Annotated in this window: 36 protein-coding genes, 2 tRNA genes and 1 rRNA gene (1 of these 39 only partly in view); 14 read left to right on the forward strand and 25 right to left on the reverse strand. The window is 55.0% G+C overall.

The window, feature by feature from the left end:
* From wzxE to trxA, 10 genes are all read right to left on the reverse strand, one after another.
* On the reverse strand, nucleotides 1–816 hold the 5' portion of the coding sequence (gene wzxE / locus JG725_RS14595) for a lipid III flippase WzxE (protein WP_199378643.1). 435 nt of this gene lie to the left of the window's left edge; only the first 816 of its 1,251 coding nucleotides appear in the window; it begins with the start codon at nucleotides 814–816; its stop codon lies beyond the left edge, outside the window.
* Between the two features lies 1 nt (nucleotide 817).
* A complete protein-coding gene (gene rffA / locus JG725_RS14600; protein WP_199378645.1) occupies nucleotides 818–1,948 on the reverse strand; it encodes a dTDP-4-amino-4,6-dideoxygalactose transaminase in 1,131 nt (376 codons plus the stop codon).
* A 4-nt stretch (nucleotides 1,949–1,952) separates the two neighbouring features.
* Nucleotides 1,953–2,711: a dTDP-4-amino-4,6-dideoxy-D-galactose acyltransferase gene (rffC, locus tag JG725_RS14605; RefSeq protein ID WP_199378647.1), complete on the reverse strand. Its 759-nt coding sequence runs from the start codon at nucleotides 2,709–2,711 to the stop codon at nucleotides 1,953–1,955.
* Between the two features lie 33 nt (nucleotides 2,712–2,744).
* Entirely contained in the window at nucleotides 2,745–3,818 is a 1,074-nt protein-coding gene (rffG, locus tag JG725_RS14610; protein WP_199378649.1) for a dTDP-glucose 4,6-dehydratase, read from the reverse strand.
* Nucleotides 3,809–5,071, reverse strand: a complete 1,263-nt coding sequence (gene wecC, locus JG725_RS14615) for a UDP-N-acetyl-D-mannosamine dehydrogenase (protein ID WP_199378651.1) — start codon at nucleotides 5,069–5,071, stop codon at nucleotides 3,809–3,811. The genes rffG and wecC overlap by 10 nt, the downstream gene beginning before the upstream one ends.
* 58 nt (nucleotides 5,072–5,129) lie before the next feature.
* Nucleotides 5,130–6,263: a non-hydrolyzing UDP-N-acetylglucosamine 2-epimerase gene (gene wecB, locus JG725_RS14620; protein ID WP_199378653.1), complete on the reverse strand. Its 1,134-nt coding sequence runs from the start codon at nucleotides 6,261–6,263 to the stop codon at nucleotides 5,130–5,132.
* 67 nt (nucleotides 6,264–6,330) lie between these two features.
* Nucleotides 6,331–7,377 (reverse strand): ECA polysaccharide chain length modulation protein, encoded by a 1,047-nt coding sequence (gene wzzE, locus JG725_RS14625; RefSeq protein WP_199378655.1) that lies wholly within the window; start codon nucleotides 7,375–7,377, stop codon nucleotides 6,331–6,333.
* Nucleotides 7,378–7,398: 21 nt separating this feature from the next.
* On the reverse strand, nucleotides 7,399–8,496 hold the full coding sequence (gene wecA, locus JG725_RS14630; protein ID WP_199378657.1) for a UDP-N-acetylglucosamine--undecaprenyl-phosphate N-acetylglucosaminephosphotransferase: 1,098 nt from the start codon (nucleotides 8,494–8,496) through the stop codon (nucleotides 7,399–7,401).
* Between the two features lie 300 nt (nucleotides 8,497–8,796).
* Complete coding sequence (gene rho, locus JG725_RS14635; protein ID WP_172291406.1) at nucleotides 8,797–10,056, reverse strand: transcription termination factor Rho; 1,260 nt, start codon at nucleotides 10,054–10,056, stop codon at nucleotides 8,797–8,799.
* Nucleotides 10,057–10,467: 411 nt separating this feature from the next.
* On the reverse strand, nucleotides 10,468–10,794 hold the full coding sequence (gene trxA / locus JG725_RS14640; protein WP_172291407.1) for a thioredoxin TrxA: 327 nt from the start codon (nucleotides 10,792–10,794) through the stop codon (nucleotides 10,468–10,470).
* Between the two features lie 119 nt (nucleotides 10,795–10,913).
* On the opposite strand from trxA, the gene rhlB reads away from it, so the two are divergent.
* The 3 genes from rhlB to JG725_RS14655 all read left to right on the forward strand — a co-directional run bounded on the left by rhlB (nucleotide 10,914) and on the right by JG725_RS14655 (nucleotide 15,727).
* Nucleotides 10,914–12,203, forward strand: a complete 1,290-nt coding sequence (gene rhlB, locus JG725_RS14645) for an ATP-dependent RNA helicase RhlB (protein WP_172291408.1) — start codon at nucleotides 10,914–10,916, stop codon at nucleotides 12,201–12,203.
* Between the two features lie 6 nt (nucleotides 12,204–12,209).
* The gene (gene ppx, locus JG725_RS14650) at nucleotides 12,210–13,706 is read left to right on the forward strand and encodes an exopolyphosphatase (RefSeq protein ID WP_199378659.1); all 1,497 of its coding nucleotides are present in this window, start codon (nucleotides 12,210–12,212) and stop codon (nucleotides 13,704–13,706) included.
* 206 nt (nucleotides 13,707–13,912) lie between these two features.
* Nucleotides 13,913–15,727: a glycoside hydrolase family 28 protein gene (locus JG725_RS14655; protein ID WP_199378661.1), complete on the forward strand. Its 1,815-nt coding sequence runs from the start codon at nucleotides 13,913–13,915 to the stop codon at nucleotides 15,725–15,727.
* A 214-nt stretch (nucleotides 15,728–15,941) separates the two neighbouring features.
* Here the strand turns inward: JG725_RS14655 and rep are convergent, their stop codons facing one another.
* A complete protein-coding gene (rep, locus tag JG725_RS14660; RefSeq protein ID WP_172291411.1) occupies nucleotides 15,942–17,969 on the reverse strand; it encodes a DNA helicase Rep in 2,028 nt (675 codons plus the stop codon).
* 148 nt (nucleotides 17,970–18,117) lie between these two features.
* Here rep and ppiC point away from each other — a divergent pair, with 148 nt between their 5' ends.
* The gene (gene ppiC, locus JG725_RS14665; RefSeq protein WP_172291412.1) at nucleotides 18,118–18,399 is read left to right on the forward strand and encodes a peptidylprolyl isomerase PpiC; all 282 of its coding nucleotides are present in this window, start codon (nucleotides 18,118–18,120) and stop codon (nucleotides 18,397–18,399) included.
* Between the two features lie 52 nt (nucleotides 18,400–18,451).
* Here the strand turns inward: ppiC and putA are convergent, their stop codons facing one another.
* On the reverse strand, nucleotides 18,452–22,423 hold the full coding sequence (gene putA, locus JG725_RS14670) for a trifunctional transcriptional regulator/proline dehydrogenase/L-glutamate gamma-semialdehyde dehydrogenase (RefSeq protein WP_199378663.1): 3,972 nt from the start codon (nucleotides 22,421–22,423) through the stop codon (nucleotides 18,452–18,454).
* Nucleotides 22,424–22,891: 468 nt separating this feature from the next.
* On the opposite strand from putA, the gene putP reads away from it, so the two are divergent.
* Nucleotides 22,892–24,382, forward strand: a complete 1,491-nt coding sequence (gene putP / locus JG725_RS14675; RefSeq protein WP_172291414.1) for a sodium/proline symporter PutP — start codon at nucleotides 22,892–22,894, stop codon at nucleotides 24,380–24,382.
* Between the two features lie 267 nt (nucleotides 24,383–24,649).
* Here putP and ilvC read toward each other — a convergent pair whose 3' ends face one another.
* Entirely contained in the window at nucleotides 24,650–26,128 is a 1,479-nt protein-coding gene (gene ilvC, locus JG725_RS14680; protein ID WP_172291415.1) for a ketol-acid reductoisomerase, read from the reverse strand.
* Nucleotides 26,129–26,295: 167 nt separating this feature from the next.
* Here ilvC and ilvY point away from each other — a divergent pair, with 167 nt between their 5' ends.
* Nucleotides 26,296–27,186 (forward strand): HTH-type transcriptional activator IlvY, encoded by an 891-nt coding sequence (gene ilvY, locus JG725_RS14685; protein WP_172291416.1) that lies wholly within the window; start codon nucleotides 26,296–26,298, stop codon nucleotides 27,184–27,186.
* 55 nt (nucleotides 27,187–27,241) lie between these two features.
* Here the strand turns inward: ilvY and rpiB are convergent, their stop codons facing one another.
* Complete coding sequence (gene rpiB / locus JG725_RS14690; protein ID WP_172291417.1) at nucleotides 27,242–27,703, reverse strand: bifunctional allose-6-phosphate isomerase/ribose-5-phosphate isomerase RpiB; 462 nt, start codon at nucleotides 27,701–27,703, stop codon at nucleotides 27,242–27,244.
* A gap of 373 nt (nucleotides 27,704–28,076) precedes the next feature.
* Here rpiB and alsR point away from each other — a divergent pair, with 373 nt between their 5' ends.
* From alsR to alsK, 6 genes are all read left to right on the forward strand, one after another.
* Nucleotides 28,077–28,961: a D-allose utilization transcriptional regulator AlsR gene (alsR, locus tag JG725_RS14695; protein ID WP_172291418.1), complete on the forward strand. Its 885-nt coding sequence runs from the start codon at nucleotides 28,077–28,079 to the stop codon at nucleotides 28,959–28,961.
* 36 nt (nucleotides 28,962–28,997) lie between these two features.
* Nucleotides 28,998–29,933, forward strand: a complete 936-nt coding sequence (alsB, locus tag JG725_RS14700; protein WP_172291419.1) for a D-allose transporter substrate-binding protein — start codon at nucleotides 28,998–29,000, stop codon at nucleotides 29,931–29,933.
* Nucleotides 29,934–30,169: 236 nt separating this feature from the next.
* Nucleotides 30,170–31,702, forward strand: a complete 1,533-nt coding sequence (gene alsA, locus JG725_RS14705; RefSeq protein WP_199378665.1) for a D-allose ABC transporter ATP-binding protein AlsA — start codon at nucleotides 30,170–30,172, stop codon at nucleotides 31,700–31,702.
* Complete coding sequence (gene alsC / locus JG725_RS14710; protein WP_172291421.1) at nucleotides 31,681–32,661, forward strand: D-allose ABC transporter permease; 981 nt, start codon at nucleotides 31,681–31,683, stop codon at nucleotides 32,659–32,661. The genes alsA and alsC overlap by 22 nt, the downstream gene beginning before the upstream one ends.
* Nucleotides 32,662–32,671: 10 nt before the next feature.
* Nucleotides 32,672–33,358 carry a D-allulose 6-phosphate 3-epimerase gene (gene alsE, locus JG725_RS14715; protein ID WP_199378667.1) on the forward strand — a complete coding sequence of 229 codons (687 nt, stop codon included), beginning with the start codon at nucleotides 32,672–32,674 and terminating at the stop codon, nucleotides 33,356–33,358.
* Complete coding sequence (gene alsK, locus JG725_RS14720) at nucleotides 33,351–34,259, forward strand: allose kinase (RefSeq protein ID WP_199378669.1); 909 nt, start codon at nucleotides 33,351–33,353, stop codon at nucleotides 34,257–34,259. Before alsE ends, alsK begins: the two co-directional genes overlap by 8 nt.
* Before the next feature lie 15 nt (nucleotides 34,260–34,274).
* On the opposite strand, the gene JG725_RS14725 is transcribed toward alsK, so the two are convergent.
* From JG725_RS14725 to ilvL, 7 genes are all read right to left on the reverse strand, one after another.
* Nucleotides 34,275–35,003 carry a DUF2461 domain-containing protein gene (locus JG725_RS14725; protein WP_199378671.1) on the reverse strand — a complete coding sequence of 243 codons (729 nt, stop codon included), beginning with the start codon at nucleotides 35,001–35,003 and terminating at the stop codon, nucleotides 34,275–34,277.
* Nucleotides 35,004–35,105: 102 nt separating this feature from the next.
* Nucleotides 35,106–36,650 carry a threonine ammonia-lyase, biosynthetic gene (gene ilvA / locus JG725_RS14730; protein WP_199378673.1) on the reverse strand — a complete coding sequence of 515 codons (1,545 nt, stop codon included), beginning with the start codon at nucleotides 36,648–36,650 and terminating at the stop codon, nucleotides 35,106–35,108.
* Between the two features lie 5 nt (nucleotides 36,651–36,655).
* Nucleotides 36,656–38,506, reverse strand: coding sequence for a dihydroxy-acid dehydratase (gene ilvD / locus JG725_RS14735; RefSeq protein ID WP_199378675.1), 1,851 nt, complete (start codon nucleotides 38,504–38,506; stop codon nucleotides 36,656–36,658).
* 80 nt (nucleotides 38,507–38,586) lie between these two features.
* Nucleotides 38,587–39,513 carry a branched-chain amino acid transaminase gene (locus JG725_RS14740; protein WP_172291427.1) on the reverse strand — a complete coding sequence of 309 codons (927 nt, stop codon included), beginning with the start codon at nucleotides 39,511–39,513 and terminating at the stop codon, nucleotides 38,587–38,589.
* A gap of 24 nt (nucleotides 39,514–39,537) precedes the next feature.
* Nucleotides 39,538–39,801, reverse strand: coding sequence for an acetolactate synthase 2 small subunit (gene ilvM / locus JG725_RS14745; RefSeq protein ID WP_199378677.1), 264 nt, complete (start codon nucleotides 39,799–39,801; stop codon nucleotides 39,538–39,540).
* 18 nt (nucleotides 39,802–39,819) lie between these two features.
* On the reverse strand, nucleotides 39,820–41,466 hold the full coding sequence (gene ilvG, locus JG725_RS14750; protein WP_199378679.1) for an acetolactate synthase 2 catalytic subunit: 1,647 nt from the start codon (nucleotides 41,464–41,466) through the stop codon (nucleotides 39,820–39,822).
* A gap of 148 nt (nucleotides 41,467–41,614) precedes the next feature.
* Nucleotides 41,615–41,713, reverse strand: coding sequence for an ilv operon leader peptide (gene ilvL, locus JG725_RS14755; protein WP_071778504.1), 99 nt, complete (start codon nucleotides 41,711–41,713; stop codon nucleotides 41,615–41,617).
* Nucleotides 41,714–42,206: 493 nt separating this feature from the next.
* Here ilvL and JG725_RS14760 point away from each other — a divergent pair, with 493 nt between their 5' ends.
* A complete protein-coding gene (locus JG725_RS14760) occupies nucleotides 42,207–43,733 on the forward strand; it encodes a YifB family Mg chelatase-like AAA ATPase (protein WP_172291430.1) in 1,527 nt (508 codons plus the stop codon).
* A gap of 40 nt (nucleotides 43,734–43,773) precedes the next feature.
* On the opposite strand, the gene JG725_RS14765 is transcribed toward JG725_RS14760, so the two are convergent.
* Complete coding sequence (locus tag JG725_RS14765) at nucleotides 43,774–44,112, reverse strand: DUF413 domain-containing protein (protein WP_172291431.1); 339 nt, start codon at nucleotides 44,110–44,112, stop codon at nucleotides 43,774–43,776.
* A 119-nt stretch (nucleotides 44,113–44,231) separates the two neighbouring features.
* Between JG725_RS14765 and hdfR the strand changes: the two genes are divergently transcribed.
* Complete coding sequence (hdfR, locus tag JG725_RS14770) at nucleotides 44,232–45,059, forward strand: HTH-type transcriptional regulator HdfR (protein ID WP_172291432.1); 828 nt, start codon at nucleotides 44,232–44,234, stop codon at nucleotides 45,057–45,059.
* Between the two features lie 167 nt (nucleotides 45,060–45,226).
* On the opposite strand, the gene JG725_RS14775 is transcribed toward hdfR, so the two are convergent.
* The 3 genes from JG725_RS14775 to rrf form a co-directional block, all read right to left on the reverse strand.
* Nucleotides 45,227–45,302 (reverse strand) — tRNA-Trp (locus JG725_RS14775).
* Nucleotides 45,303–45,310: 8 nt separating this feature from the next.
* Nucleotides 45,311–45,387 (reverse strand) — tRNA-Asp (locus tag JG725_RS14780).
* A gap of 119 nt (nucleotides 45,388–45,506) precedes the next feature.
* Nucleotides 45,507–45,622, reverse strand: a 5S ribosomal RNA gene (gene rrf / locus JG725_RS14785).
* Nucleotides 45,623–45,628 lie beyond the last annotated feature (6 nt).

Below are 45,628 nucleotides of genomic sequence, written 5' to 3' on the forward strand. Positions count from 1 at the left end.
GAACGAGGCGGTAATGAATTGCAAATAGGCATCGGAAATCGTGCTGACGCCCTGCCAGATACCGACCTCGTCCCAGCTATAGTGCTCCGCCAACAGGTTACGCATCATGATATAGGCCACCGGCAGCGTGACGGCGGTCATCAGCGCCATCAGGGTGAACTTGCCGAGCTGTCCGGCGATAGCCCGATCCCAGGCGGGCTTTAACGCGCCCCACGATAACGGCGTTCTGCGCAACATAAGCCACCCGGCAGGCAGCGCCGCCAGCGCAGGCACCAGCGCCAGGCCGGCCAGCGCGCCTCGGTATCCGCCCAGCATGAAGCACAGCCAATAGGCGGCCAGCCCAATCAGGCTGCCGCTGATAACCGCCAGCGCAGTGCCGACGGCATCACGATAGCCTTTCAGTATCGCCAGAAACAGATTGGCGTAGGCGATGCCCATCTGGATAAAAGCCAGCGCCCGCACGACATCCCGATACTCATCGTGCCCAAACAGCGCATTGGCGATGGGCGTCGCGGCGAACAGAAAGACCGCCGCCAGCAGCGTGGAAAACCCCAGCACCAGTGCGACGGCGGTGCCAAGCAAGGGCGTTAATCGCTCCGGCCGCTGCTGATATTCCGCAACGTACTTGGTGACGCCATTGAAAATACCGGCGCCCGACAACACGCCCAGCACGGTAATAAGCTGGCGGAAATTACCCGCCTGCCCAACCCCGCTCGGCCCGAACGCCACCGCCAGCAGCTTGATGACAACCAGCCCCGCGCCGATTTTTATCAGCGTGGAGCCAGCGGTCCAGATTGACGCTTTCGCCAACGACATATCAGGAGAAGAAGCTCAGAATGGTGTTGATTACCGTACGCTGATTGACGTCAGGCAGGTTATAGAACAGCGGCAAACGCACCAGACGCTCACTTTCCCGCGTGGTGTAGTTATCCTCGCCGGAAAAATGACCGAAGTTGATCCCGGCAGGGCAACCATGCAGCGGAATGTAATGAAAGACCGTCATGATCTCGGCTTCTTTCATATAGTTGATAAACCGCGTGCGCTCTTGCTCATCGCTTAATTTGATATAAAACATATGCGCATTGTGCACGCAGTGGGCCGGCACAACCGGCAGGGCGATGCGTCCTGCGTCAGCCAGCGGTTTGAACGCGGCGTAATAGTTCTGCCACAGGTGTAAACGACGTTGGTTAATCTGCGCGGCGGCTTCCAATTGCGCCCACAGGTAGGCGGCCTGAATATCCGCCATCAGGTAGCTGGAGCCGATATCGCGCCAGGTGTACTTATCCACCTGTCCGCGGAAAAACTGGCTGCGGTTGGTGCCTTTTTCACGCACGATTTCCGCCCGGTCGATAAGCCTGGGGTCGTTAATCAGCGTCGCGCCGCCCTCGCCGCCGGAGGTATAGTTTTTGGTTTCATGAAAGCTGAAACAACCGATATGGCCGATAGCTCCCAACGCCCGGCCCTTGTAGCTGGACATCATGCCCTGCGCGGCGTCTTCCACCACAAATAGGTCATATTTCTTCGCCAGCGCCATGATCACGTCCATCTCACAAGCTACGCCCGCGTAGTGAACCGGCACAATGATCCGCGTTTTATCGGTAATCGCCGCTTCGATTTTCGTCTCATCGATATTCAGGGTATCCGGGCGGATATCGACAAACACAATCCTCGCGCCGCGCAATACAAAGGCGTTGGCGGTGGAAACAAAGGTATAACTCGGCATGATGACTTCATCGCCGGGTTTGATATCCAGCAAGATGGCCGCCATTTCCAGTGAAGCGGTGCAGGACGGCGTCAATAACACCTTTTTACTGCCGGAATAGTGCTCCAGCCACTGCTGACAGCGGCGGGTAAAACCACCGTCGCCGCACAGTTTGCCGCTGCTCATGGCGGCCTGCATATAATCGAGTTCGGTACCCACAATCGGGGGCGCATTAAACGGAATCATGTGATCACCTGTATAGCCAATATGCCGTGCTCTCAACTCGGGCACCGCGACGAAGATAAAGACGAAGCGCCGCCACATTGCCGACCTGTGTTGCGACCCATAAACGTTGTATCCCTTGTTGCCGACACCACCTTTCTGCGACAGCCATCAGCTGCGTTCCCACTCCCCGGGCGGCGACTCCCGGAAAAACGCCGAGTAACCCGAGGCGCGCTTCCCCGCCGCCAAGTTGACGGATCGTCACCCAGCCCTGCGGCTGTCCGGCCTGGTTTTCAACCAACAGACACAGGTTATCAAAAGTGCCAAGCACCGCGTTTTCTATCCATTGGGCATAAAAACGGCCGCTGTCCGCCGGCTGATACCAGGGGGAACGAAAACGGCTGAGAGCGAAAACCTGTGAGGCCGCCTGCCGCAACAGCGGGATATCGGCGCGGCCGGCTTCGCGCGGATGAAGCGACTCAGCCGTCGCCGCGGCATCGTCCAGCGACAGGCAGAGATCGACCTCGCCCTCCACCAGACGAAAACCGAACGCCGCCAACGCATCCGCCAGCGCCAGATTGTCCGCCGGTATTTTAGCCTGCGTCAGCGCATAGCGATCCAACGCGGCCGAGGTCAACACTGGCGCGGAGGAGGAGAAATTCAGTTTGCCGCTGGTCAGAGTGAAAAACTCGCTTTCCCAACTCAGCGGCTCAATCGTGGCGCGGATCGCCGACGCATCGGCGGGCGTTTGCCTCTCTTTGGCCGGAATAAGGCCAGAACTTTTCATCCCCGCTCCTTATCTTGCATGCGACGGCGCCGCTCAGCCGTTCAGCCCCAGGCGCTCGCCGGTGTAAGAGCCGTCCTGCACGCTGCGCCACCATTTTTCGTTGGTCAAATACCAGCTAACGGTTTTCCGCATACCGCTCTCAAACGTTTCCTGCGGACGCCAGCCCAGTTCACGTTCAATTTTACCGGCGTCAATGGCATAGCGCATATCGTGGCCGGGGCGATCTTTCACATAGGTGATTAAATCGCGGTAGTGCCGCACGCCGGCAGGTTTATGCGGCGCCAGCTCTTCCAGCAGGTCACAGATGGTCTGAACGACGTCAAGGTTCTTACGCTCGTTGTGACCGCCGATGTTATAAGTTTCGCCGACGATGCCTTCCGTCACCACTTTATAGAGCGCGCGGGCGTGATCTTCGACGAACAGCCAGTCGCGAACCTGGGCGCCGTCGCCATAAACCGGCAGCGGTTTCCCCGCCACCGCATTCAGGATCACCAGCGGAATCAGTTTTTCAGGAAAATGGTAAGGGCCGTAGTTATTGGAACAGTTGGTGATAATGGTCGGCAGGCCGTAGGTACGCAGCCAGGCGCGCACCAGATGGTCGCTTGACGCTTTGGAAGCCGAATAAGGGCTGCTCGGCGCATACGGCGTCGTTTCCGTAAACAGGTCGTCCGTGCCGTGCAAATCGCCAAACACTTCATCGGTGGAGATGTGGTGAAAACGGAACGCCGTTTTCGCGGCGGCTTCCAGGCTTTGCCAGTAGTGGCGAGCCGCTTCCAGAAGGTTGTAAGTGCCCACTATGTTGGTTTCAATGAACGCCGCCGGGCCGTCAATCGAGCGATCGACATGACTTTCCGCCGCCAGATGCATCACCACGGCGGGCTGATAATCGGCGAACACCCGATCCAACGCCGCCCGATCGCAAATATCCGTCTGCTCGAAAGCAAAACGGTCGCTGTCCGCCACCGGCGCCAGAGAGGACAGGTTGCCGGCGTAGGTAAGTTTATCCACCACCACCACGCTGTCCGGTGTCTCAGTCAGAATATGTCTTACCAAAGCCGAACCAATAAATCCGGCGCCGCCGGTGATTAAAATACGCTTCAACGCCATACTCCTTTTGTATCAATAACCCAATTTTGTGCAACGTCCCCGGGATTAACCGCCTTGAACTGGCGGTGATCAACCAGCATGACCAGCACATCGGCATCGCGTAACGCCGCGGCGGTATCGACCAACTGAACGTGCCCGGCCAGCGCGGCGGGCAATTGTTTTACGTTTGGCTCGACCGCCAGCGTCGTTCCCGCATGCCACTGCGCGATCATGTCGGTAATCTCTACCGCCGGGCTTTCGCGCAGGTCATCGATATCCGGCTTAAACGCCAGGCCAAAACAGGCCACCGTGACTTCGCTGGCGCGTTTGTCGCTTTGGGCCAGATAATCGGCCACCGCCGCTTTCACCCGATCGACGACCCACAGCGGTTTGCCGTCATTCACCAGCCTGGCCGTGTGGATCAGTCTCGCCTGCTGCGGGTTCTGCGCCACGATAAACCACGGGTCTACCGCAATACAGTGCCCGCCCACGCCGGGGCCGGGTTGCAGAATATTGACGCGGGGATGGCGGTTTGCCAATCGGATAAGCTCCCATACGTTAATATTTTGTTCAGCGCAGATCAGCGACAGCTCATTGGCGAAGGCGATGTTGACATCACGGAAGCTATTTTCCGTCAGCTTGCACATCTCGGCGGTGCGGGAGTTAGTAACCACACACTCACCTTCAAGGAAGATTTTGTACAGTTCACTGGCGCGGGCGGAACACGCGGGCGTCATCCCGCCGATCACCCGATCGTTTTTAATCAATTCGACCACCACCTGCCCCGGCAATACGCGCTCCGGGCAGTAGGCGATATTAATATCGGCGGCGTCGCCCGCCTGCTGCGGGAAAGTCAGATCGGAACGCGCCTGCGCCAGCCACTCGGCCATCTGCTCGGTTGCGCCGACGGGCGAGGTGGATTCCAGAATCACCAAATCGCCTTTTTTCAACACCGGCGCAATCGACTCGGCCGCCGCCCGCACATAGGCCATGTCCGGTTCATGATCGCCTTTGAACGGGGTGGGAACCGCAATCAGAAAGGCATCCGCCGCCACCGGTTTGTTGGCGGCGCGCAGGTAGCCGTTTTCAACCGCCGCTTTTACCAGCGTATCCAGATCCGGCTCGACGATGTGGATTTCTCCCCGATTAATGGTCTCCACCGCGTGTTTATTTACATCAATACCCACCACATTCTTTTTGCGCGATGCGAAAGCCGCCGCGGTCGGTAAACCGATATAACCCAGTCCGATAACGGAAATTGTGTCAAAACTCATAGTGTCACCTGATATTTTTATCGCGAACTCATCCGTTCGCCCCCTGCGGGACGCTTAATTATGCCTTGGCGATGCGTGAGCTTTTTAACGCTTCAGTAATGCGCTGACAAGCCTGACCATTCCCATAAGGGTTATGCGCCCGGCTCATTGTCTGGTATTCGTTTTCATCGGTCAGCAGCAGCGAAACCGCATCGACGATTTTCGCCACGTCTGTGCCGACCAGCCTCACCGTTCCGGCTTCCACCGCCTCGGGGCGCTCGGTGGTTTCACGCATCACCAGCACCGGCTTGCCTAACGACGGCGCCTCTTCCTGAATGCCGCCGGAATCCGTCAGGATCATATAAGAACGATTCATCAGATAAACAAAAGGCAGATAATCCTGCGGCGCGATAAGCATCACGTTGTTGATGCCGCTCAGGATACGGTTAACCGGCTCGCTGACGTTAGGATTCAAATGGACGGGATAAACAATCTGCGCTTCCGGATGCCGCCGGGCGATATCCGCCAACGCGCTGCATATGCGCTCGAAACCGCCGCCAAAACTTTCACGCCGATGCCCGGTAACCAGAATCAATTTTTTCGTCGCATCCAGAAATGCATACTTTTCATCCAGGCTGCGGCGCAGCGCCACATCGTTAATGATGCGATCCCTCACCCAGAACAGGGCGTCTATCACCGTGTTCCCGGTGACGAAAATATGCCGGTCCGACAAGCCCTCTCGCAGCAGGTTTTGGCGCGAATTCTCGGTAGGCGCGAAATGATACATCGCCAGATGTCCGGTCAGTTGACGGTTGGCTTCTTCCGGCCAGGGCGAATACAGATTGCCGGTACGCAACCCGGCCTCGACGTGCCCGACCGGAATACGTTGATAGAAAGCCGCCAGACTGGCCGTCAGCGTGGTGGTGGTATCACCATGCACCAGCACCATATCGGGTTTGAATTCCGCCATCACCGGCTCCAACCCTGCCAGAATGCGGCAAGATATTTCACTGAGGCTCTGGCCCGGTTGCATAATGTTCAGATCGTAATCTGGCGTAATATCGAACAGACGCAGCACCTGATCCAGCATCTCCCGATGCTGGGCTGTCACGCAAATTCTCGATTCAAAGGCTCCATCCTGAGCCAGGGCATGAACCAACGGGGCCATTTTGATGGCCTCCGGCCGGGTGCCGAAAACAGTCAACACTTTCACAGTGAATCTCTTTAATCAGGTTAGACGCAGACTTTTACTGCGAATCGGACGCTCATCAACGGACTGATCAGCGTGTACGGCGAACCAAAGCAACCCCCGCGCCCACCAAGGCGCCGATCGCTCCCCACATCACCATCAGGAAAGCACGGCGCGGGCTGTCGCGTTTAACAGGCTCTTCCGGCGTACGCAAATATCGGTAGGTCTGGAAATTGGCGTCAAGCGTCGGTCCTACATCCAACGTCGTCAGCATGGCGCGATTTTGATCGTAATCGAGATCATAATGCGGCCCGCTGGTCTGTAGCGACTCCAGACGCGCTTGCAGCATCGGCCTGCCCAGTAAAAACATTTCCGACGCCGGCAGTTCATCCGCCGGCGTATCGGTCTGGCTACGGCTGATGCCTTGCTGCTGGGCGATTTTCAGCGCCAGTTCGACGCTGCGAACCTCACGTTCATAAATCGCCTTCGCCACGGCTTCCTGACGCTTAATCTGCGATTTCATAAAGATGGTTCTGGCCGCCCATGCGCCGTTAATCTCTTCGTTGAGATGGGTCGCCGCATGCTGGCTGGCGAACGTAACATACTGACGCAGCAATGTATTGGCATCGGCGGCCGTTTCCGCCGTCAGCTTCACGCTGTCATTGGTCTTTTTGGCGTCGTCATGCGGGATAAACTGAATATTATTCACCAGCTCGTCAAGCAAAGCGGCATCGGCTTTGGCATCCCCTTCCTGACGTTGTTTATAGTAGTCGGTCTGCAACCAGAAATCGCGGCGGGTATCGTAAGCCGCTAATTGCATGATGAATTCGTCATACGCGCTCGAAGCGATGGAGGGTTGCTCAGGCTGTGGCGCGGAGAAAGATTTAGCATCCAGGTTACGCAGGAACTGCTGCTGCGAATAGTATCCTCCCAACATGTTTACCGTCGGCTTATCGGTAATCGCCGTCGCGCTCCATTCCTGTTTGACCAGATAGGAATAGAACAACGCGGTAATGCTAAACAGCAACGCAATCACGATGATCCAAGGTTTTCCACGCCACAGCGTGTGAACTAAGCCGCGAATGTCCAGTTCGTTATCAACCAACGCATTCCCGGTAGACAGGTTCTCTGATTTCATTACTTCCCCAACGTTATTTAGTCAAGACGACTGCTTTTGCTCATCAACATGCCGCATACGGCGTTTGATGCGCTTAATGAAACGCGCTACTCGCCATGCGCGTTTAACGCAGTAGCCATACAACAAGAATGTGAGCAAGAATAATGCCAACATAACCCATTCTGGAACAAAAAAGAGATATTCTCCGAGTACTCCGATCGCCGCCAACAACGCCGCCGCCAGCGTAATCAGGACAAAAGCCTGCCGGGAAGTGAACCCCGCGCGCATCATGAGATGGTGGATATGCTGACGATCGGGTGAAAACGGGCTCATCCCTTTACGCAAACGGCGATACATGATCGCAATCATATCAATCAGCGGAATGGCGATAATCCATAACGCCGTGACGGGGTTGATCGGATGATGAACGCCCTGCGTGGTTTGGATCAGGAGCCAGATCGCGGTAAAACCGATCATGGTGCTCCCGGCATCCCCCATGAAAACCTTATACCGTTTGCCGAAAACGCCAAGGTTAAGCAGGATGTAAGGCAGGGTGGCGGCGATCATGGCGAAACACCAAAGCGCCAGATTTACATGACCGCTCAGATACAGCAGTATGCCCATCGCGCCAAATGAGACGCTGGACAATCCGCCCAGCAGCCCGTCAATGCCGTCAACCATATTAAAGGCATTGATCGCCGCCCAGACGGAGAACAGCGTCACCAGATAGCCAAACGGCCCCAGCCCCATTTGCCACGGGCCGAAAATATGCCCGAGATTATGTAAAGAGAGACCGGCGAATGCCATCATGACGACCGCGACGCAGGCCTGCACGATGGCGCGGATTTTCACGCTGATGTCAAAGCGGTCGTCCAGCGCGCCAACAAACACCAGCACACCGGCGCAAGCCAGATAAAGCCGGAAATTGGGGATGTATTGATCGGTGATCAGGAAGGTAAAACAGATCCCGGCGTATACGGAGATACCGCCTACAAGCGGAACCAGTCCACGATGCCGTTTGCGGTAATTGGGGCGATCGACAAGCCCTATCTTTCTCGCCACCTTGCGGGCAAGAAACAGGAAGCCCAGAGAAAACAGAAAAATGGTTAATAATTCGGTACTCATAATGAGTAAGTTCACCGTTCACAGCTCCGCTGTGGCTGCTCAATATATGCTCGGTTTACGCCTTGAATGCTATCGTCCGTCTGCCTTGATTTGCGCCGGTTCGCGAAGTAACCGACACGACCTGTCCGTCAGGCGGGCATAGTATAAAAGAAACGCGGTTTAAGATTAACGTCTGGGACAAGCATTTTATACCCGTCATCTTTCAGGTTGCAGGTATGTCGCCGCCTGGCTGCATCTTGAAATCAACGGACTATATAAGCACAGATATAAAAAACGCCACGACCCAGCGTGGCGTTCCCCGAGTTCATCCGTGATTTATGAACGCTTCATCATATCGAAGAATTCGTCGTTGGTCTTGGTCATCGCCAACTTATTAATCAGGAATTCCATCGCGTCAATCTCACCCATGGGGTGGATAATCTTACGTAAAATCCACATCTTTTGCAGTTCTTCAGACGTGGTAAGCAATTCTTCTTTACGCGTACCCGAACGATTATAGTCGATCGCCGGGAAAACACGTTTTTCAGCAATTTTACGCGCGAGGTGCAGCTCCATGTTACCGGTGCCTTTAAACTCTTCGTAAATCACTTCATCCATCTTGGAGCCGGTATCCACCAACGCGGTGGCGATGATCGTCAGACTACCGCCTTCTTCAACGTTACGCGCCGCGCCGAAGAAACGTTTGGGACGATGCAGGGCGTTGGCGTCCACACCGCCGGTCAACACTTTGCCCGAGGAGGGAACAACGGTGTTGTAGGCGCGGGCCAGACGGGTAATGGAGTCCAGCAGAATGATCACGTCTTTCTTATGTTCAACCAGACGCTTGGCCTTTTCGATCACCATCTCGGCGACCTGAACGTGACGGGAAGCCGGTTCATCAAAGGTGGAAGCGATCACTTCGCCTTTAACCAGACGCTGCATTTCGGTCACTTCTTCAGGACGTTCGTCAATCAGCAGCACCATCAGCACGCAGTCGGGATGATTGTAAGCAATGCTTTGCGCGATGTTCTGCAACAGCATGGTTTTACCCGCTTTCGGCGGCGCTACAATCAGACCGCGCTGACCGCGGCCGATCGGCGAGGCCAGATCCAGTACGCGGGCGGTTAAATCCTCAGTCGAACCATTACCACGCTCCATACGCAAACGGGAGTTGGCATGCAGCGGCGTCAGGTTTTCAAACAGGATTTTGCTGCGGGCGTTTTCGGGTTTGTCGTAATTGACTTCATTAACTTTCAGCAGCGCGAAATAACGTTCACCTTCTTTTGGCGGCCGGATCTTGCCGGAAATGGTGTCGCCGGTACGAAGGTTAAAACGGCGGATTTGGCTGGGAGAAACATAGATATCATCAGGGCCGGCGAGGTAGGAGCTGTCTGCGGAACGGAGGAAGCCAAAACCATCCTGCAATATTTCCAGCACGCCATCGCCGAAAATGTCTTCGCCACTTTTAGCATGCTGCTTCAGAATCGCGAAGATAATATCCTGTTTGCGCATGCGGGCCAGATTTTCCAGCCCCATATTTTCGCCAAGAGTAATTAACTCGGAAACTGGCGTATTCTTTAATTCGGTAAGATTCATAATGGTGGGTTCTTTTAAACTCGGGGTAAATCTCGAACTATTAACGTGAATGGTATGGCAGGGTCATCCATGCCTCTATAACGGCCTTCAACCATCAGGTATCTGTTTTGTTTCACACTTAAGGCGCGCAGAATCTGCACAAAACGACGGCAAGAGATCGAAGACACATAAAACCAATTATTTTAAAACTATTAGATTGCCCAAACCAGAGAACGAACATTTTTGTAAATCAATGACTTTCCGATTTCGACACAGAGTAATGCTTTAGATTCAAACTTTCAGGCTTAAGCTCAAACGCTTAAACATAGGTAAGTACGATATGCAGTAGGGAAGAATCTAGCACGCTTCCTGACGGGCGGCAAGCGGTCAATATGAGAATTGTGCATTGTCCGATTTGCCGCCCGCGGAGATTTACAGATTAGACGTCAGGAACTCTTTTAATTGCCCTTTGGACAGGGCGCCCACTTTGGTTGCCACGACTTCGCCATTCTTGAACAATAACAGCGTAGGAATACCGCGAATGCCGTATTTCGGCGCGGTCGCCGGGTTTTCATCGATGTTCAGCTTGGCGACGGTCAATTTACCGTCAAATTCTTCAGCGATCTCATTCAGAATAGGAGCGATCATTTTACAGGGACCGCACCACTCAGCCCAGAAATCAACCAGGGTAACGCCCTCAGCCTGCAATACGTCCGTATCGAAACTGTCGTCAGTCAGGTGAATAATTTTATCGCTCATGTTTTACTCCACAGGATTATGTCTGTCTTGCTGGTGTAGCATTAATCAACAACAAGGTTGACTTTATTTCACCGGATACGCTTTCGTAAAGCAATAGTTAGCTGATATTCTACCACACTATGAGCAAAACACACTTAACCGAACAGAAGTTTTCCGACTTCGCCCTGCACCCGCAGGTTATTGAAGCCCTTGAAAGTAAAGGGTTTCATAACTGTACGCCGATCCAGGCGTTAGCATTGCCACTGGCTTTGTCAGGGCGTGATGTAGCAGGTCAGGCGCAAACCGGTACCGGCAAGACGCTGGCTTTTCTCGCGTCTACTTTCCATTATTTACTTTCACACCCTGCGAATGCAGAGCGTCAGATCAATCAGCCGCGCGCCTTAATCATGGCGCCGACCCGTGAATTAGCCGTGCAAATTCACTCTGATGCAGAAGCGCTTTCCCGCCTGACCGGCTTAAAACTCGGCCTTGCCTATGGCGGCGATGGTTATGACAAACAACTCAAGGTGCTGGAAAGCGGCGTCGATATTCTGGTCGGCACCACCGGCCGCCTGATCGACTACGTCAAACAGAACCACATTAATCTAGGCGCGATCCAGGTAGTTATTCTGGATGAAGCCGACCGCATGTACGACCTCGGTTTTATCAAAGATATCCGCTGGCTGTTCCGCCGCATGCCGCCGGTGACGCAGCGCCTGAATATGCTCTTTTCCGCAACGCTTTCCTACCGCGTGCGCGAGCTTGCCTTTGAGCAAATGAATAATGCGGAATACGTGGAAGTCGAACCGGAACAAAAAACCGGCCACCGTATTAAAGAAGAGCTGTTCTATCCCTCTAATGAAGAAAAAATGCGTCTGTTGCAGACACTTCTTGAGGAAGAGTGGCCGGATCGCTGCATTATTTTCGCCAATACCAAGCACCGCTGTGAAGATATCTGGGGCCATTTAGCCGCCGACGGTCATCGCGTCGGTCTGTTGACCGGCGATGTGGCGCAGAAGAAACGGCTGCGCATTCTCGACGATTTCACCAACGGCAATCTGGACATTCTGGTTGCGACGGATGTCGCGGCGCGCGGCCTGCATATCCCGTTGGTCACTCACGTATTCAACTACGATCTGCCGGATGACTGCGAAGATTACGTTCACCGTATCGGCCGTACCGGCCGCGCGGGCGAAAGCGGTTTCTCCATCAGCCTTGCCTGCGAAGAGTATGCGCTGAACCTGCCGGCCATTGAAACCTATATTGGTCATGGTATTCCGGTCAGCAAATACAATAGCGACGCGCTGCTGAACGATTTACCAGCACCGAAACGTATAACGCGTCCACCGCGTTCCAACAGCGGCCCGCGCCGGCATAACGCGCCGCGCCGCAGTGGAGCGCCGCGTAATAATCGTAAACGGCCGGGTTGATCGCCAATGCTGAGCTCTTCTTCACTGTATGCCGCCATCGATCTTGGCTCCAACAGTTTTCATATGTTGGTGGTACGGGAAAGCGCAGGCAGCATTCAGACGCTGGCAAAAATAAAGCGTAAAGTCCGCCTGGCGGCGGGGCTGGATAAGCAAAATCGGTTATCGCCGGAAGCGATGCAGCGAGGCTGGCACTGCCTGCAACTTTTTTCCGAACGGTTGCAGGATATCCCCCGGGAACAGGTGCGCGTGGTTGCCACGGCCACTCTGCGGCTGGCCGTCAACGCCGACGAATTTCTGCAACAAGCCCGGCAGATACTGGGCTTACCGGTTCAGGTTATCAGCGGCGAAGAAGAAGCCCGGCTTATCTACCAGGGCGTTGCCCATACGACGGGCGGCCCGGAAAAGCGTCTGGTGGTCGATATTGGCGGGGGCAGCACCGAGCTGGCGACCGGTATCGGCGCACAGGCCACCCGGTTGATCAGCCTGCCCATGGGCTGCGTAACCTGGCTGGAGCGCTATTTTAGCGATCGCAATCTGGAAACCGGCAATTTTGAGCGCGCCGAACAGGCGGCCCGCGAAATGGTGCGTCCGGTTGCGGCCCCCCTGCGCGAACAGGGCTGGCAAATCTGCGTCGGCGCATCCGGTACGGTACAGGCCTTGCAGGAGATCATGGTCGCGCAGGGGATGGACGAATACATCACGCTGACCAAACTCCGGCAGCTAAAACAGCATGCGATCCAGTGCGATAAGCTGGAAGAGTTGGAAATCGAAGGCCTGACGCTGGAACGGGCGCTGGTGTTCCCCAGCGGGTTGGCCATTCTGCTGGCGATTTTTCAGGAACTCGACATTAAAACCATGACGCTGGCCGGCGGCGCGCTACGCGAAGGGTTAGTGTACGGCATGCTGCACTTGCCGATTGAACAGGATATTCGTCAACGTACGCTGCACAACCTGCAACGCCGTTATTTGCTGGATGTGGAACAGGCCAGGCGGGTCAGCTCGCTGGCCGATAATTTCCTGCAACAGGTCGCCCGGGACTGGCAGTTGGACAACCGATGTCGTGAACTTCTGCAATATGCCTGTCTGGTTCATGAAATTGGTCTGAGCATCGATTTTCGCCAATCCCCGCAACATGCAGCCTATCTGATCCGCCATAGCGATCTTCCCGGCTTTACCCCGGCACAAAAGAAACTACTGGCTACGTTATTGCAAAATCAAAGCAATCCCGTCGACCTGATGCCGCTCAGTCAGCAAAACGCGCTGCCGGTGATACAGGCCCAGCGTCTGTGCCGCCTGCTGCGTCTGGCGGTTATTTTCGCCAGCCGCCGCCGTGACGACACCCTCCCCGCCGTGCGCCTGCGCGCCGAGGGCGACAGCCTGAACGTTATTCTGCCCGCGGGCTGGATGACGCAGCATCCGTTACGGGCGGAAGCATTGGAACAGGAAAGCCGCTGGCAAAGCTACGTTCATTGGCCGTTGATGCTGGAAGAAAATATCACTTAGCGCCTATTCCTGTAGGCGCCCTCTCCCGTACGTATTATCCCGTCGTTTTCAAGACCGTCTTTTGTTCTGTGATCGCCTTCCATTTAAAAAAGAAACGATGGATGTATTTTTATAAAACATCGTTTCCATTATAACCAAAAAGGCTTTGATAGCCGCTTGCCCTGTAACGTTAAGTTAACCCGACACTCTGAGGACTAAGGATAACCATGCGACCTTCTCTTCGTTACCGTACCCGTCTGTTTGCCGTAATGCTAAGCCTGACGGCCGCCGCCCCTCTTTTCGCCGCCGATGCGCCGTCCGCGCCACAGAATTTGCAGGTTCCCACGCTGGCCTATGACGATCACAGTATCGTTCTGGTATGGGAATCTCCGGAAGACACCGGCAATATCATCGATTATCAGGTTTATCAGGACGGGAAATCCCTGGGGCTGGCCAGTCAAAACAACGATAAATACTCTCCGGCCAAAGCGTATATCAATGCGTTTTATGCCGGCGATAAAGCCGGTTTTCATCATAAAATCGTGATACACAATTTTAAGGTTGAGGGGCTGCAACCCGACGCGCAGCACCATTTCACCGTCAAAGCGGTCTATGCCGACGGCTCGCTTTCCGGCGACAGCAACCGCGTGAGCGCCAAAACCGCAGCATTCACCCAGGTTCTTGATATTAATGCGTTTGGCGCCAAGGCCGATGGTAAAACGCTTAACACCGCCGCCATTCAGCGGGCCATTGACGCCTGTAAACCCGGTTGCCGCCTCGACATTCCGGCAGGAACCTATAAAACCGGCGCGATTTGGTTAAAAAGCGATATGACGTTGAACCTGACGGAAGGCGCAGTGCTGCTGGGATCGGACGATCCCGCCGACTATCCGGCGGGTTATCATCTCTACGCTTACTCCACCAGCGAGCGTCCGGCTTCGTTGATTAATGCGATTGACGCCAACAGCTCGCACCCCGGCACGTTTCGCAATATCCGTATCGTCGGTAAAGGCATGATTGACGGCAACGGCTGGCTGCGCACCCAGCAAGGCGAAATCAAAGACGAATTAGGCAATGTGTTGCCGCAGTATATCGCCAGTAAAAACAGCAAGGTGCATGAAGACGGCATTCTGGCTAAAAATCAGGTCGCGCAGGCCGTCGCCGGCGGAATGGATCTCAAAACCGCCTACGGACAACGGCGCTCCAGCCTGATCACCTTACGCGGGGTGGAAAATGTCTATCTGGCCGACTTCACCGTGCGTAACCCGGCGTTTCACGGCATCATGAATCTGGAAAATCACAACGTGGTGGCAAACGGTTTGATCCATCAGACCTATGACGCCAACAACGGTGACGGCATAGAATTCGGCAACAGCAAAAACGTTATGGTATTCAATAACTTTTTTGATACCGGCGATGACAGCATCAACTTCGCCGCCGGGACGGGGGAAAAAGCCCGCCAACAAGAACCGATGAGCGGCGCCTGGCTTTTCAATAACTACTTTCGTATGGGGCATGGCGCGATCGTGACAGGCAGCCATACCGGCGCCTGGATTGAAAATATCGTCGCGGAAAACAACGTTATGTACCTGACCGATGTAGGTTTGCGGGCTAAAAGCACCACCGATATCGGCGGCGGCGCCCGCAACATCCTGTTTCGTAACAACGCCATGAAGGATATCGCCAAACAGGCGGTGGTGATTACGCTGAGCTACTCCGATGCCAATGCGAAAATCGATTATCCAGCGGCAAAAACCCCTGCTCAGTTTCATGACTTCCTGGTAAAAAATGTCACGGTGCAGGGGACGACCGGTAAATCGCCGTCTATTGAAATCAAAGGAGATAGCGCGAAAGACGCCTGGCACAGCAAAATCCGCTTCGACAACGTCAAGCTGGATAACGTTGCGCCCGCGGCTATCAGCGACCTGCGCGACAGCCAGTTCAATCACATCCTGTTTAGCCGATTACGCGACGGCGAAACACCGTGGAATTTCACCGCAACGGAAAATGTGAGCGTCGACGGAAAAATCATCACGCCGTAACTGGGAACAGGGCGGGTTTCCCGCCCTCAGACTGTTGACAAACCTATCACCCTTTATCGAACGGTGATAATGGAATGGAAGAGTAAAGCGTCCGCGCCAGGGATGGCGCGGTTCGAGCTTACAGGGATGTACTTGCAGCGTCTTTACGATCCATCCATTATCGCCGCTCACCGGGCTTTGTCAGCAAACTCAGGGCGGGTTTCCCGCCCTGAGGTTACTTGCCGTTTTCCTTGGCCTTGGCCAACTGCGCCCGAATACTCGCCAGGTGATTCTGCCCTTTCTGCATCCGTTCCTGCGCGTTGACCACTTTACGCTCGGTTTCCCAGTTCAGATCGTCCTGCGGCAGCTCAAGCAGGAAACGGCTGGGTTCCGGGCGCACCAGCTCGCCATACTGCCGCCGCTCTTTGCACAGGGTAAATATCAGCTCGCGCTGGGCGCGGGTGATGCCGACATAGGCCAGACGACGCTCCTCGTCGACGTTGTCTTCATCAATGCTGCTTTGATGCGGCAGCAGCCCTTCTTCCATGCCGACCAGAAACACATAGGGGAATTCCAGACCTTTCGAGGCGTGCAGCGTCATTAACTGCACCTGATCCAGCTCTTCCTCACTTTCCCCGCGCTCCATCATATCCCGCAGGGTGAAGCGCGTGACCACCTGGGTCAGCGTCATCGGCTCATCCAGATCCGATCCTTCCAGCATTTCCGTCATCCAGCTAAACAGCTGATTGACGTTTTTCATGCGCATTTCCGCCGCTTTCGGGCTGGGAGAGGTTTCGTATAGCCAGCTTTCATAATCCAGCCCGTGGATCAGATCGCGCACAGCCGCCACCGGCTCACGCTCCGCCAGACGGGCCACTTCGGCCATCCATTGGGTAAACCGTTGTAAAAACTCCAGCCCGCGACCGGTCAAAGACTGGCTTAATCCCAAATCAAAGCTGGCGCTGAACAGACTTTTATTGCGCTGATTGGCCCATTCGCCCAGCTTCTTCAGCGTCGCCGGGCCGATCTCGCGTCTTGGCGTGTTGACGATACGCAAAAAGGCGCTGTCATCATCCGGATTGGTCAATACGCGCAGATAGGCCAGCAGATCCTTGATTTCGGGACGTGAGAAAAACGAGGTGCCGCCGGAAATCCGATAAGGAATGCGGTTCTGCATCAACATTTTTTCAAACAGCCGGGACTGATGATTACCGCGATACAGGATGGCATAGTCGCCATACTGGGTTTTTTTAATAAAGTGATGGGCAATCAGCTCGCCCACCACCCGTTCGGCTTCGTGATCTTCGTTGTTGGCGGTAATCACCTTCAATTCATCGCCATAGCCCAGCTCCGAGAACAAGCGTTTTTCAAACACATGCGGATTATTGGCGATCAGGATGTTCGCCGCTTTCAGAATCCGGCCGGAAGAGCGGTAGTTTTGCTCCAGCTTGATGACTTCCAGCCTGGGGAAATCCTGCTGCAACAGCACCAGATTCTGCGGCCGCGCGCCGCGCCAGGAATAAATCGACTGATCGTCATCCCCCACCACCGTGAAGCGGGCGCGGCTGCCCACCAGCAATTTAACCAGCTCATACTGGCTGGTGTTGGTGTCCTGATATTCATCCACCAACAGATAGCGCAAGCGGTTCTGCCAGCGCTCGCGCACCTCGTCATTGCGTTTGAGCAACAGCGTCGGCAGCAGAATAAGATCGTCGAAATCCAGTACGTTACAGGCCCGAAGATGGTCGTGGTACAGCGCATAGCAATGCACAAACAGCTTGTCCCGTTCAGAACGCGCCGTGGCGGCGGCCCCGGCGGGATCGATAAGATCGTTTTTCCAGTTTGAGATCGCCGCGGTTAACTGTTGCAACAGCGTTTTGTCATTTTCCAGCCACTGCTCGGTTAATTCCTTTAGCAGAGCCATCTGATCCTGATCGTCAAACAGAGAGAAATTGGCTTTCATCCCTAGCGCCGCGTACTCCCGCTTAATGATCTCCAGCCCCAGCGTATGGAAGGTGGCGATGGTCAACCCACGGGTTTCCTTGCGCCCCAGCGTTTGCGCGACACGTTCTTTCATTTCCCGCGCGGCCTTGTTGGTAAAGGTCACCGCGGCGATATGTCGGGCCTGGTACTCGCACTGGCGGATCAGATGAGCAATTTTATTGGTGATGACGCGCGTCTTTCCCGAACCGGCTCCCGCCAGCACCAGACAAGGGCCGGTAACAAATTCGACAGCATGTTGTTGGCTGGGATTTAGACGCATAACGTAAGTGCTCAGTCATAAAACGGGAGGAGATTGTAGCAGAAAGGCGAACCGATCCCGATCGGGGATTTCTCATCGCCGCAGTCCACATCCTGCGCGGCAAATGCTACATTGCGTAGGTCAATCCCTATCATCAAAAGGTAATAAAATGGCAAATACCGCGGCAGCATTGCACATTCTGGTGGATACCGAACAGCAGGCCAATGATATTCTGACCCAGTTGCAACAGGGCGCGGACTTTCAAAAACTGGCGCGGCAATATTCAACCTGCCCGTCAAAACGTAACGGCGGCGATTTAGGCGAGTTCCGTAAAGGCGACATGGTGCCCGCCTTTGACAAGGCGGTGTTCTCCTGCGAACTGCTAACGCCCTTTGGCCCGGTAAAAACCCAGTTCGGTTATCACCTGATTAAAGTGCTATACCGTAACTAATCCCATCCCCCGACTCATAACGAAGAGACGGGGGATGAGTCTGATGATCCGGTTAGCCGATGGTCATCAGGCTGGCGTTCCCCCCCGCGGCGGCGGTATTGATGCTCAGCGAACGCTCATTCAGTAAACGCTCCAGCAACAGGTTGGTTTCACCGCGGGAAAAACCCTGTACCGAAATAATCGGCCCCTGAAGTTCGGCAACCTGCTCGCTCAGCAAGCGTAGCTGATCCGCATCGCCATGATAGATGACGGCATCAAAGGTCTGGCTATCCTGCCGCCAGTCCGCGCTGAAGCGGATGCGGGCCTGAACGCCGTCAGGCAGACGCCGATACAGATCGCGCAGCAGGTCCGTTTCTTGCCACAGCACGCCGCCGCCCACCGCCAACACCGCAGCCACCTGCGTTAAGGCATCATCTTCGTTATCCGCGCAGCACAGCACGCGTTCGCGGGGCAGCAGCGTATAGGTATTACGCTCGCCGGTCGGCCCCGGCAGCAGGCGCGTGGTTCCGCCTAATCCCAGTTCGCCGTAGCGCTGACAGAGCACTGCAAGGCCGTGGTGATGTTCCGTCGTCGCCCATTTTTCCAGCGCCTGCAAAGCAGGCAGCAGGGTGGCGCGAATCGAAGCATCCACCGTCTCGCCATCCTGTCGCGCCAATCCCTGTAGCGGCGCATCATCCGGGCGATAGCTCAGTAAACGGTACAGATAGAGCGGCCCGCCCGCTTTCGGGCCGGTGCCGGACAATCCCTCGCCGCCAAAGGGTTGCACCCCGACCACCGCGCCGACCATATTGCGGTTAACGTACTGATTGCCCACGTTGGCATTGCGGGTGACGCGTGCGATGGTCTCATCAATACGGGAATGAATACCCAACGTCAGGCCATACCCCGCCGCATTAATCCGATCGATAAGCGCATTCAGGTTTTGGCTTTGATAGCGCACCACGTGCAAGACCGGGCCGAACACCTCTTTTTGCAGTTCATCAACGCTGTCCAGTTCGATCAGGGTCGGCATCACGAAATTGCCGCGCGCCCACGCCTGTTCATCCTGCACGTGATGTTGAGCGGCCTGGAAGATGTTGCGTCCTTTCGCCCGCATCGCCTGAATATGGCGCTCAATGGTATTTTTCGCCTCCGCGTCAATCAGCGGGCCGATATCGGTAGCCAGACGCTCCGGGTTCCCCATCCGGCATTCCGCCATCGCGCCGCGCAGCATTTGCAGCGTGTGATCCGCCACATCCTCCTGAACGCACAGGATCCGCAGCGCCGAACAACGCTGTCCGGCACTGTCGAACGCCGAGGCAATCACATCGGTCACCACCTGTTCGGTCAGCGCGGAAGAGTCGACAATCATCGCATTCAGCCCGCCCGTTTCGGCAATCAGCGGAATAAGACGCCCCTGCGCATCAAGCCGCCCGGCGATGCTGCGTTGCAACAGGCTGGCGACCTCGGTTGATCCGGTAAACATCACGCCACGGATCCGGCGGTCATTGACCAGCGCGGCGCCGACGCTTTCCCCCCGCCCCGGCAACAGTTGCAATACGCCCGCGGGAACGCCGGCTTCCAACAGGATACGCACTGCCTGCGCGGCAATCAGCGGCGTTTGTTCGGCGGGTTTGGCCAGCACGCTGTTACCCGCCGCCAGCGCAGCCGCAATCTGTCCGGTAAAAATAGCCAGCGGGAAATTCCACGGGCTGATGCACACCACCGGCCCTAATGGACGATGTGAATCATTGGCAAACGCGTCACGCACCTGACAGGCGTAATAGCGCAAAAAGTCGACCGCCTCGCGAACTTCGGCAATGCCGTTGCCGAATGTCTTACCGGCTTCGCGCACCAGCAATCCCAGCAAATGCTGCAACTGACTTTCCATTATTTCAGCCGCTTTATCCAGCACGGCCGCGCGCTCTGCCGGCGGGGTGGCGAACCAGATGGCGCCGCCGTTGACCGCCGCCTCAAGCGCCCGGCCGACATCCGCCTCGCCGGCCTCACGAACATAGCCGACAATATCGCGGGAGTCCGCCGGGTTGACGACCGGTTGCGCTTCGCCGGGTTGCGGTTCGCCGACCATGATCGGCCCGGCCTGCCATAATTGCGTCGCGCTGGTCAGCAACGCGCTGGATAAGGAGGCGAGACGGTGCTCATTCGACAAATCCAGTCCGCTGGAGTTGGGGCGCACATCGCCATACAGACGGCGCGGCAACGGAATTCGCGGATGCGGCAGGCCGATCCGGCTTTCGCTCGCCGCCAGCGCTTCAACCTCGCCGACCGGGTCGGCCACCAGTTTCTCCAGCGGCAGGGTCGTATCGGCAATGCGGTTCACAAACGAGGTATTGGCGCCATTCTCCAGTAGACGGCGAACCAGATAGGCCAGCAGGGTTTCGTGCGTTCCGACCGGCGCATAAATGCGGCAGGGCCGATTCAGCTTGCCATCGGCCACTTTCCCCACCACCTGTTCATACAAGGGTTCGCCCATGCCGTGCAGGCATTGAAACTCATACTGTCCGGGGTAATAGTTATTGCCAGCCAGGTGATAAATCGCGCTTAACGTATGCGCATTATGGGTGGCGAACTGGGGATAAATCAGGTTCGGCACCGCCAGCAATTTACGCGCGCAGGCCAGATAGGACACATCGGTATAGACCTTGCGCGTGTAGACCGGGTAGCCCTCCAGCCCGTCCACCTGCGCGCGCTTGATTTCACTGTCCCAATAGGCGCCTTTCACCAGACGGACCATCAACCGCCGATGGCTGCGCTGAGCCAGGTCGATAAGGGCGTCGATGACGAACGGACAACGTTTCTGATACGCCTGAATGACGAACCCAATCCCGTTCCAGCCCGCCAACTGCGGCTCGAAACAGAGCTTTTCCAGCAGATCGAGCGAGATCTCCAGCCGATCGGCCTCTTCCGCATCGATATTGATGCCGATATCGTACTGACGAGCCTGTAAGGTGAGCGACAGCAGACGCGGATACAGTTCTTCCATCACTCGCTCATACTGCGCCCGGTTATAGCGGGGATGCAGGGCCGACAGCTTGATGGAAATCCCCGGCCCTTCATAGATACCGCGCCCGTTGGATGCTTTGCCAATGGCATGAATGGCCTGTTGGTAAGACACCAGATAAGCGGCGGCGTCTTTCTCCGTCAGCGCCGCTTCCCCCAGCATATCGTAAGAATAGCGGAACCCCTGCTCTTCCAGCTTGCCGGCATTCGCCAGCGCCTCGGCGATGGTTTCGCCGGTGACAAACTGCTCCCCCATCAGACGCATCGCCATATCCACGCCTTTGCGGATCAGCGGCTCGCCGCTTTTGCCAATAATACGATTAAGCGAATTCGACAGTTTGGCTTCGTTATGGGTGGCGACCAGCTTGCCGGTAAACAGCAATCCCCAGGTGGCGGCATTAACAAACAGCGACGGACTGTTGCCAAGGTGGGCATGCCAGTCTCCGGCGCTGATTTTGTCGCGGATCAACGCATCGCGGGTCGGTTTGTCCGGAATGCGCAGCAACGCTTCGGCCAGACACATCAACGCCACCCCTTCCTGTGAGGAAAGTGAAAATTCTTGCAGCAGCCCCTGAACCATACCGGCACGGCCGGTGGCCCCTTTTTGCCCCCGCAGCTTCCCGGCCAGATCGTAGGCCATTTTATGGGTAGATAGCGCAATTTCATCGGATAATCTCGCCCGTTCAAGCAACATCGGCACCAGTTCGGTTTCGGGCCGACGATAGGCCGATGTGATGGCGGCGCGGATAACCGACTGAGGCAATATCTGTTCGGCAAAATCCAGAAAAGGCTGATGGGTTTCTTCTTCCTGAGATTGCGGCATAATCTCTTCCGCTTCAATGTGGCTGGACGTAGCCGATTGTGGTATCTCAGGAGTATCGGCGCCGCTTTCGAGGCGTTCCAGATAATTGTAAATGGCCTGCTTGATAAGCCAGTGCGGCGTGCGATCGATCCGCTGCGCGGCGGCCTTGATCCGGTCGCGTGTTGCCTCGTCGAGTTTTACACCCATCGTGGTAGAACCCATTTACTCCACTCCTGTGATTAAAGTACATATCGTCAACGTCAATATCGGTCATGTTGCAACTTTGTGCAACCTTGTTAAATCAGGGGCGTGCGCGAGGCAATATTTCTTGCTTTTTTTAACATTTAGCCACGGCGAAAACGCCTTATCAGCGCCGGGAGGAAAAGGGGAATTCGCTATAAGATCCGCTTATCCATATTATTATCATGGGATTATACCATGCGCCGCAGCCCGATTTTCGGCCAGGCCGATTATGGTTAATGTGACGCAGAGTGAGAAATATGTAATTCATATGTTAAAAATATTGTTGACAACGCATGCACTCAACTAGGATAACCAACTGCCCCCATAAGGTGGCGCTTATCGCAACCGGCACTATTTTCACTCCGCGCCCCGTTCCGGCCGGCGTGAAAAGCCAGGGTTTATCGCAACCAAAACGGTGCGCGAATAATAATGAAAATGGAGAGTTAAATGACAATGAGCACACCTATGCTGGTGACTTTTTTGGTGTACATCTTCGGGATGGTACTCATCGGCCTGTTCGCCTATCGCGCCACCAACAACTTCGGCGATTACATTCTGGGCGGTCGCAGGATGGGGAGCGTGGTCACCGCGCTCTCCGCCGGCGCATCCGACATGAGCGGCTGGCTGCTGATGGGATTGCCGGGCGCCATCTTCATTTCCGGTATCTCTGAAAGCTGGATCGCCATCGGCCTGACGATCGGCGCCTATCTCAACTGGAAATGGGTCGCCGGTCGTTTACGCGTACACACGGAAGTCAATCACAACGCGCTGACGTTGCCGGACTATTTCACCCACCGCTTTGAAGACACCAGTAAACTGCTCCGGGTGATTTCCGCACTGGTGATTCTGATCTTTTTCACCATCTACTGCGCCTCCGGCGTGGTGGCGGGCGCCCGCCTGTTCGAAAGCACCTTTGACATGAGCTACGGCACCGCCCTGTGGGCGGGCGCGGCGGCGACCATCGCCTATACGTTTATCGGCGGGTATCTGGCGGTAAGCTGGACGGACACCGTCCAGGCCAGCCTGATGATTTTCGCGCTGATCCTGACGCCGGTGATGGTGATCCTGTCGCTCGGCGGCATTGACACCTCGCTGATGGTGATCGAAGCGCAGAACCCGGCCAATCTGGATATGTTCAAAGGGATGAGTTTCGTGGCCATCATCTCCCTGATGGGCTGGGGACTGGGCTATTTCGGCCAGCCGCATATTCTGGTGCGCTTTATGGCGGCGGATTCTCACCATACCATTCACAATGCGCGCCGCATCAGTATGACCTGGATGATCCTGTGTCTGGCTGGGGCGGTGACCGTGGGCTTCTTCGGCATCGCCTACTTTACCAATCACCCCGAGCAAGCCGGTAACGTCTCGGCAAACAGCGAACGGGTATTTATTGAACTGTCCATACTGCTGTTCAATCCGTGGATTGCCGGGGTGCTGTTGTCGGCGATTCTGGCGGCGGTGATGAGCACCCTGAGCTGCCAGTTGCTGGTGTGCTCCAGCGCGATTACCGAAGATTTGTATAAGCCTTTCCTGCGCAAGAATGCCAGCCAGAAAGAGCTGGTATGGGTCGGTCGGGCTATGGTGTTATTAGTGGCGGTGATTGCCATCGCCCTGTCGGCCAATCCGGAAAACCGGGTGCTGGGGCTGGTCAGCTATGCCTGGGCCGGTTTCGGCGCCGCATTCGGCCCGGTTATTCTGCTCTCCCTGCTATGGCCGCGCATGACCCGCAACGGCGCGCTGTTCGGCATGATTGTCGGCGCGGCCACTGTACTGCTCTGGAAACAGTACGCCTGGCTGGGACTGTATGAAATCATCCCCGGTTTCCTGTTCAACTGCCTGACCATCGTTGTCGTCAGCCTGCTGGGCCGGGCGCCATCCAAGGTGATTACCGAGCGTTTCAGCAAAGCGGAAGCGGAATTTAAATCGGTCAAGGTTTAATCTTTCCGGGCACAAGGCGCGGCTCGCTGCGCCAGTCGCTTTTAGCGTCGTTTTCCCCAAAAAAACAAAAGGCACAGCGAAATGCTGTGCCTGAGGTTGCTGACAAAGTCGTTTGTAAGCCTGAGATACCCGGGCCTAGCGTACCGAGGGGTGCTCCGGCGGCTTACGCCGCTACGGCCCCTCGCCACGCTCTCCCTAATAACGGGCTTTGTCAACGGTCTGGGCACCGCGAATGCTGTGCCTTTTGAGCTTTATGACCGAATGGGATTAACCCGCAACGGCGATACGTTTCATATCCGTCATATAGCCGCGCAGTTTACGACCGACGCTTTCGATCGGGTGGTTGCGAATCGCTTCGTTAACGTCACGCAGCTGTGCGTTGTCCACCTCTGTCGCCGCCACGGTTTTACCTAAATCGCCCGGTTGCAGCGACGCCATGAATTTCTCTTTCAGCAGCGGCACGGCGGCGTTGGCGAACAGATAGTTGCCGTATTCCGCCGTATCGGAGATCACCACGTTCATTTCGTACAGACGCTTACGGGCAATGGTATTGGCAATCAGCGGCAGCTCATGCAGCGATTCGTAGTAAGCCGACTCTTCGATAATGCCCGAGCTCACCATGGTTTCAAACGCCAGTTCCACCCCGGCTTTCACCATCGCAATCATCAGCACGCCGTGATCAAAATATTCCTGCTCGGAGATTTTACCGTCAAACTGCGGCGCGTTTTCAAACGCCGTTTTACCGGTTTCTTCACGCCAAGTCAGCAGCTTGAGGTCATCGTTCGCCCAGTCGGCCATCATGCCGCTGGAGAACTCGCCGGAAATAATGTCGTCCATATGTTTCTGGAACAAGGGCGCCATAATCTCTTTCAGTTGCTCAGACAGCGCAAAGGCGCGCAGCTTGGCCGGATTGGACAATCTGTCCATCATCAGCGTAATGCCGCCCTGCTTCAGCGCTTCGGTAATGGTTTCCCAACCGAACTGCACCAGTTTTTCCGCGTAGGCCGCATCAGCGCCGTCGGCCACCAGCTTATCAAAGCTCAGTAAAGACCCTGCCTGCAACATACCGCACAGGATCGTCTGCTCGCCCATCAGGTCGGACTTCACTTCGGCGACGAAAGAGGATTGCAGTACGCCGGCGCGATGACCGCCGGTTGCCGCCGCCCAGGCTTTGGCGATCGCCATGCCTTCGCCTTGCGGATCGTTTTCCGGATGAACCGCGATCAGCGTCGGCACGCCGAAACCACGTTTGTATTCTTCACGCACTTCCGTACCCGGGCACTTCGGCGCCACCATCACCACGGTGATGTCTTTACGGATCTGCTCGCCTACTTCAACGATGTTGAAACCGTGCGAATAACCCAGCGCCGCGCCCTGCTTCATCAGCGGCTGGACAGCCTGAACCACGGCGGAGTGCTGTTTGTCCGGCGTCAGGTTAACCACCAAATCCGCCTGCGGGATCAGTTCTTCATAGGTGCCGACGGTGAAACCATTTTCAGTGGCTTTACGCCATGAGGCGCGTTTCTCGGTAATCGCTTCCTGACGCAGCGCGTAAGCGATATCCAGACCGGAGTCACGCATATTCAGCCCCTGGTTCAAGCCCTGTGCGCCACAGCCGACGATCACCACTTTTTTACCTTTCAGGAAGCCCGCTTCATCGGCGAATTCGTCACGTCCCATAAAACGGCACTGGCCCAATTGCGCCAGCTGCTGACGCAGGTTCAATGTGTTGAAATAGTTAGCCATGTAGTACTCCGTATGATGTTTTGTTTATCTGTTATTCAGAAAAGCTTTCCCGCGAGATAGGAAAACCGCTATGCCCCCATCATATGACAGGAAATGCGTTGCTCAAATTGATATATTAACAACGTCATATTGCAAAATCTGCAAGATAAACGCGAGGCTCGCTGCGCATGGATTTACGTGATCTCAAATTATTTCTGCATTTGGCGGAAAGCCGGCACTTCGGCCGCACCGCAAAGGCGATGCATATCAGTCCTTCCACGCTATCGCGGCAAATTCAACGGCTGGAGGAAAATGTCGGCCAAACCCTGTTTCAGCGCGATAACCGCACCGTGCAGCTCACCGATGCCGGGGAACAACTAAAGCGGTTCGCCCAGCAAACGCTGCTGCAATATCAGCAGCTTCGACACGCTATCAGCCAACGCGGGCCATCGCTTAGCGGCGAACTGCGTATTTTTTGCTCCGTCACCGCCGCTTACAGCCATTTACCGCCAATTTTGGATCGTTTCCGGGCGGAACATCCCCTGGTAGAGATCAAGCTGACCACCGGTGACGCCGCGGACGCCGTCGACAAAGTCCACTCCAACGACGCCGACCTCGGGATCGCCGGCCACCCGGAAAGCCTGCCCGCCAGCGTGGAATTCATGCCGATAGGCAAGATCCCGCTGTCGCTTATCATCCCGGCGCTGCCTTGTCCGGTGCAGGCTCAGGTAAAACACGCCAACCCGGACTGGTCGGAAATACCGTTCATTCTGCCGGAGCACGGGCCGGTGCGTAAACGCATCGAACTGTGGTTTCGCCGCCACCGCATCGCCACGCCGCAGATCTATGCCACCGTATCGGGCCACGAGGCGATGGTGTCGATGGTGGCGCTGGGCTGCGGCATTGCCTTAATCCCGGATATCGTGCTGGAAAACAGTCCGGAGCCGGTACGCAATCGTGTCTCCGTTTTTGCCGAACAGGCGATGGAACCTTTGGAACTGGGCGTTTGCGTGCAGAAAAAGCGGCTCAGCGAACCGCTGATTGCCGCCTTCTGGGGGACGCTTCCCAATCCATCTTAAGAATAATGCGTGACGGCAACACACGCCGGCGGACATGGAAAACCCATGCTGAGGGTCAAGGCGCGGCGCAACCAAAACGCGACTCTACCTCGCCAATGGCATCGATGCGCGCCTGATGACGCCCCCCTTCGAACTGCGCATCCAGCCAGGCATCAACGATCATTTTCGCCAGTTCCGACCCGACGACTCGCGAACCGAACGCCAGCACATTGGTATTGTTGTGCTGGCGGGAAAGCTGCGCCGAGTACGGTTCGCTGCAAACCACGGCACGGATGCCGGGAAATTTATTGGCGGTAATGGCGATCCCCACCCCCGTGCCGCAAATCAATATTCCTCCTTCCGCATCACCAGCCACAACCGCTTCCGCCACCGCGACGGCATAGCGCGGATAATCGGTACGTTCGCTGGACCATGTGCCTTTATCCATCACCGTTACGCCACGCCGCTGTATGTGGGCGACGATTTCCGCTTTCAGTTCAAACCCGACATGATCGCACCCAAGAACAATCTTCCTCATCGCGACAACCTCTTAATTAAGTAACGTTGCAAACTTTACAAATTTCATTTATTTGTGACTAAAAAACGCATTTAACAGTAAAATCAATATGTATCAGTTAGTTGATATTGATTAATTGCCTTTTACCTCACAAGAAGATAATTTTTTATTAATTTTATTGATCCTCCCGTGTTGCCCACCAAAAACCGGAATTAATATAACTATCTGTATATTAAATAAAATAAATCCATGTGGTCATAATAGTCGATCATAGAATAACTTCACAAACACATTAACTTTATAAATTTATATTTTTTGTGAAGTTGGTTGCATATTTCGTCTGCACGTTGTGGTGATATAGTGCTGTCTCCAGCTTACAAACGTGAAAAACGAGATGAGTCAATCAGAGTTTGATCAGGGTATTCCCCACGGCATCGGCATTGCGCCTTACTTGCGCATGAAGCAGGAAGGCATGACGGAGAATGAAAGCCGTATCGTGGAATGGTTTTTATCGCCGGGTAATTTAAGCGAGGCTTCGTCGATTAAAGATGTCGCCGAGGCGCTGATGGTGTCGGAAGCGATGATCGTCAAAGTGTCCAAGCTGCTGGGCTTCAGCGGCTTTCGCAGCCTGCGCAGTACGCTGATCGACTACTTTTCGCAATCCGAACAGGTGTTGCCGGCGGAACTCTCGTTCGATGAAGCCCCGCAGGACGTGGTGAACAAAGTCTTCAATATCACCCTGCGCACCATTATGGAAGGGCAGTCGATTGTTAATGTGGACGAGATCCACCGCGCGGCTCGTTACTTTCACCGGGCGAAGCAGCGCGATCTTTACGGCGTAGGCGGATCAAACGCGATCTGCGCCGATATCGAACACAAAATGCTGCGTATCGGCGTACGCTGCCACGCCTACCAGGACGCGCACATCATGATGATGTCCGCCGCGCTTCTGCAAGAGGGGGACGTGGTACTGGTGGTTTCCCACTCGGGGCGCACCAGCGATGTTAAAGCCGCGGTAGAGCTGGCGAAAAAGAATGGCGCCAAAATAATATGTATTACGCATAGTTACCATTCGCCCATCGCCAAATTAGCCGATTTTATTATTTGTTCGCCAGCGCCAGAAACACCTTTATTAGGGCGCAATGCATCCGCACGTATCTTACAACTCACATTATTAGATGCTTTTTTTGTTTCCGTAGCACAACAGAATATTGAGCAGGCAACATTAAATATGGAAAAGACCGGCGCCATCGTCGATTTTTTCCGCCGGGATAAATAATAAACCGTACTCTTACCCTACAGTGAGAATAGAGCGATGAATAAACTTCTGAAATTATTCAGTGGCGCGGCTGTTGGCGTGATGTTATCCGCCAGTGCTTTTGCCGCCGCCGATTATGCCGTGGTATTAAAAACACTTTCCAATCCGTTCTGGGTCGATATGAAAAAAGGGATTGAAGACGAGGCGAAAAAATCAGGCATCAGCGTGGATATATTTGCTTCGCCATCGGAAGGAGATTTTCAATCACAGCTACAGTTATTTGAAGATCTGAGTAATAAAAATTATAAAGGCATCGCCTTTGCTCCGCTCTCATCGGTAAACCTGGTGATGCCGGTGGCGCGAGCCTGGAAAAAAGGCATTTATCTGGTCAATCTCGATGAAAAAATCGATATGGACAACCTGAAAAAAGCGGGCGGCAACGTCGAAGCCTTTGTCACCACCGATAACGCGGCGGTAGGCGCCAAAGCGGCCGACTTTATTATCCAGCGGTTGGGTGCCGAAGGCGGGGAAGTCGCCATTATCGAAGGGAAAGCCGGCAATGCCTCCGGCGAAGCGCGCCGTCAGGGTGCGACCGGCGCCTTTCAGAAAGCCGATGCCATCAAGCTGGTCGCCAGTCAGCCCGCGGACTGGGACCGGATCAAAGCGTTGGACGTAGCCACCAATGTGCTACAGCGCAACCCAAACCTGAAAGCCTTCTACTGCGCTAACGACACCATGGCCATGGGCGTGGCGCAAGCGGTAACCAATGCGGGTAAAACCGGCAAGGTGCTGGTTATCGGCACCGACGGTATTCCGGAAGCGCGCAAGATGGTGGAAAGCGGGCAAATGACCGCCACCGTGGCGCAGAGCCCGGCGGATATCGGCGCCACCGGCCTGCGGCTACTGGTGGAAGCGGAGAAATCCGGCAAGGTTATTCCACTGGATAAACAACCGGAGTTTAAGCTGGTTGATTCGGTATTGATTACCCAATAAACCTCCGTCCCCTTTTCGGCAAGGAGAGGGGAGTCGTTTCTCTCCACCTGCGCCCGCTAACAACAAGACAGAGGCGTTGAGGCAAGCTGACGCCGCTATCCGGGTGACTGACAACTCTGCCGGGAACAGATTTGAACGTCGATCGCCGCAGCCCGAAGGACGAGACCCATGGATGGGCCGAGTAACGCGGCCAGCGCACATGCAACTGAAATATGACGAGTATAAAAGGTAATCGTATGGTCACGCCTTATATCCGTATGGCGGGGATCGGCAAATCCTTTGGCCCGGTTCACGCATTGAAGTCGGTTGATTTAACTATTTACACCCATGAGATCCACGCATTATTAGGTGAAAATGGCGCCGGTAAATCAACCTTAATGAAAATATTGTCGGGAATATATGCGCCAACCGAAGGGAATATTACCATTAATAATGTGGTCTATAACAAACTGGATCATAAACTCGCGGCGCAATTAGGTATTGGCATAATTTATCAGGAATTAAGCGTTATTGATGAATTAACGGTGCTGGAAAATCTTTATATTGGCCGCCATCCCACCAAAAAAGTCTGCGGCGTAAAGATTATCGACTGGAAAGAAATGCGCGTTCGTGCCGCCATGATGTTATTACGCGTTGGCCTGAAAGTCGATCTCGATGAGAAAGTCGCCAATTTATCCATCAGCCATAAACAAATGCTGGAAATTGCCAGAACGCTGATGTTAAACGCCAACGTCATCATTATGGATGAACCGACCTCTTCGCTAACCAATAAAGAGGTGGATTATCTGTTTTTAATCATGAATCAGCTGCGTAAAGATGGCTGCTCGATCGTTTATATCTCACACAAGCTGAATGAAATCCGCCAGATCTGCGACCGCTACACGGTGATGAAAGACGGCGGCAGCGTCTGTAGCGGCATGATGAACGAGGTGAGTAATGACGACATCGTGCGCCTGATGGTCGGACGCGAGCTGCAAAATCGCTTTATCGCCATGAAAGAGAACGCCGGCAACATCGAACACGATACGGTGTTCGAAGTAAAGCATGTCACCAGCCGGGATAAAAAAAAGGTTCGCGATATTTCTTTTTCGGTCAGCCGTGGGGAAATCCTCGGCTTCGCGGGGCTGGTCGGTTCCGGGCGAACAGAACTGATGAACTGCCTGTTTGGCGTCGACAAACGCAGCCAGGGCGAAATCCTGCTGCACGGCAAACCCATTACCCCACGCTCCCCGCTTGATGCGCTGAAAAAAGGAATGGGCTACATCACCGAAAGCCGGCGCGAAAACGGCTTTTTCGCCAACTTTTCCATCGCCGAAAATATAGCGATCGGCCGGAGCCTGAAGGACGGCGGCTATAAAGGCGTCATGGGATTGTTTAACCCGCGGCAGGAGCGCGAGATCGCCGAACAGCAGCGCAAGCTGCTGGCGCTGAAATGTCACTCGGTCGACCAGAATATTACCGAGCTGTCAGGGGGGAATCAGCAAAAGGTACTGATTTCCAAATGGTTATGCTGCAATCCGGAGGTAATCATCTTCGATGAGCCCACCCGCGGCATTGATGTGGGTGCCAAGGCCGAAATCTACAAAGTGATGCGCCTGCTGGCGGACGAGGGAAAAGTCATTCTGATGGTTTCCTCAGAGCTGCCTGAAATTATTACCGTCTGTGACCGCATCGCGGTGTTCTGCGCGGGACGGCTGACGCAAATCCTGACCAATCGCGACGATATAAGCGAAGAGGAGATTATGGCATGGGCATTACCACAAGAGTAAAAGGCGATCCGGCGCAGAAAAAACCGTTTAATTTCGCCATTTTCTGGGACAAATACGGGACGTTTTTCATCCTCGCGATTATCGTGGCGATCTTTGGCACGCTCTCGCCGGAATATTTCCTCAACACGAATAACATCACGCAGATTTTCGTCCAGAGTTCGGTAACCGTGTTGATCGGTATGGGTGAGTTTTTCGCCATCCTGGTGGCGGGTATCGATCTGTCCGTGGGGGCGATTCTGGCGCTGTCGGGGATGGTCACCGCCAAGCTGATGCTGGCGGGCGTTGACCCCCTGTCCGCCGCGCTGATTGGCGGCGTGCTGGTGGGCGGCGCACTCGGCGCGATTAACGGTTGCCTGGTCAACTGGACCGGTCTGCATCCGTTTATCATCACCTTGGGAACTAACGCTATCTTTCGCGGCATTACGCTGGTCATTTCCGACGCCAACTCCGTCTATGGCTTCTCGTTCGATTTCGTTAATTTCTTTGCCGCCAGCGTGATCGGCGTGCCCGTACCGGTCATTTTCTCGCTGTTGATCGCTCTGCTGCTGTGGTTCATCACCTCCCGTACCCGGCTTGGCCGCAATATCTATGCGCTGGGCGGCAATAAAAACTCCGCCTTCTACTCCGGTATTGATGTGAAGTTCCACATGCTGGTGGTCTTCATCATCTCCGGAATTTGCGCCGGGTTGGCCGGCGTGGTTTCCACCGCCCGACTGGGCGCGGCCGAGCCGTTAGCCGGCATGGGGTTTGAAACTTACGCCATCGCCAGCGCCATCATTGGCGGCACCAGTTTCTTCGGCGGCAAGGGCCGCATCTTTTCAGTGGTTATCGGCGGGTTGATTATCGGCACCATCAATAACGGCCTGAATATCCTGCAAGTACAAACCTACTACCAACTGGTGGTGATGGGCGGGCTGATTATCGCTGCTGTCGCGCTGGATCGGCTGATCAGCAAGTAAGGAGTCAATGATGAAAATATCCCCCTCTCTAATGTGTATGGATTTGTTGAAGTTCAAAGAGCAGATCGAGTTTATCGATCGCCACGCGGACTATTTTCATATCGACATCATGGACGGCCATTTTGTGCCGAACCTGACGCTGTCTCCCTTTTTCGTCAGCCAGGTCAGGCGGCTGGCGAGTAAGCCGCTTGACTGCCATCTGATGGTGACCAGGCCGCAAGATTACATTGCCTCACTGGCCTCGGCCGGCGCCGACTTCATTACCCTCCACCCGGAAACCATCAACGGTCAGGCCTTCCGCCTGATCGACGAGATCCGCCAGCGCGGGATGAAAGTCGGCCTGATCCTCAACCCGGAGACACCGGTCGACGCAATGAAGTATTACCTCCATAAAGCAGATAAGATCACCGTGATGACGGTCGACCCCGGCTTTGCCGGGCAGCCGTTCATCCCCGAAATGCTGGAAAAAATCGTGGAACTGAAAGCATGGCGCGCGCGCGAAGGATTGGCCTATGAAATTGAGATCGACGGCTCCTGCAATCAGGCCACGTATCAGCAACTGATTGAGGCGGGCGCCGATGTGCTGATTGTCGGTTCGTCCGGCCTGTTCGGTCATTCGCAGGATATCGATGAAGCATGGCGCGCCATGTCACAACAGATTATGCAGGCCAAACGCGAGGCGGTGCCCCATGTCTGAACGGCTTTCCGTGGTCGCCGGGGTGGATATGGGCGCCACCCATCTCCGCGTCTGCCTGCAAAACGCTCGGGGAGAGGTGATCCTGCGCGAGAAGTCCGCTACCGCGGAGGTGCTCACCCCCGATCTGGTTGAGGGGTTAAGCACGTGGTTGCATCAGTGGGTTAACCGCCATCAGGCGCGCTGCCTTGGTCTGGTTATGGGGTTCCCGGCGCTGGTCGGCAGCGATCGGCGCACCATCATCTCCACACCCAATCTGCCGCTCACGTCTGACGATCTGGCCAATCTGGCGGAGCGGCTGGAACAGGCCCTGCACTGCCCGGTACAGTTTGCTCGCGATGTGAACCTGCAACTCTCTTACGATGTGCATGCCAACGACCTGGAGGACAACGTGGTGCTGGCCGCCTATCTCGGCACCGGCATGGGCTTTGCCATCTGGCTGAACGGCGCGCCATGGACCGGAGCGCACGGCGTGGCGGGCGAACTCGGCCATATTCCCCAGGGCGACGGGCGGCTACAGTGCGGCTGCGGCAACTATGGCTGTCTGGAAACCGTCTGCTCAGGCATGGCGCTGCGTCGCTGGTACGAGCAAACGTCGCGGCCGTATGCGCTCGGCGATCTGTTTCTGCACACCGGCGATGACCTCTTTATTGGCGAATTCTTAGAGCATGCGGCGCGCGCCGTTGCCACCAGCGTCAACCTGTTTGACCCTCACGTCGTAATTCTAGGCGGCGGCGTGATGGATATGCCGGGCTTTCCGCTGGATACGCTGATAACGCGGATCCGGACATGCCTGCGCCGCCCGTTGCCCCATGATGCGGTGCGTTTTCTTCCCGCCTCTTCTTCGTCTTTTAACGGAGCCAGCGGCGCCGCCCGTCTTGCCGGACAACGCTGGTTTATATAATGCTTCGAATAGGCATTAGCCGGAGAACCGCGCATAAGGATCGATATTATGTGACTGCGTCGCCCGCTTCATGGTTTCGATTTTCATCAGGTAATGATAAAGCGGCTCCAACTGAGTGAACCCCTGCGCCAACGTCGTCGTCAGTTCGCCGGAGAACAGCGGCGCCATATCCTGACTGGTGCAAATGGCGGCAAAGGACTTGCGGTTATACCAGTCGGCCAGCGCGGGCGGCAGATCTTTGATCAACGGACGTTTATAGCTTTCACCTTCCAGCTTAAACCTGTCTTGCAGACAGTCGGCCACGTCAAGGAAGCCTTGCGGGTTGTCGCGCACCGTTTGCCGGAACAGCTCCATCGTATTACGCGTGGCGCTGTAATACCCCAGACCATAGCGCCAGGTATCAGGCGTAATCTCAAAGAAATAGACCGGCGCGTCGGTCCAGTCTTTACGGGTTCGCTTGAACGTCAGCCACATCTGGCTGCGGTAGCGTGATTTATCGTGGGAAAAGCGCGTATCGCGGTGAATACGGGAAAGTGTCTTGCCGATCGCCGGACGGGTTTCAAACTGGTCGTCGATTTGCAACATGGTCAGGCTGAGCGCATCGACCAGCGCGCGAAAAGGCCACACCAATTGCTCATCGTAAATAGCGCGATGCTCATCAAACCAGTCTTTATCATTGTGCTGGCGCACCTGTTGCAGAAACGTCAATCCCTGCTGGGAAAAGCCATTGAAATGCGTTGCCATCGTGTTACATCATCTGAACGGGCCGTAGGATGATGTAAAGATAACGCTCCCGGCTGTGAAACACCACCGGGAGCGCTTATGCGGGTAATACGTCAACCGCCGCTAACCCGCCAGAAAGAAGCGGAATGACGGATTACTGGTTTCGTCATGGCACTCGTAGCCCAGCGCCTGAAGATGTTGCTCAAACTCCGGATCGCGATCCTCCAGCTCAAACGCCGCCAGCACCCGGCCAAAGTCCATGCCGTGGCTGCGATAGTGGAACAGCGAAATATTCCAGTGCGTGCCCAACGTATGCAGAAATTTCAGCAGCGCCCCCGGCGATTCTGGAAATTCAAAGCTATACAGGCGTTCCTGCAAAGGTTTTGAAGGCCGCCCGCCGACCATATAGCGAACGTGCAGCTTCGCCATTTCATCATCGGATAAATCCACCACCTCATAACCGCCCTGAGACAGCTCGGTAATGATCTCCTCACGCTCGTCGTGACCACGCGTGAGGCGCACGCCGACAAAAATGCAGGCGTTTTTGGCATCCGCATAGCGGTAGTTAAACTCGGTCACGGCCCGCCCGCCCAGCAGTTGGCAGAACGTCAGGAAGCTGCCTTTCTTCTCCGGGATGGTGACCGCCAGCAAAGCTTCCCGCTGCTCGCCCAACTCACAACGCTCAGACACATAGCGCAAACCGTGGAAATTGACATTGGCGCCGGACAACACATGCGCCAGACGCTCGCCCTGAATCTGATGCTGCTGGATGTACTTCTTCATCCCCGCCAGCGCCAGCGCGCCGGACGGCTCGGCAACCGCGCGCACGTCTTCAAACAGGTCTTTTACCGCCGCACAGATGGCATCGCTGTCTACGGTGATCACATCGTCAAGATATTCCTGACACAGACGGAAAGTTTCATCACCAATGCGTTTTACCGCCACGCCTTCGGCAAACAGCCCCACGCGGGCCAGATCGACCGGATGCCCGGCGTCCAGCGCGGCGCGCAGACAGGCTGAATCTTCCGCTTCCACGCCAATCACTTTAATCTGCGGCATCAACTGTTTGATCAACACCGCCACGCCGGCCGCCAGACCGCCGCCGCCGACCGGCACGAATACCCGGTCCAGATGCGCGTCCTGCTGCAACAGCTCCATCGCCAGCGTGCCCTGTCCGGCAATGACCGCCGGGTGATCGAACGGCGGCAAAAAGGTCATTTTCTGCTGTTGCGACAGTTCGATGGCTTTGGCTTTGGCCTCGTCAAAGTTCGCGCCATGCAGCAATACCTCACCGCCAAAACCGCGCACCGCATCGACTTTGATATCCGCCGTAGCAACCGGCATGACAATCAATGAATGAATGCCAAGCTTGCTGGCGGAAAGCGCCACGCCCTGCGCATGGTTACCGGCGGATGCGGTCACCACGCCGTGCGATTTCTGTTCGTCGTTCAGACCGGCTATCATCGCGTAAGCGCCGCGCAGCTTAAAGCTGTGCACCACATGGCGATCTTCTCGCTTCACCAGAATGACATTACCCAACCGCGAAGAAAGCTTGTCCATTTTCTCCAACGGCGTGACCTGAGTAACTTCATAGACCGGCGAGCGCAGGATAGCCCGCAGGTACTCCGCGCCACAGGGCGCGGAAGGAAGGGGTTGTGACACAGCCATGATTATCAGCCTCCCAGCTTGCTCTTATCACGAACGGCGCCTTTATCGGCGCTGGTCGCCAAACTGGCGTAAGCGCGCAGCGCAAAAGAAACCAGACGGTCACGATTGTGCGGCGTCCAGGCGGCATCGCCCCGCGCCAGTTCAGCTTCATGGCGGCTCGCTAATTCACTTTCCGCCACTTCCAGCGCGATGCTGCGGCCTGGAATATCAATGGCGATGATGTCGCCATCTTGCACCAGACCGATGGTGCCGCCATTCGCCGCTTCAGGAGAAGCATGGCCGATCGACAGACCCGATGTCCCACCGGAGAAACGTCCGTCGGTGATCAGCGCACAGCTTTTGCCCAGCCCCATCGATTTCAGGTATGTGGTCGGATACAGCATTTCCTGCATGCCCGGCCCGCCTTTCGGCCCTTCGTAACGAATAACCACTACGTCACCCGCCACGACCTTGCCCCCCAGGATCGCTTCTACCGCATCATCCTGACTCTCGTACACTTTGGCCGGGCCGCGGAACACCAGGCTACCTTTATCCACGCCGGCGGTCTTCACGATACAGCCGTTTTCCGCCAGATTACCGTACAGCACCGCCAGACCGCCGTCCTGACTATAGGCAAACTCACGGGAACGAATACATCCCTCCTGCCGGTCAATATCCAGCGAATCCCAGCGGCAGTCCTGCGAAAACGCCTGCGTGGTGCGGATACCGGCCGGGCCGGCGGAGTACATCTTTTTCACGTCGTCGTTGTCGGTCTGTACCACGTCGTATTCCGCCAGCGTTTCCGGCAGCGTTTTACCCAGCACGTTGTACACCTCGCGGTGCAGCAGACCGGCGCGATCCAGCTCGCCGAGGATGCCCATCACCCCACCGGCGCGATGCACGTCTTCCATATGATATTTCTGCGTGCTCGGCGCCACCTTGCACAGATGCGGAACCTTGCGCGACAGGCGGTCGATATCTTCCATCGTGAAATCGACCTCTCCTTCCTGCGCCGACGCCAGCAGGTGCAGTACGGTATTGGTCGAGCCGCCCATGGCAATATCCAGCGTCATGGCATTTTCAAACGCCGCTTTGGTGGCGATATTGCGCGGCAACGCGCGCGCGTCGTCCTGCTCGTAGTAGCGTTTCGCCAGCTCGACAATGCGTTTACCGGCATTCAGGAACAGATTCTTACGATCGGCATGCGTCGCCAGCAGCGAACCGTTGCCCGGCTGCGACAGCCCCAGCGCTTCGGTCAGACAGTTCATGGAGTTGGCGGTAAACATGCCGGAACAGGAACCGCAGGTCGGACAGGCCGAGCGCTCAATCTGCTCGCTGTCGGCGTCGCTGACGTTCGGGTTCGCGCCCTGAATCATGGCATCGACCAGATCCAGTTTGATTATCTGATTGGAAAGCTTGGTTTTTCCGGCTTCCATCGGCCCGCCGGAGACAAAGATGACCGGAATGTTGAGACGCAGCGCGGCCATCATCATTCCCGGGGTGATTTTGTCGCAGTTGGAAATACACACCATGGCATCGGCGCAGTGCGCATTAACCATGTATTCAACCGAATCGGCTATCAGCTCGCGTGAAGGCAGGGAATAGAGCATGCCGCCATGCCCCATGGCAATACCGTCATCGACCGCAATGGTGTTGAACTCTTTGGCCACGCCGCCGGACGCTTCGATTTGCTCGGCGACCAGTTTCCCCAGATCGCGCAAATGCACATGACCGGGAACGAACTGGGTGAATGAGTTGACCACCGCGATAATGGGCTTGCCAAAATCGTCGTCGGTCATTCCGGTGGCGCGCCACAGGGCCCGGGCGCCGGCCATGTTACGGCCGTGCGTGGTTGTGGCTGAACGGTACTTAGGCATACTCTTATTACTCCAATAATAACTAAATAGGCGATGACGGAACGGGCACCGCCTCTGATTCTGTCTGTAATGATAAATAATTAACGGTTAACGGGATCCAGCCAGCCCCATTTATCTTCGGTTTCACCGGTAAATAGGCCAAAGAATGCCTGTTGCAGCTTTTTCGTTACCGGGCCGCATTTACCGATGCCAACCTGGATGCCGTCAACGCTGCGAACCGGCGTAATTTCAGCGGCGGTGCCGGACATAAACACTTCGTCGGCCAGATATAATGATTCACGCGACAACACCTGTTCGCGGACTTCAAATCCTGACGCTTTCGCCAGTTTGATAATCGCGTCACGCGTAATGCCAGGCAGTGCGGAAGAGGTAAACGGCGGCGTAAAGATAATGCCGTCTTTGACTTCAAACAGGTTTTCACCCGCGCCTTCGGAAACGTAGCCATGCACATCCAGCGCAATCCCTTCCTGATAGCCATGACGACGGGCTTCACTCCCCACCAGCAGCGATGAAAGATAGTTCCCGCCGGCTTTCGCCGCCGTCGGAATGGTATTCGCCGCCACACGATGCCACGACGACACCATGGCATCAATGCCCTGTTCCAGCGCCTCTTCGCCTAAATACGCCCCCCACGGAAACGCCGCGATGATCACATCCGTTTCATAGCCGTCAGGCGGATTTACGCCCATGCCGACATCGCCGACAAACACCAGCGGACGAATGTATGCGCTGGTCAGGTTATTCTTGCGCAGCGTCTCGCGACACGCTTCCATTAGTTCATCGACGCTTTGCCGCAATGGCATACGGTAGATTTTTGCCGAGTCATGCAGGCGCTGCATATGCTCGCGGTGACGGAACACCACCGGCCCCTGGTGCGAATTATAACAACGAACGCCTTCAAACACGGATGTCCCGTAATGCAAGGCGTGCGACATGACATGAACTTTAGCCTCTGCCCACGGAACCATTTCTCCGTTGAACCAAATGTAGTCAGCTTTCTTGGTCATTTCTTATTTCCCTTACTCTGTATGTTAGGCGCTGAACTGCTGCGATGTTGTCATTGGCTGAACGTCAACATAAGCAATATCCAGCAATTTACTCAATTGCGCCGACAGTAAATCTATCGGACGATGGCTGGCGACGGTCAGCTCAATATTAATATGATCGTCAGTATTGGTCGTTTGTACCATGTTCATGGCGCATATCTGAAAGCCTCGGTGTCGGACGACGCGTAACACACGCTCCAGAATCTCTGGACGGAAGCGGGCCTGAATCGAAAGCTGATGGCGTGTCATTCTGTTTTTCTCCAGCTATTATTCTGTTTTATCTAACATCGTTTCATTACCGGCGCCGGGTGGCACCAACGGCCAGACATTCTCGTATTCATCAATGGAGACATGCAGTAAGTATGGCCCGTCGCTGTTGAACAGGGCATCCAGTGCGGCATCAATCTGGTCTTTACGGGTGATGCGCTGGCCGGGAATATCAAAGGCGCTTGCCAGCGTCAGGAAATCAGGATTATCAGAGAGGTTGGTTTCACTATAGCGTTCATCAAAAAACAACTGCTGCCACTGCCGAACCATACCTAATCGTTGGTTATCCAGCAGAACAATCTTCAGCGGCAACCGTTTTCGCTTGATGGTGCCCAACTCTTGAACATTCATCATAAAAGAGCCGTCACCCGAAATACAGATGACCATATCGTCAGGTCGGGCAACCTGCGCGCCCACCGCGGCAGGTACGCCAAATCCCATGGTGCCGAGCCCGCTTGAGGTAATGAAATTTTCAGGACGGCTGAACGCCATGTGCTGAGCCGCCCACATTTGGTGCTGGCCGACATCCGTCGTTACAACGGTATCCGCGGCTTTGCGGTCAGAGATGGCTTTCAGTAACGCCGGCGCATAAATTGCCTGTCCCGGGTGATCATAACGCCACGGGTACTCGTTTTTCATCATCACGGCCTGCTGTTGCCATGCTTCAATGTTCAACGGCTGTTGCAAAGCCGGCAATAACGCCTTCAGATCGCCTTGCAGCGCCACATTCGCCTGACGCAGTTTACTCAATTCGGCCGGATCGATATCCATGTGGATAACATTGGCCTGCGGGGCAAACGTATTCAGCTTACCGGTCACCCTATCGTCAAAACGGGCGCCGACAGCGATCAGCAGATCGCATTCCTGAACCATCAGATTTGCAGACTTAGTACCGTGCATGCCAATCATGCCCAGATAGTAGGGGTGATTGGCATCCACGCTACCTAACCCTTTCAACGTCACCACGGACGGCATATCGGTAATGGCGATAAACTCACGCAAAACGGGAACCGCCCGTGCCATACCCACGCCGCCGCCAACGTACAACACCGGCTTCCGCGCGTTTGCCAGCATCTCACGGGCCCGTTCAATATCCTGTCTGGGGAAATCAAAACCATTATCAACCGGCGTAAAATAGGGGGTAAAGTCTCCTTCAGCCAATTGGATATCTTTAGGAATATCAACCAGCACCGGCCCCGGTCGCCCGCTGCTGGCGATAGCGAAAGCTTCAGACATCACCTCAGGCAACGACTCCAGCGATTCCACCAGAAAACTGTGCTTCGTACAGGCCAGAGACAACCCCAATACGTCGATCTCCTGGAACGCATCCGTACCAATAAGGGCGGAACCCACCTGCCCGGTAATCGCGACGATAGGAACAGAATCCAGCAGCGCATCCGCCAACCCGGTGATCAGGTTGGTCGCACCAGGCCCGGAAGTCGCGATACATACGCCAACCTTGCCGGTTGCGCGAGCATAGCCAATCGCGGCCATGGCGGCGCCTTGCTCATGCCGGCACAGCAGGTGTTCCACGCCGCCGTCATAAAGCGCATCATAGACCGGCATTATCGCGCCGCCAGGATAACCAAAAACCGTTTCCACTCCCTGCGTCTGCAACGCTTGCACCACCCACTGAGCCCCATTCATCGTTATTTCCCCAACATCTTGTGGGAATAACAGAATTCTGCATGACTAACCATCTTCTCTTCCGCTCCCTTACGTCATTATTTATTGCCCCAACAAAAAACCCCCGACCTTTCGGTGCGGGGGTTTTCTTGAATTCGGGCCTGATTTGCTAAGCCATTCTTCGTCCAAGTGCTGCCCCGCACGGTGGGATAATAATCACCACCACGCTAATCACGACTAGGCTAATCACTAGGGAGAAAGCTTTCATAAATAGAGTGTTCACTAATCTGCTGTCGAACGAATGTCTACAGAGTTATCACAATCTGTGATGATATGACAACAGTTTTTTCGGTGTTTTTCTATCACGCAGAATAACAATTACTAAAAAGTAGAATGTAATCATAAGGTAGCAGATATTCTGGTTAATATCGTCACAGCCGGGAATTTGAACCGTTCGACGGTTGATTAGCATACTAATGGTAACATTATCAGCGGGCGTCATTGTCCAACCCGCATTATGTCCGTTTATTATAGCCAGCGATCTCTGTTCAACGTAAGCGTCAGGAGCGAGTAAAAAGAAACGCATCGTTCGTCCTGTTGGCTCAAACGGGGCGACGTATCTGCGACAGGCTGCGCATACGGCAAGCAACACATTGAGAAAACCAGCTATTTTTCACTATCGCCGCACAAAATCATGATTATTTGATCCTTTCTTTATCCGGTATTACGCATCATGTCTTCCTTGGTGAAGGGAGAACAGTATGTCACTGGCAGTTACCTATACACGGGCAATGATAGGCGTGCAGGCGCCGGACGTATCCATTGAGGTACATATCAGCAGCGGATTACCGGCCCTCACGCTGGTAGGCTTGCCGGAAACTACCGTCAAAGAGGCTCGCGATCGCGTACGCAGCGCACTCATCAATTGCGGATTCTCATTCCCGGCCAAACGTATCACGGTCAATCTGGCGCCGGCCGACCTTCCCAAAGAAGGCGGCCGTTATGACCTCCCCATCGCCTTAGCCATTCTCGCGGCCTCAGAGCAAATCAAAGGGGAAAAGCTAAGCCACTATGAGTTTCTCGGCGAACTGGGCCTCTCCGGCGCGCTGAGACCCGTCAACGGCGCAATTCCGGCAGCGTTGGAAGCTATAAAATCAGGCCGCCAGTTAATCCTGCCGGAAGGCAATCAGTTGGAAATGGCGCTGATCCCTCAGGGAGAAGCGCTGATGGCAGGGCATCTGCTACAGGTTTGTGCATTTTTACAAGGTGAAGAAGAACTGATCCGGAGCTGCAATATTTCACAGGAACCATCGAGCGATAACGACGAACCCGACCTGAAAGACATTATTGGACAGGAACAAGCGAAGCGGGCGCTGGAAATCGCGGCCGCCGGTGGACATAACCTGCTCTTGCTGGGACCGCCAGGAACGGGGAAAACCATGTTAGCCAGCCGACTTGGCAACCTGATGCCGCCGTTGAGCGATGAAGAGGCGCTGGAAAGTGCGGCGATCAATAGCCTGATAAACATTGACGCCACCATGACACGGTGGCGAACCCGGCCGTTCAGGGCGCCGCATCACAGCGCATCCATGACGGCTTTGGTTGGCGGCGGCTCGTTGCCTAAACCGGGCGAGATCTCTCTGGCACACAACGGCGTCCTGTTTCTCGACGAGTTGCCGGAATTTGAGCGCCGCGTTTTAGATTCACTTCGCGAACCGTTAGAGTCGGGAGAAATCATTATCTCCCGCACCCGGGCAAAAGTCTGTTATCCGGCCAGAGTCCAGTTGGTTGCTGCAATGAATCCCAGCCCTTCCGGCCATTATCAAGGGATTCATAACCGCCTGCCGGCCCGACAGATCTTACGCTATCTCAGCAAGCTGTCCGGCCCATTTCTGGATCGCTTCGATATTTCCATTGAAGTTCCGTTGTTGCCACCCGGCATATTACGTCAGCAGATTTGTCAGGGCGAAAGCAGCGCAGTGGTCAGAGAACGTGTTCTGGCCGCACGCCAGAAACAACTTAAACGAGCCAATGCTATCAACGCACGGTTAAAACCCAGTGAAATAGAAAAATATTGCCGGCTCGAGTCGGATGACGCGGTCTATCTGGAAGACGTAATGAGCAAACTGGGGTTATCCGTACGCGCCTGGCACCGGATACTGAAAGTCGCCCGCACCATCGCCGACCTTAGCGGGCAGGAGAAAATACATAGGAAACACCTTGCAGAAGCGCTTAGCTACCGATGTATGGATCGCCTGCTCATACAGCTTCATAAAAATCTGGAATGAAAACCCAAACGGTAAAAAGGGGCTTACGCCCCGTTTTGTATTAATCGTCACTTTCGGTGTATTCTTCCACCGCATCCATTTGCGGCTTACCGCCGGATAGCGTGTGGAAGCGTTTAGGACGACGGATACGATCCATATACTTAGACCATATCTTTTCCATGTCTGTTTCAGCCTTACGTTCGCCACGACACATCGCAACAAACTGTACTTCTTCCTCAGTGGCCGGTTCGCGTTTACCCAGATCAAGTTCGTTAAAGGCATAACCATGGCGCTCCAACAGTTGCGCTTCTTTAATAGTAAAGTCGCCATGTCGGGAAAAACCACGTGGGTAAAACTTGTTATCAAAAAAACGATTATTGGTAGAGAAGCTTTCCGCCATCTTACACGCTCCTAATTCTCTTATGGTCGTGTTGTTTATGGCGCGGAGTATTAGATAGGCTTGACATTGTGTAAAACAAAACATTTAAATCATTACGACAAATTTTTTTGGAGATAGGCGTGGATACCGAATTACTGAAAACCTTTCTGGAAGTCAGCAGAACAAGACACTTTGGTCGCGCCGCAGAATCACTCTATCTGACACAGTCTGCGGTCAGTTTTCGCATTCGTCAGTTGGAAACTCAACTTGGTGCAAATTTATTCACTCGCCATCGTAACAATATCCGCCTGACACCAGCAGGAGAGCGCCTTTTGCCCTATGCGGAAAGCTTGATTGGCACCTGGCAGCTAGCTAAAAAAGAGGTTGTTCGATCGCAACAGCATAGCCTTCTTTCGATTGGCGCGACCGCTTCGCTGTGGGAGGCATATCTCACGCCATGGTTGCAATCGCTCTATCAGCAGCGGCCCTTGCTGCAATTGGAGGCGCGTATCGCGCTGCGTCACTCATTGGTAAAACAGCTGCATGAACGTCAGTTGGATCTGCTTATCACAACAGAACAGCCTAAAATGGACGAGTTGGCGAGCCAGCTTCTTGGGAACTTCTCTTTATCGCTGTTTACTTCGGGGGCACACGAAACCAATCAGCCGTTGCCTTACATTAAGTTGGAGTGGGGGGCTGATTTCCATCAGCAGGAAAACCGCTTGCTGGCCAGTGAACAGCATCCAATTCTTACCACAACCTCAGCCCATCTGACTCGTCAGTTACTGGCAACCATCGGCGGCTGTGCTTTTTTACCCAGCCATTGGGCACAACAGTATTCTCACCTAAGAGTATCGGAGGATATACCGGCGGTTGTTCGTCCGTTTTATGCCGTTTGGTTGCAAAACAGCGACCAACAAACGCTGATTCGGCAGTTACTAAAATGCCCTATTGAGATCGCGTTATAGCATTTGTTTTGTTTGAATTCGGCATTATCAAGTTGTTAAGTGTGCACGGGCTACCCAAAGAGCATGTTTGATTTTTTACCCACAAAAGGGCAATTGGAAAATGTGAATGGGACAGAAAAATCAAAGCGAAAAAAAAACCCTTCACGATGAAGTGAAGGGTTTTTATCTGGCAGGGGCGGAGAGACTCGAACTCCCAACACCCGGTTTTGGAGACCGGTGCTCTACCAATTGAACTACGCCCCTAAATAGGGTGGCGGAACGGACGGGACTCGAACCCGCGACCCCCTGCGTGACAGGCAGGTATTCTAACCAACTGAACTACCGCTCCACCGATTCTTTTACGCGTATCGTCCTGATACCTGCCCTTAGGGCCAGCATTCCGCTGCTTAGACTCATCTCTTTGAGTCTGCCGATTATCAGATGTCACTCCGATAATCCGTGTTTGATGCCTGGCAGTTCCCTACTCTCACATGGGGAGACCCCACACTACCATCGGCGCTACGGCGTTTCACTGCTGAGTTCGGCATGGGGTCAGGTGGGACCACCGCGCTATCGCCGCCAGGCAAATT

Source organism: Brenneria sp. L3-3C-1 (assembly GCF_016456245.1).
Taxonomy (GTDB): domain Bacteria; phylum Pseudomonadota; class Gammaproteobacteria; order Enterobacterales; family Enterobacteriaceae; genus Brenneria.

Coding starts and splice junctions, on each gene's coding strand:
- rffA (WP_199378645.1), bottom strand. CDS start 1,948: ATGATTCCGTTTAATGCGCCCCCGATTGTGGGTACCGAACTCGATTAT.
- rffC (WP_199378647.1), bottom strand. CDS start 2,711: ATGAAAAGTTCTGGCCTTATTCCGGCCAAAGAGAGGCAAACGCCCGCC.
- rffG (WP_199378649.1), bottom strand. CDS start 3,818: ATGGCGTTGAAGCGTATTTTAATCACCGGCGGCGCCGGATTTATTGGT.
- wecC (WP_199378651.1), bottom strand. CDS start 5,071: ATGAGTTTTGACACAATTTCCGTTATCGGACTGGGTTATATCGGTTTA.
- wzzE (WP_199378655.1), bottom strand. CDS start 7,377: ATGAAATCAGAGAACCTGTCTACCGGGAATGCGTTGGTTGATAACGAA.
- rho (WP_172291406.1), bottom strand. CDS start 10,056: ATGAATCTTACCGAATTAAAGAATACGCCAGTTTCCGAGTTAATTACT.
- trxA (WP_172291407.1), bottom strand. CDS start 10,794: ATGAGCGATAAAATTATTCACCTGACTGACGACAGTTTCGATACGGAC.
- rhlB (WP_172291408.1), top strand. CDS start 10,914: ATGAGCAAAACACACTTAACCGAACAGAAGTTTTCCGACTTCGCCCTG.
- ppx (WP_199378659.1), top strand. CDS start 12,210: ATGCTGAGCTCTTCTTCACTGTATGCCGCCATCGATCTTGGCTCCAAC.
- JG725_RS14655 (WP_199378661.1), top strand. CDS start 13,913: ATGCGACCTTCTCTTCGTTACCGTACCCGTCTGTTTGCCGTAATGCTA.
- rep (WP_172291411.1), bottom strand. CDS start 17,969: ATGCGTCTAAATCCCAGCCAACAACATGCTGTCGAATTTGTTACCGGC.
- ppiC (WP_172291412.1), top strand. CDS start 18,118: ATGGCAAATACCGCGGCAGCATTGCACATTCTGGTGGATACCGAACAG.
- putA (WP_199378663.1), bottom strand. CDS start 22,423: ATGGGTTCTACCACGATGGGTGTAAAACTCGACGAGGCAACACGCGAC.
- putP (WP_172291414.1), top strand. CDS start 22,892: ATGACAATGAGCACACCTATGCTGGTGACTTTTTTGGTGTACATCTTC.
- ilvC (WP_172291415.1), bottom strand. CDS start 26,128: ATGGCTAACTATTTCAACACATTGAACCTGCGTCAGCAGCTGGCGCAA.
- ilvY (WP_172291416.1), top strand. CDS start 26,296: ATGGATTTACGTGATCTCAAATTATTTCTGCATTTGGCGGAAAGCCGG.
- rpiB (WP_172291417.1), bottom strand. CDS start 27,703: ATGAGGAAGATTGTTCTTGGGTGCGATCATGTCGGGTTTGAACTGAAA.
- alsR (WP_172291418.1), top strand. CDS start 28,077: ATGAGTCAATCAGAGTTTGATCAGGGTATTCCCCACGGCATCGGCATT.
- alsB (WP_172291419.1), top strand. CDS start 28,998: ATGAATAAACTTCTGAAATTATTCAGTGGCGCGGCTGTTGGCGTGATG.
- alsA (WP_199378665.1), top strand. CDS start 30,170: ATGGTCACGCCTTATATCCGTATGGCGGGGATCGGCAAATCCTTTGGC.
- alsC (WP_172291421.1), top strand. CDS start 31,681: ATGGGCATTACCACAAGAGTAAAAGGCGATCCGGCGCAGAAAAAACCG.
- alsE (WP_199378667.1), top strand. CDS start 32,672: ATGAAAATATCCCCCTCTCTAATGTGTATGGATTTGTTGAAGTTCAAA.
- alsK (WP_199378669.1), top strand. CDS start 33,351: ATGTCTGAACGGCTTTCCGTGGTCGCCGGGGTGGATATGGGCGCCACC.
- JG725_RS14725 (WP_199378671.1), bottom strand. CDS start 35,003: ATGGCAACGCATTTCAATGGCTTTTCCCAGCAGGGATTGACGTTTCTG.
- ilvA (WP_199378673.1), bottom strand. CDS start 36,650: ATGGCTGTGTCACAACCCCTTCCTTCCGCGCCCTGTGGCGCGGAGTAC.
- ilvD (WP_199378675.1), bottom strand. CDS start 38,506: ATGCCTAAGTACCGTTCAGCCACAACCACGCACGGCCGTAACATGGCC.
- JG725_RS14740 (WP_172291427.1), bottom strand. CDS start 39,513: ATGACCAAGAAAGCTGACTACATTTGGTTCAACGGAGAAATGGTTCCG.
- ilvM (WP_199378677.1), bottom strand. CDS start 39,801: ATGACACGCCATCAGCTTTCGATTCAGGCCCGCTTCCGTCCAGAGATT.
- ilvG (WP_199378679.1), bottom strand. CDS start 41,466: ATGAATGGGGCTCAGTGGGTGGTGCAAGCGTTGCAGACGCAGGGAGTG.
- ilvL (WP_071778504.1), bottom strand. CDS start 41,713: ATGAAAGCTTTCTCCCTAGTGATTAGCCTAGTCGTGATTAGCGTGGTG.
- JG725_RS14760 (WP_172291430.1), top strand. CDS start 42,207: ATGTCACTGGCAGTTACCTATACACGGGCAATGATAGGCGTGCAGGCG.
- JG725_RS14765 (WP_172291431.1), bottom strand. CDS start 44,112: ATGGCGGAAAGCTTCTCTACCAATAATCGTTTTTTTGATAACAAGTTT.